A 57,671-nucleotide genomic window follows, 5' to 3' on the forward strand; every position below is an offset into this window, starting at 1 on the left:
ATCCTGGTACGCGAAATGCGGACAGGCTTACCCGCGAGAGCATAAAGCGTGTCGGCACACTGACGGACTTCGCCGGCCAGTCTCGCATCGAGGGCTGCGAACATTTCGGCGCTATTCAGACGGGGCGTACGATGGGGGCTTGGGTTTGCAGTCGACTCCGAAAGCCACTGTCTGTCGTGACGATACAGCCACGCATACCCCCTGCATGCATGTGCTTTGTACAATCGATAATCAGCCTCGAAAGCCGCGCGTCTTGCGCATAGCTCAATGTGAAATCGCGCCTCCCTCCAAGCATCTTGCCCGCCGGGTACATTTCGGATGTGACGATAGACATACGCTGATGAAACGCCTAGAACGGCAGCGATCTTTTTGGCATCAGCTCCTTCAAGAGCATGTTCCCACACAGCGGCTGACGAACAGTCCAGGCCTTCACCAGGCATCACCGGAGAAAGGCGCGCGTGAAGCCGAATGTGAGCTTTCGGATCACATGCCACCGCCTGTTTCACAGGGCATTGACCATGCAGCAAGCTCACCATTTCAACGCCCAGAGCACCGGCCAATAAGATGTATTTGAGCGGATGGTGAGAGGTTATAGGCGTACGAAGCAGCTTCGTGACCCATGAGGCGGGTGTACCTGCACGAACATCTCCGAGTATAGAAAATTCCCATTCTCGCGGGAGTGCGGCAAAAAAATCGGCCATGTGCTGCGCCAGCATGTGCAGGTGCAAGCGATGGTTATCAGAAGCAAGGTTGAGCTGCGTTGCCCTGTGTAAAAGCGTGAAGCGCACCGCCTCCGCCGACAAAGCAGTGACTTCAGACTCGAGGACCTGAAGTGAGCGCAACGCTATTTCGTGAAGCGGTGGCATGCACCGCAACGGGGTGTCGAGAAGTACTGTGTGTGCTTGCACATTCTCATCACTGGGCAGATTGAGTTGTCGAGAGCTGCGGCTGGACCAGCGAGGATCAACGATCCTGAGTGACGTACCGTGATGAGGACATACCAGCACGCCTGGAAGCATGTGGACCCTGTGCCAGTAAGCGACTCCCCGTTGAGCCTGATCTTGGGCGATACATTCTGGGCATAACCGCACTCGGGAGGCGAATCCAATACGGCTCGCATTGACGCCCAGCTTTAACATCAAGCCTTTACCATCAGCGGTCATCAGCGTCCGAGCGTGTTCAACCTGGCTCACCCTCAAAAACGGCGCGTAATAGGGTAGTAATGTGTGGCGCATCAGGACCTCGGCTACCGATAGCTCGGTACCGCTGGGTAGCGCGTCGACAAAATCCCCTAAGTGACTCGGGAATGCCACATTTTGCGAAAAAGCTGCCGCCGATTTCAGTCCGGCAAATGCTGCTTGGCAATTACGAACACCGCAAAGACGGGCATAACGAGAAATCACGCTGTGCAGCGTCTCGTCGGGAAACGCGGCGGGGAAGAAATGGAGTTTAAGCTGCACTTCACCCCCCTCCTACTCACGCTTTGTGATACATCGGTGATAACTCAAACAGGTCCTCGTTGAGCCAGCCCGCAGCGCGCAGAGCGTCGAGGGGAGCGTCATGTTCGCTAAGCGCTTTAGCCTCTGAGTTTTCCACAGCAGTAGCAATCGGCGATGGGTGATCTTTCGCAAGAATAGTTGGAGATGGGTCTGCCGGTTTCTCACGGGATACAACGCTTCGAAGCAAGGTGAGGCGATCCTCTCGTGCCAATCCATCGAAGACCATCATTTCGCTCAGTTGATCCTCAATCGGCAGCAAATCGTCAAACTGTCGCATCCGCTTCGGATCACGGCTACGCAGGGCTGAAAGGGCTGGCTTTAGAATCTGCATTTTTGAGTTGCTTACCTTCACCATGACCTCGGCAGTCAAACACTCCGAGCCACTCTGGACCGCATAACGCTGACTCAATACCAGCAGCTTGACCAGGAAATCTGTCACGCCTTGAGTGTGTTCATACAGCGTGTCAAAAATCTCGTCGGTCAGCTCGGCAGTCTGCTTGCACCACTGATAGCTCCAGAGATTTTCGACCAACAACCGCCACTCCTCATCATCCTTTTCGAATCGTTTGAATTCGAGCGTACCGGCACCACAAACTCGGCGGGCAGTCCGCATGGCTTCTGAGAACAGGCTAATTGTCGAGTTCGTGCCACTGAAAACCACCGGGATACCGATGTTGTTTACCAAGTGCAGGAAAAAATTCAGCATGCTCTCTTTACCACCGGTTTTCGCCAGGTGGAGGTTTTGCAGCTCGTCGATCAACAAGGCGCCGATGAAAAACGTGCTGGCCACCTGCTCCATCTGTTGCAGCGCATCATTGATGTTTCGATGCCTGTAGCGCTTGTGGTAGTCCTTATCTCCTAGAGCGTCACCAACCGCATAAAAAAACTGCTGGCAAAATCCAGCCAGCGATCCATCCCGAGGGCAGTCAAGCTTCAGCCATGTGATTTGGGTATGAACAAACTGCTTTCCCTCATAGCGCTCATGACGGATTGTCTGTGGATAAAGGCTCAAGATGGCGTGGAGCGCCGTCGACTTGCCAATGCCGCTCAGGCCGACGACGGTAAACGTTTCTGCAGTGGACTTGAACGCATCGTGGTAACGCTGAGCTCCCGATAAAGAATGCAAATGCCGGACGGTAGCGGGCGACATCGGGTTACGCCCAACATACCCTCGACGAATGAGCAGTGAGAACAGGGCCTCCAGTTCCAGATGTAGCAAAAACGGCTGTACCACGGTTCTTAGCCGGTCGATACAGTGAATTCGAGTGGCTCCTTCGAGCGTCAGCTCTTTCGGATCCACCGGCTGAGGAAAATTCGAGATCAGCTCAACAGCCGCGGCCTCCGACAATATCGGAGGCAAAGCTTCGATAAGCGGGTTACCCGCATACTCACTAATGTCCTGTCTGACGTAATTGGCAAACGTCTGTGCACCTTTCATTTTGCCTGTCCTGGCCGAATTCTTTTGAGCAAATCGATAACCTGCGCAGTCCGCTCGCCGGCATATGAATCATGCGCTTTCGGTGTCAATTCAGATTGAAGTGAAGCTGGCTCCGCCCTAACGCCTTCAGGAACAACCGCATTTTCACGCTCACGGAGACGTTCTTCTGCGCGGTTCTCGCGGATGTTTCCAGTGGCCTCTGCCTTGGTGGGCGGAGCAGGTTCCAGTTTTCGTTCTGCGAGTGCATGACTGATGATCTGGTGGACCTGATCGCTAAGCTGCACACGGCTTTCCAGCTCGGCTCGCCGGCGAGTAGGCGGTTTTTGGCGATAGGCTTCGAGCAGATCAAAAATCTCGTCCGAGCGGTAATTCGCGTAACCGGCATCCGATCGTCGAAGATCACAACGGATAAACTGCTTGGCCTCTCCCTGAATCCAAATGTGTGCCGCCGAGTTCGGATCGAACCAACACTCTATTGACCAAACGCCCCCTTTGCGAGCCTTGGCAAACCAATCTTTCTCTATGGCCATATCACACACGTAGTGCATGCCGCGAAACATAACCCCACCCTTTTGAACGGTCGCGCGCTCGCGAGGCAAGAGATGGAGGTAAACCAGCTCGTCAGGACGTTTGTTGGATTCGATCAGGTCGTTGTCGCAGGCCCAATTCCATATCCCGTTGGGTGTAGGTTCAACGCCGTCATTCATCATCGCCTGCGTCAGTCGTTCAGGCTGTCGATGGTGCCCGTTATAGTGGAGTACGCACTTGATGAGGATTTGGGTGAACTCTTTGAGATTCAGCGTGGCATCGAGCCGGTAATCTCGCTCGCCTCGCTCTTTGTCTCGCGCTGCTACCCCGCCAGGTAGCCATCTGATACCCGTCAAATCATTCAAAATGCCAAACCGACTTTCCACCATAGGCTTCCAATCCGGCCGATAAGGCGGAGCAGTGCCCATCTCAATTCCCAATCCTGACGATAGCCCCTCTGCTGCGAGTGACAGCATCTCTCCTCGGTCGGCGTAAATCTGGTGGGGCAGGTGGTGACAATTCCAATCATCTGCATTGATTTCGACGCCGTTCTGAGCGCAGAACTCGACTTTGGAGGTAAACGCGTTGAACAGCGCTTGCCTGGCCCCATTCCAACTAGGGCCCTCCAATCCTACATAGAGACCAGCAATCATTCCGGAGAAGCTATCCACAACGATATAAACTACGGGCCGGCCAATGAGCATCCGCCTGGAGTAGCTGTTGACCAAATAAATATCGGCAATAGTCGCGTCGATCTCGAACTGATGACAGGGTCCACGCAGCCAATCGCGAACGGTACCTGAAAGCGGACGGCAGTCCTTTAACCATCTCCTCAATCCTTTACGGCCACGCTCGGTTGCAATCTCGTCGAAAAAAATCTGTCCCCAATATTGGAACTGCCTCAAGCTGGGGAGTTCTGAACCAGGCAACAAACGAAGCTCTTCTTCACTGTTTTTAGAGATGTCTCGGACTGAGTAAAATCGTCTCAACATTTCGTCATATGCGCTCGAAATGGAAGATTTCTTATCTCTTACATAAAGAGCATATCCAACACGGATGCATCGTTTATCAACCGCACTGAGCATCTTGGAAGGCGAAGTAAGAACGCCTTGAAATTTAGGCTTTCGCCCTGGTGGCCTGCTCGGATCATATTTTCTATCGGCAACACCTACCGCCGTATAATTATTAAGCAATGAGTTGCGAACTTGACCATAAAACCAATATCGGTAAAGAAGCCGATAGATCGTTTTCCGCTGGATTCCGAGCTCTGACGCCCGTCTGCTAACAAGCCGGCCTAACTCACCTCGTACAAATATTTGTCCCGGGTATTTAGGATCTAATAGAGGGGCGATGACGGCCCACTTTTCGTCCCGGCCTTGCTTGGCTCTCTCATCCAACTGTTCCTCAAGCACAAGCATGAACTCGGGCGTGGCAATGGCTGCTGGTTTGGTGTGACCAGACGCTAACGATCGACGCAGCTCCTCCAGTCCAACAGCGTATGGCTGCCGGGGTGGGTCAGCTAGATCCATCAAAACTGCTAAGTCATGTGTTTCATCCTGGTAAAGGAGCCTGGCTATCGTAGCGATGACCGACAGATCGGTTACAGGCTCGAAAACGTCATTAACGAGAACAGTCATGACATTTTCTCCTTCAACGATACTTGGACAGGGCTCGGTGAAACTTCGAAGCCAGGAACTAGACCAGTAAGGTGGAGAGGAGTGTTAACCAAATCGATTTTCAGTATCTTGTTCCAAACCAGGTGAAAGAAAATTGCTTGAGCGTCTATATAGGAAATGGACAGAAGTGACGCTATTTTTCTTAGACAGGTGGCTAAGGTCCACGAATATTCCCGGCTGTTTACAAGGCACTCGATAAAATTCGAATGCAACGGCGCTTTCATTAAATCACGAGAGAGCTTCGAGTACCTCCTGATTAGTCCAAGATTTTTAATCAAATCTCGTGAAAAAAACTCGTCTGTTACGATTTTCCAATCAACACCTTGGCTTTCCCAAAAACGCTTTTCAATTTCAAGTTTTTCAAGCGTTCTTTTACTTCCATTGCCAATTAAATCGGAACGATACTTCACCGTCCTAGCTACCGATTTGAAGTTTCCGCTCGGGTCCTTAACAGTTAACAGGAAGTCTGTTGTCATCACATAAGGCAGTGTTGTTCTAGGGTATCTTGGATAGCGTACATCGATCGCCGACGCTATCGCTTGCGCACGCTCTGTGGGTAGTAAAGGGTATTGCTCCCGGATATCCACGACGTCTTCAGAAAATTCACACACAAGGAAGTAGGAACGCTCGAGATCTGACAGGAGGTGATGAATCCTCTCGATCTTCACACCTTGAATCTTGTGCGAACGACCTATCGACGGGACATCTTGTACCCGCAGCCAAGGCACGTAGCTTGCCCCGGCGCCTTCGCCAAATCCATTTGCAATGTGCCGTTCAATGTCCTGCTGTGATGCAAATTTACGACCTCGCAACCCACGCCTCCTCAGTCGATGCGGACCGCTTCACCTCGCGTCGAGAAAAAGTCGTAGAAGGACACGACTGCCAAAGCGGCCGTATTCAAAACATTTTCCAGACTACACCCGCTGAAAGTTGAAGCGAAGAATCCAGACCAAAGGGAAAGCCTGGAAAGGAAAACCCCCGTAGATACGGGGGTTTGAGCCTTGTGTCAATCTATGTTCATGAGTGTCAAACTTTATTGTTTTGTGTCAATCTTTATTGTTCAAAACCACCACAACGACTCGTTGTGGATAACTTATTCCACCGTCACCGACTTCGCCAGGTTACGCGGCTGATCCACGTCCGTGCCTTTAAGCACTGCGACGTAGTAAGACAGCAGCTGCAGCGGGACGGTGTAGAGAATCGGCGCCAGGGCATCGATGATGTGCGGCATCGAGATGACGTGGGTGCCTTCGCCGTTGTTGAGGCCGGCTTGTTCGTCAGCGAAGACGATCAACTCACCGCCACGGGCGCGGACTTCCTGCAGGTTCGACTTCAGTTTTTCCAGCAGTTCGTTGTTCGGCGCCACGGTCACGACGGGCATGTCGCTGTCGACCAGCGCTAGCGGGCCGTGTTTGAGCTCGCCTGCTGGATAGGCTTCGGCGTGGATGTAGGAGATTTCCTTGAGTTTCAGGGCACCTTCCATCGCGACCGGGAATTGCGCGCCACGTCCGAGGAACAGCGTGTGGTTCTTCTCGGCGAACAACTCGGCCACTTTCTCGACGGTGCTGTCCATCGCCAACGCTTCGCCCAGGCGGGTTGGCAGGCGACGCAGTTCTTCAACCAGCTCAGCTTCAACGCCAGCAGCCAACGTGCCTTTGACCTGACCCAGCGACAGGGTCAACAGCATCAGGGCAACCAGCTGAGTGGTGAATGCCTTGGTGGAGGCCACTCCGATTTCAGGGCCTGCTTGCGTCAGCAGGGTCAGGTCGGATTCACGCACCAGCGAGCTGATGCTGACGTTGCAGATCGCCAGGCTTGCGAGGAAGCCCAGTTCTTTGGCGTTGCGCAGTGCGGCCAAGGTGTCGGCGGTTTCGCCAGACTGGGAAATCGAGACGAACAGCGTGTCCGGCTGGACCACGACTTTGCGGTAGCGGAATTCGCTGGCGACTTCGACCTGACAGGGAATACCCGCCAGGCCTTCCAGCCAGTAACGGGCGACCATCCCGGCGTGATAACTGGTGCCGCAGGCAACGATCTGGACGTTGCGCACTTTGGCGAACAGCTCGGCCGCTTGCGGGCCGAATGCCTGGACCAGCACCTGCTCCGGACCCAGACGGTTTTCCAGCGTGCGTTGCACGACTTTTGGCTGCTCGTGGATTTCCTTGAGCATGAAGTGACGGAACTCGCCTTTGTCAGCGGCCTCGGCGCCTTCGCGGTACTGCACGATTTCTCGCTCCACCGAAACGCCGGCAGCGGTCCAGATCTGCACGCTGTCACGGCGGATCTCGGCGATGTCGCCCTCTTCCAGGTACATGAAGCGATCGGTGACCTGACGCAGCGCCAGCTGATCGGAGGCCAGGAAGTTCTCACCCAGACCCAGGCCGACCACCAGCGGGCTTCCGCTGCGTGCCGCGACCAGACGATCAGGTTGCTTGGCACTGATGACTGCCAGGCCATAAGCACCGTGCAGTTCTTTAACGGTTGCTTTGAGCGCTGCGGTCAGATCAGGCGTGTCCTGCATTTTATGGTGCAGCAGGTGCACGATGACTTCGGTGTCGGTATCGGAGGTGAACAGGTAGCCGAGGCTTTTCAGACGATCGCGCAGCGGCTCATGGTTTTCGATGATGCCGTTGTGGACAACGGCCAGTTCGCCGCTGGAAAAGTGTGGGTGCGCGTTGTGCTCCAGAGGCGCACCGTGGGTGGCCCAACGGGTGTGGGCAATACCCAGACGGCCCACCAACGGTTCGCCCGCCAGCGATTGCTCAAGCTCATTGACCTTGCCGACGCGGCGACGACGCTCCAGCACGCCAGCATTGCTGAACAGCGCTACGCCCGCGCTGTCGTAGCCGCGGTATTCCAGACGCTTGAGGCCTTCCAGCAGGATGGCGGTGACATTACGTTCAGCGACAGCGCCGACAATTCCACACATGGTTTTTTCTCCTAGGAAACAGCGGCGCAGATCAACGTAACGCCGCGCGCCTGAATATGATCGCGTGCCTCCTGAGGCAGTCGATCGTCGGTAATAAGGGTGTGGACACTGCTCCAGGGCAGTTCCAGATTGGGAATCTTGCGACCGACCTTGTCGGCTTCGACCATGACAATCACTTCGCGAGCGACCTCGGCCATGACACGACTGAGGCCCAGCAGCTCGTTGAAGGTCGTGGTACCGCGCATCAGATCAATGCCGTCCGCACCGATGAAGAGCTGATCGAAGTCATAGGAACGCAGCACTTGTTCGGCGACCTGGCCCTGGAACGACTCGGAATGCGGGTCCCAAGTGCCCCCGGTCATCAACAACACCGGTTCATGCTCCAGCTCGCCGAGGGCGTTGGCGACATGCAAAGAGTTCGTCATGACGACCAGGCCGGGCTGCTGACCAAGCTCTGGGATCATGGCAGCGGTGGTACTGCCGCTGTCGATGATGATTCGGGCATGCTCACGGATGCGCTTCACCGCCGCGCGGGCAATGGCTTGCTTGTGTCGGGATACCGGCTGACCCGGTTCGCCGATCAATTCCTGCGGCATCGGAACCGCCCCGCCGTAACGGCGCAACAACAAGCCGTTGCTTTCAAGTGCAGCCAGATCCTTACGAACCGTAACTTCAGAGGTCTCGAAACGTTTCGCCAACTCGTCGACACTCACCTCGCCCTGTTCATTGAGCAGCGCAAGGATATTGTGACGACGTTGAGGGGTATTGCGCTTGGACATGTTGACCCGTAAGTTTCGTTTCGAAAGATAACGATGCGAATAGAAACCTATCGAAAGATATTCGTCAAGAGAGGGCGATGATTTTTCTGGGGATGCCGAAGGCTGTGAATACATCAAGCCCTGGCAGAGACGGACTGAATCAGACCTGAACGCGCGCGATGGCAGTCAGGCCTGATGCAAACTGTGGATAACTTCAGTGTTTCTTGATTTTGACCGGGCGCTTCCAGCCATCGATGTTGCGCTGGCGCGCTCGGGCAACTGCCAGCTGCTCGACCGCAACGTTCTGCGTAATGGTTGAACCTGCAGCAGTCGTTGCCCCCGACGAGATATCCACAGGCGCGACCAGCGAGTTGTTCGAGCCGATGAATACGTCTTCGCCCAATACCGTTTTGTGCTTGTTGGCGCCGTCATAATTGCAGGTGATAGTGCCGGCGCCGATATTCGTGCGCGCGCCGATGACCGCATCTCCCAGATACGCCAGATGACCGGCCTTGGCCCCCTCGCCCATCTCGGCGTTCTTCAGTTCAACGAAGTTACCCACATGGGCCCGAGCGCCCAAGACGCTTCCTGGACGAAGTCGGGCGAAAGGACCTGCATCGGCCGCTTCACCGACAATGGCGCCTTCAAGATGGCTGTTCGCCTTAATGATTGCGCCTTTGCGCAGCGTGCTGTCTTTGATCACACAGTTCGGGCCGATGGACACATCGTCCTCGATGACTACACGACCTTCGAGGATCACGTTGATATCGATGGTGACATCGCGTCCGACCGTGACATCACCGCGCACATCGAAACGCACCGGATCGCGCAACGTCACGCCAAGCGCCATCAGGCGGCGCGCTTCACGCAGCTGGTAGTGACGCTCCAGCTCGGCGAGCTGTTTGCGGTCGTTGGCGCCCTGCACTTCCATCGGGTCATGTGGCTGGGCTGTGGCGACGATCAGGCCGTCGTTCACCGCCATTGCGATCACGTCGGTCAGGTAATACTCGCCTTGGGCATTGTTGTTCGACAGACGGCCTAGCCAATCGGCCAGACGCTTGCCAGGCAAAGCCAGAATCCCGGTGTTGCCTTCCTTGATCGCTTTCTGAGCGTCAGTGGCGTCCTTGTGCTCAACGATGGCGCTGACGCGGTTCTGTTCATCGCGCACTATCCGGCCGTAACCGGTCGGGTCGTCGAGGGTGACGGTCAACAGGCCCAGCTGCTGGTCGTTCACCAGCGTAAGCAGACGCTGCAATGTCTCCACTTCGATCAGCGGGACATCGCCGTACAAAATCAAAACGGTGTCAGCGCTTAGCGCCGGCACGGCCTGGGCGACTGCGTGTCCGGTCCCCAATTGTTTGTCCTGCAGGACAAAGCTCAAGTCGTCGGCGGCAAGCTGTTCACGCACCTTATCGGCGCCATGCCCGATCACCACCTGGATGCTGTCAGGCGAAAGCTGACGAGCACTGTGGATAACATGGCCCAACATGGAGTTGCCGGCCACCGGGTGCAGCACTTTAGGGAGAGCCGAACGCATGCGAGTGCCCTGACCCGCAGCAAGAATGACGATATCGAGAGACATGAAGGATTCCAGGCGAGCAGCCGCAGCGGAGACCGGGCTGATGATTCAGGAAAAAGAACCGAAAAAAGAAAAAGGGTAGCCGAGGCTACCCTTTTACTCAATCGCGCATGAACGTCGTGAGCCTTAGCCGCCGAATTTCTTGCGAATTTGCTGAACGGTGCGCAGCTGAGCCGCGGCCTCCGCCAGACGTGCAGCAGCAGATCCGTAGTCGAAATCTGCGCCTTTTTCGTTCAGGGCTTTCTCGGCAGCCTTGACGGCTTCCTGAGCAGAGGCTTCGTCCAGGTCAGCAGCGCGTTGCACGGTATCGGCAAGCACTTTGACCATGTTCGGTTGAACCTCAAGGAAACCACCGGAGATGTAAAACACCTCGGCTTCTCCACCCTGCTTGATCAGACGGATCGGGCCCGGCTTCAGATCAGTGATCAGCGGCGCGTGACCTGGAGCAATACCGATATCACCCAGGTTACCGTGTGCAATCACCATCTCGACCAGACCGGAGAAAATCTCTCCTTCCGCGCTGACGATATCGCAATGGACTGTCATAGCCATTTGCTTGCCTCAACCTGATTAGCGCCCGTTGCCGGGCGCCTGGATTACAGTTTCTTGGCTTTCTCGATCGCTTCTTCGATGCCGCCGACCATGTAGAACGCTTGTTCTGGCAGGTGGTCGTACTCACCGGCGAGGATGCCTTTGAAGCCAGCAATGGTGTCTTTCAGGGAAACGTATTTACCCGATGCACCGGTGAAGACTTCAGCCACGAAGAACGGCTGCGACAGGAAGCGCTGGATCTTACGAGCGCGGGATACCAACTGCTTGTCGGTTTCCGACAGCTCGTCCATACCCAGGATCGCGATGATGTCTTTCAGCTCTTTGTAACGCTGCAGAACGTACTGAACGCCGCGGGCGGTGTCGTAGTGGTCCTGGCCGATAACGTTCGGGTCCAGCTGGCGCGAAGTCGAGTCCAGTGGGTCAACCGCTGGGTAGATACCCAGGGAAGCGATGTCACGGGACAGAACGACGGTGGCGTCCAAGTGGGCGAAGGTGGTCGCTGGCGACGGATCGGTCAAGTCGTCCGCTGGTACGTATACCGCCTGGATCGAGGTGATCGAACCTTCTTTGGTCGAAGTGATGCGCTCTTGCAGCACGCCCATCTCTTCAGCCAGGGTCGGCTGGTAACCTACTGCGGAAGGCATACGGCCCAGCAGTGCGGATACTTCAGTACCGGCCAGTGTGTAACGGTAGATGTTGTCGACGAACAGCAGAACGTCGTTACCTTCGTCACGGAACTTCTCGGCCATGGTCAGACCGGTCAGAGCAACGCGCAGACGGTTTCCCGGCGGTTCGTTCATCTGGCCGTATACCAGTGCCACTTTGTCCAGAACGTTGGAATCCTTCATCTCGTGGTAGAAGTCGTTACCCTCACGAGTACGCTCACCCACACCGGCGAACACGGAATAACCGCTGTGCTCGATGGCGATGTTACGGATCAGTTCCATCATGTTTACGGTCTTGCCGACACCGGCACCACCGAACAGACCGACTTTACCGCCCTTGGCAAACGGGCAAACCAGGTCGATAACCTTGATGCCGGTTTCCAGCAGGTCGTTGCCGCCTGCCTGGTCAGCGAACGAAGGCGCAGGACGGTGAATGCCCCAGCGCTCTTCGGTTTCGATCGGGCCAGCTTCGTCGATCGGGTTACCCAGGACGTCCATGATCCGGCCCAGAGTCGCTTTACCGACCGGTACGGAGATGGCTGCGCCGCTGTCGATAACGTCCAGACCGCGCTTCAAGCCTTCGGTAGAACCCATCGCAATGGTACGAACTACGCCATCGCCCAGCTGCTGCTGAACTTCCAGGGTAGTTTCCGCGCCTTGTACTTTCAGCGCGTTGTAGATACTCGGTACGCTGTCGCGTGGAAATTCCACGTCGATCACGGCGCCGATGATTTGAACGATACGTCCGCTACTCATTAGCTGGATCCTCTGAATATTTGAACCGTTAAACCGCGGCAGCGCCGCCGACGATTTCCGAGATCTCTTGGGTGATCGCTGCCTGACGCGCCTTGTTGTAGATCAGCTGCAAATCGCTGATCAGGTCACCGGCGTTGTCAGTGGCGTTCTTCATCGCGATCATCCGCGCGGCTTGTTCAGCTGCGTTGTTCTCGACCACCGCCTGGTAGACCTGCGACTCCACGTAACGGACCATCAAGCCGTCCAGCAGCTCTTTGGCGTCGGGTTCGTACAGGTAATCCCAGTGGTGCTTGAGTTCTTGATCCTGGGTGGCGACCAACGGAATCAACTGCTCGACCGTTGGCTGCTGAGTCATGGTGTTGATGAACTTGTTGGATACCACGGACAGGCGATCAATACGGCCCTCCAGGTAGGCATCCAGCATCACCTTGACGCTGCCGATCAAATCGTTGATCGATGGCTCTTCGCCCAAGTGGCTGATCGCAGCGACGACGTTACCGCCGAAGTTGCGGAAAAACGCCGCACCTTTGCTGCCGACCACGCACAGATCGATCTCTACGCCGTTTTCACGGTTCTTCGCCATGTCCTTGACCAAAGCCTTGAACAGGTTGGTATTCAAGCCACCACACAGACCGCGGTCACTGCTCACCACGATATAACCGACGCGCTTTACTTCGCGTTCGATCATGAAGGGGTGACGGTATTCCGGGTTAGCGTTGGCAAGATGACCAATCACCTGGCGGATGCGCTCCGCGTAAGGACGGCTAGCAGCCATGCGCATTTGAGCCTTGCGCATTTTGCTGACCGCCACTTTTTCCATGGCGCTGGTGATCTTTTGCGTGCTTTTGATGCTCGCAATCTTGCTGCGAATCTCTTTTGCGCCTGCCATGTAACACCTATCAGGTTAGCAAGCGGGAGCCTCGCGACTCCCGCTGCGGCTTACCAGGTTTGGGTGGCCTTGAACTTCTCGATACCGGCTTTGAGGCCAGAATCGATTTCGTCATTGAAGTCACCCTTCACGTTGATCTTCGCCATCAAATCGGCGTGATCGCGGTTGAAGTAAGCAATCAGCGCTTGTTCAAAGCTGCCGACCTTGGCGATTTCGACGTCAGTCAGGAACCCACGCTCAGCGGCATACAGCGACAGCGACATGTCAGCGATCGACATTGGCGCGTATTGCTTCTGCTTCATCAGCTCGGTAACGCGCTGACCATGCTCAAGTTGCTTACGGGTCGCTTCGTCCAGGTCAGAGGCGAACTGGGCGAATGCCGCCAGTTCACGGTACTGAGCCAGAGCGGTACGGATACCACCGGACAGCTTCTTGATGATCTTGGTCTGAGCGGCACCGCCCACACGAGATACCGAAACACCAGCGTTCACAGCCGGACGGATGCCGGAGTTGAACATGGCCGATTCCAGGAAGATCTGACCGTCGGTGATGGAAATCACGTTGGTCGGAACGAACGCGGAAACGTCGCCAGCCTGGGTTTCGATGATCGGCAGTGCGGTCAGGGAACCGGTTTTGCCGGTCACTGCGCCGTTGGTGAACTTCTCTACGTACTCTTCCGAAACGCGGGATGCGCGCTCCAGCAGACGGGAGTGGAGATAGAACACGTCGCCTGGGTAAGCTTCACGTCCTGGTGGACGGCGCAGCAGCAGGGAAATCTGGCGGTAAGCCACTGCTTGCTTCGACAGATCGTCATAAACGATCAGTGCGTCTTCACCGCGGTCGCGGAAGTATTCGCCCATGGTGCAACCGGCATAAGGAGCCAGGAATTGCAGCGCAGGAGATTCGGAAGCACTGGCGGCCACGATGATGGTGTTGGCCAGAGCGCCGTTTTCTTCCAGCTTGCGAACAACGTTGGCGATGGTCGATTGCTTCTGACCAATAGCAACGTAGACGCAGAAGATGCCGCTGTCTTTCTGGTTGATGATCGCGTCGATCGCCAGAGCGGTTTTACCGATCTGACGGTCACCGATGATCAGCTCACGCTGGCCACGGCCGACAGGGATCATGGCATCGACAGCCTTGTAGCCAGTCTGTACAGGCTGGTCTACCGACTTACGCCAGATAACGCCTGGAGCAACTTTCTCGACCGCGTCGGTCTCGGTGTTGTTCAGAGGACCTTTACCGTCCACAGGGTTACCCAGTGCATCGACAACGCGACCCAGCAGTTCCTTACCAACCGGAACCTCCAGGATGCGGCCTGTGCACTTGGCGCTCATGCCTTCGGCAAGAGAGGTGTATGCGCCCAGTACGACAGCACCCACGGAGTCTTGCTCCAGGTTGAGTGCCATACCGTAGACGCCGCCCGGGAACTCGATCATTTCGCCGTACATAGCGTCGGCCAGACCGTGAATCCGCACGATACCGTCAGACACGCTGACGACAGTGCCTTCGTTGCGGGCTTGGGAGGCTACATCGAGCTTGTCGATGCGGCCCTTGATGATTTCACTTATTTCGGAAGGATTGAGTTGCTGCATTGCTCTGCTGCCCCTTCAAACTCAAGATTTCAATGCTTCGGCTAGTTGCGCGAGTTTGCCGCGAACTGAGCCATCGATAACCAGGTCGCCGGCGCGGATGATGACACCACCTATCAGGGCAGCATCCTCCGCAGCGTGCAGGCGCACTTCCCGGCCGAGCCGTGCACTGAGAACCTTGGCGAGTTTGTCTTGCTGTTCTTGGTTCAATGCAAAAGCACTGGTCACATCCACATCTACCGATTTTTCCTGCTCGGCCTTGTACAGCTCGAACAGTTCGGAGATCTCCGGCAGAAGCTGGAGACGGTCGTTTTCAGCAACGACGTGAATGAAATTCTGTGCCTTGGCATCGAACTTGTCGCCGCACACTTCAATAAAAGTGGCGGCCTTGTCTGCGCTCGTCAGTCGCGGGGCCTTGAGCATGCGCTGCATGGTGTCGTCTTGCGACACCGCAGCAGCCAGGCCGAGCATGGCTGACCAATTGGCCAGTTGCTGGTGCGCCTGTGCATGCTCGAAGGCTGCCTTAGCGTAAGGTCGGGCCAACGTGGTCAGTTCTGCCATGATCGCCCTCGCTTAAATTTCAGCAGCCAGTTTGTTAACCAGCTCCGCGTGCGCGTTTTGATCGATTGTGGCACCCAGGATCTTCTCCGCGCCGTTGACTGCCAGGCTGCCCAGTTGGGCGCGCAGCGCGTCTTTGACGCCGTTCAGTTCCTGCTCGATCTCGGCCTGAGCCTGAGCCTTGATGCGGTCAGCATCGACACGAGCCTGTTCACGGGCTTCGTCGACAATCTGAGTACCGCGCTTCTTGGCTTGCTCAATGATTTCAGCTGCCTGAGCTTTCGCTTCGCGCAGTTGCTGACCCGCTTTATCTTGGGCCAGCTCCAGGTCGCGAGCTGCTCGAGTAGCAGCGTCCAGTCCATCCGCGATCTTCTTCTGACGTTCGTGCAAAGCCGCGATGACCGGAGGCCACACGAACTTCATGCAGAACAGCACAAAAATGAAGAACGCAACGGACTGGCCAATCAGGGTTGCATTAATGTTCACGCCAACACCTCGCTCGTTCGTTGTCCATCACACCAATCAACTCGAAAATTCGAGCGATTAGCCAGCGAGTTGACCAACGAAGGGGTTCGCAAAAGTGAAGAACAGAGCGATACCAACACCGATCATGGTTACGGCGTCGAGCAGACCAGCCACGATGAACATTTTAACTTGCAGCATTGGAACCATTTCTGGTTGACGCGCTGCGCCTTCCAGGAACTTACCGCCCAGCAGGCCGAAACCGATTGCAGTACCCAGAGCACCCAGGCCGATCAGCAGTGCAACAGCGATAGCAGTTAGACCAACTACAGTTTCCATCTTTCCTCCCGACTTTTACGTCGTATTGGTTAGGTTTTTTTAGATTAAAGCGGTAAAACAAAATCGTTTTTTACATCAAGCCCTTGCGGGCGCCCCCTCACCGCAATGAGGGGATCATCAGACTCGCCAGGCGGGTCTTAATGGTTATCTTCGTGAGCCATCGACAGGTAGACGATGGTCAGCATCATGAAGATGAACGCTTGCAGGGTGATGATCAGGATGTGGAAGACAGCCCACGCCCATTGCAGTACCACGCCCAGTCCGCTGAGCCACAGCAGCCCGCTGCCGAACATGACCGCGATCAGGATGAACACGAGTTCACCGGCGTACATGTTGCCGAAGAGACGCAGCGCCAGAGAAACCGGTTTGGCGATCAGTGTCACGAATTCAAGCAGGAAGTTCACAGGAATCAACAGTGCCTGGACAACAACGTTCTTGCTGCCGAACGGGTGCAGGGTCAATTCGCCAATGAAACCGCCAATGCCCTTGACCTTGATGCTGTAGAAAATGATCAGTGCGAAGACCGAAAGCGCCATGCCGATGGTTGCGTTAGGGTCGGTGGTCGACACCGCGCGGAACGGAATGTGGTGATCGCCGGAAATCATCACCGCCAACTGTGGAATCCAGTCAACCGGCACGAGGTCGACCGCGTTCATCAGGAAAACCCAGACGAAAATGGTCAGTGCCAGAGGTGCGATGACCGCGCTGCGACCATGGAAGCTGTCTTTTACGCTGCCGTCGACGAATTCGATCAGGACTTCGACGAAGTTCTGCAGACCGCCAGGCTGACCGGAGGTCGCTTTTTTAGCGGCCATGCGGAAGAGCAGGACGAAGATCAGACCCAGAGCCACCGACCAGCCAAGCGTGTCGAGGTGGAAAGCCCAAAAGCCCATTTCTTTTGCTTCTGCTGCGGAATGCGCGAAGCCCCAAGTGCCGTCAGGCAAATGACCGAAGGTCAAGTTCTGCAAGTGGTGCTGGATATAGCCCGAAGCTGTTTGCTCTGCCATGGTTGCCTCAAACGCCCTAAGGTCTCAAAAGTCTTGTTCTCATTAGCAGGGGTGCGAACCAGCTGACCAACTGGGTCAGCATGAACACTCCGAAAACCGCCAGCGGGGCCAGCGGCTTTACACCTGCGAAGGTCAGTGCAAACAGCACTGCCGTAAAAATCAGTTTGCCTGCCTCGCCGGCGTAGAACGACCGAACGATGGCTTGCGCAGCCCTGGCACCGGAAAACCGGAACGCCTTATGGGCAAAGTACAAATTGGGCAGCCAAGCTATCAGGCCTCCGCAAAGCCCTGAGTATCCAGCTACGACTCCATGCCACTGCCAAAGCGTCACCGCTGCCAGTAACAGCACAATCAATTGAGCCAGCAGTACCGGGAAAACAGCCAGACGATGGAATGGCAAGCGGTTTGGCGTGCGTGTCTCCATCACATGGGCTCCTCGTATGCCAGCCGCCAAAATCAATAACTTGGCATAATTTGTGCCGACAAAATGCGCGCAGAGTATAGGGGCGGTTCAGCCCCTATTCAACTGCCGGGTAGTGATTTCCGACTACACGCTACGCACGATTTGTTTCAGCGGATGTGGGCGAGGACGCCCTGCAACTCATCCAGTGAGTTATAACGGATTACCAACTGGCCTTTTCCCTTTTGACCATGGCGAATCTGCACCGCAGAGCCTAGGCGCTCGGCCAGACGCTGCTCGAGTCGGGTGATGTCCGGATCGGCTTTGACGGGTTCGGCAGGCTCCTGCTTCCCACTCAACCACTGCCGTACAAGTGCCTCAGTCTGGCGCACGGTCAGCCCGCGTGCGACAACATGTCGCGCCCCGTCGACCTGCCTTTCTTCCGGCAAACCCAGCAACGCTCGGGCATGACCCATCTCAAGGTCTCCGTGGGACAGCATAGTCTTGATCACCTCAGGCAGCGCGATAAGACGCAAAAGGTTGGCCACGCTGACGCGTGACTTACCCACAGCCTCCGCGACCTGCTGCTGGGTCAACTGGAATTCCTGCTGCAAGCGCTGCAGTGCGATGGCCTCTTCAATCGGATTGAGGTCTTCGCGCTGGATGTTCTCGATGAGCGCCATTGCGATAGCCGCTTCATCCGGCACGTCACGCACCATTGCCGGGATCGTTTCGATGCCTGCCTGTTGGCTGGCACGCCAGCGACGTTCACCGGCGATGATCTCGAAGCGGTTGTCGGCGATCGGGCGCACCACGATCGGCTGCATGACGCCCTGAGCCTTGATCGAATTGGCCAGTTCTTCCAGCGCCTGCGGATCCATATCCCGGCGTGGCTGATACTTGCCGCGCTGGATCAGATCCAGCGGAATGTGCTGTAACTCGCGCTGATCGGCCTGAACGGCCTGTTCTTCCAGCGCGCTGACGGTGGGGCTGCTCAGCAGTGCGTCCAGCCCACGTCCGAGTCCTCGTTTCTTGACGGCCATGGGATTTCCTTAAGTGGGCTGGGCGGCGGCGCGGGATCCGCGACGTTGACGACGAACCATTTCGCCCGCCAGAGCCAGATAAGCCAGGGCACCGCGAGAGGTCTTGTCATAGGCCAGCGCCGGCATCCCGAAACTCGGGGCCTCGGCCAGTCGAATGTTGCGTGGGATCACAGTGTCGTACAGCTGGTCGCCGAAATGTTCCTTGAGCTGGGCAGAGACATCGTTGATCAGGCTCAGACGCGGGTCATACATCGTTCGCAACAAGCCTTCGATCTTGAGCTGTGGATTAAGCAGCTCGGCGATGCGCTTGATGTTATCCACAAGGTCACTCAGGCCTTCTAGCGCGAAGTATTCGCACTGCATGGGGATAATCACACCGTCCGCCGCTACGAGGGCATTGAGCGTCAGCATCGACAGGGATGGAGGGCAGTCGATCAGGATGTAATCGTAGTTCTCGCGAATCGGCGCCAGCGCTGTGCGCAGGCGTGCCTCTTTCATCTGCATTTCCAGCAAGACGACTTCAGCGGCGGTCAGGTCGCGGTTGGCAGGCAGCAGTTGATAACCGCCGTGCTCGGAAAAATGCATGGCCTGGTTCAGGTCACATTCGCCGATCAGAAGATCGTAGACGGAATGCTCCAGCCCATGTTTATCCACACCGCTACCCATGGTGGCGTTGCCCTGTGGATCGAGATCGATCAACAACACCCGACGCTTGGTAGCAACCAGCGACGCTGCGAGGTTGATGCAGGTGGTGGTTTTACCCACACCACCTTTTTGGTTCGCTATCGCGAATACCTTAGCCATTCTTGCGTGTGTTCCCTGTCATGCCGTGCGGCGCAGTATCAGCAGATGCCGTTGGCCTTGGCAACCCGGTACGGCCAAGGCTTGCGCGCTTTCCAGACGAAAATCTGCGGGCAATGCTACCAGTTCGTCAGCCGGATGCAGACCTTTCATTGCCAGCCATCGCGTCTGGGTGTCACCCATGTGACGCGTCCACTGTGTGAAGTCTTCAAGGCTGCTGAAAGCGCGGGAGATGATTCCTGTGAACGGTTGTTCAGGCTGGAATGCTTCTGCACGGCTGTGGATAACTTGGAGATTGTCGAGTTTCAGTTCGAGTTTGACCTGGGTCAAAAAGCGAGTCTTTTTGCCATTACTGTCCAGACACGTGACCTGCATGTCCGGGAACAGGATCGCCAGCGGAATACCGGGCATGCCGCCGCCACTGCCCACGTCAAGCTGGCGCTCACCCTGAATGTAAGGCACGACACTCAGGCTATCGAGCAGATGGCGAGACACCATTTCGTCCGGATCGCGGACAGCAGTCAGGTTGTAGGCCTTGTTCCACTTGATCAGTAACGACAGATAGCCCAGCAGTTTTTCATGCTGGACTTCACTCAGGTCGACGCCCAGTTCGCGGGCGCCTTGGGTCAGTTCTTCTGCGTGCTGCGGGGTGACCATAGAACTCAAGCGCTTTGCTCCAACTGACGGCCCGCGCCGCGTTTTTTCAAATGAATCATCAACAGCGAGATCGCTGCCGGGGTCACACCCGGAATACGCGAAGCCTGGCCCAATGTCTCAGGACGCGTTGTCCCCAGCTTGCTCTGAATCTCTTTCGACAGACCGGAAATGGTGGTGTAGTCGATATCGTCAGGCAGTTTTGTATTTTCGCTGGCACGCAGACGAGCAATCTCGTCCTGCTGACGATCGATGTAACCGGCGTACTTGGTTTTGATTTCGACCTGCTCGGCAACCTGTGGATCGATTGACCCCTGACCCGTCAACGCAACGAGGTTGACGTAGTCAATTTCAGGGCGGCTCAGCAGGTTGAGCAAATTGTACTCGTGGGTCAGTGGCGTTCCGAAATGCGCGGACACGGCGTCGCCCTGCTCAGTGCCTGGACGAATCCAGGTCGATTTCAGACGCTGCTCTTCTTGCTCGATGCTTTCGCGCTTGGTACAGAACGCAGCCCACCGCGCATCGTCGACCAATCCCAACTCGCGCCCCTTCTCGGTCAGGCGCAGGTCTGCGTTGTCTTCGCGCAGGATCAACCGGTACTCCGCACGAGAAGTGAACATGCGGTAAGGCTCTTGAGTACCCAGGGTAATCAAATCATCCACAAGCACACCGATGTACGCTTCATCACGACGCGGGCACCAGCTTTCCTTGCCTTGAGCACGCAGCGCTGCGTTGGCACCGGCGAGCAAACCTTGTGCGCCAGCTTCTTCGTATCCGGTGGTGCCGTTGATCTGGCCAGCGAAGAACAGGCCGCCGATGACCTTCGTTTCCAGGCTGTATTTCAGATCCCGCGGATCGAAATAGTCGTACTCGATGGCGTAACCAGGGCGAACGATATGGGCGTTTTCCATGCCGCGAATCGACTGCACGATCTGCAACTGGACGTCGAATGGCAGTGAAGTCGAAATCCCGTTCGGATAGAGCTCATGGGTGGTCAGGCCCTCCGGTTCGATGAAGACCTGGTGGCTTTCCTTGTCGGCAAAGCGATGGATCTTGTCTTCGATCGACGGGCAGTAACGCGGGCCCACACCTTCGATTTCGCCGGCAGCGGAATACATCGGCGAACGATCGAGGTTCGCAGCGATTATTTCGTGAGTGCGCGCATTGGTGTGAGTAATCCAGCAACTGACCTGGCGCGGATGCTGTTCCTTGGAACCCAGGAACGACATCACCGGGATGGGCGTGTCCCCGGGTTGCTCGGTCATCACCGAGAAATCCACAGATCGACCATCAATGCGCGGAGGCGTACCGGTTTTCAAACGCCCGACGCGCAGAGGTAATTCACGAAGCCGGCGTGCGAGCGCGATCGACGGTGGATCACCTGCCCTGCCACCGGAGTAATTCTGCAAACCGATGTGGATAAGTCCACCGAGAAAAGTGCCGGTGGTCAAAACCACAGAGTCCGCCATGAACCGCAAACCCATCTGCGTGACCACGCCCCGTACCTGGTCCTGCTCGACAATCAGGTCATCGCAGGCCTGCTGAAATATCCACAGGTTCGGCTGGTTTTCAATGATCTCGCGGACCGCTGCCTTATAGAGAATACGGTCAGCTTGAGCACGGGTCGCCCGTACTGCTGGGCCTTTGCGGCTGTTGAGCACGCGAAATTGAATACCGCCCAGATCGGTAGCCGTGGCCATTGCACCACCCAGCGCATCGATCTCTTTAACCAGATGACTTTTACCAATGCCGCCAATGGCAGGGTTGCAGCTCATTTGCCCGAGGGTTTCCACGTTGTGCGTAAGCAGCAGGGTTTTCGCACCCATGCGTGCAGACGCCAGTGCTGCCTCGGTACCGGCATGACCGCCGCCGATGACGATCACTTCAAAACGGGAAGGGAAATCCACCACGCACCTCGTGCCTGTTTTTGGGGGGGAATAGGAAATTGGCGGCAAGTATAGGGACTTCGCCCCCCTGAAAGGAACCTTTTGCGCAAAATTTAACCAGCTGTGGATGAATGGCGGTTAAAGAAATTAAAAAGAAAGAAATTTATAAAATCTTTGTTTTTATGTTTATGTTTAGAGAGGCACCTTTCTGTGGATAGATCTCTACAGGCCTTAATATTCAATGTGTACAGAGATTCAAAAGTCTGTGTTCATGTGCCAATAAGGCCCTTGGATAACGTGTCTAAGCCTGTGGATTAAAGTGATGGTTGTCCACAGGCGAGGTTATCCTCCGATTTTAGGCCCACTTATCAACTGAGCTGAAGCGCGGTTATGCACAGGGCTCATTCGGTGGTGAGTCCTGTCTGGACGACCGAAAATCGCGTGCACGAGTACGCTCTGGCGGTCAAAGGATCGGATTTAATGTTCAGGAGGGGGATGAAGCGAGGGCAGGCAGGTCGGGGAATGACCTGCCTGTCGAAAAAACGGACCGGTTATTTGCCGATGCAGAAGCTGGAGAAGATTCTTCCCAGTAGATCGTCAGAGCTGAATGCCCCAGTGATCTCTCCGATAGATTGCTGAGCAATGCGCAGGTCCTCAGCCAGCAGCTCCCCCGCACCCGCCAGGGTCAACTGTGAGCGGCCGTGCTCTAGCGAAGCACTGGCCTTATGTAGCGCTTCCAGGTGCCGACGTCGAGCGCTGAAGCTGCTTTCCGCGGTTTGCTGATAACCCATGCAGGCCTTCAGATGATCTCGCAGAAGTTCAAGCCCTTCACCGCCGGCTTTGGCGCTGAGGTTGATGGTGACATGGCCATCTTCACTGACCTCGAGCCCTACAGGATCCCCACTCAGGTCAGTCTTGTTTCTGATGAGCGTGACCTGCGCGGGGTCCGGACGCTGCTCGAGGAATTCCGGCCAGAGGGCAAACGGATCCTGCGCCTCCGGCGCGGTGGCATCCACCACCAGCAGTATTCGGTCAGCTTCCGAAATAGCCTTGAGCGCCCGTTCGACGCCAATTCGTTCAACATGATCCTCTGTATCGCGAAGGCCAGCCGTGTCCACTACGTGCAGCGGCATACCGTCGATGTGGATATGTTCGCGGAGCACGTCTCGGGTCGTGCCGGCAATCTCGGTAACGATCGCGGCTTCTCTTCCTGCCAATGCATTGAGCAGGCTGGACTTACCTGCGTTCGGTCGGCCGGCGATTACCACAGTCATGCCGTCACGCAGCAGCGCGCCTTGATTGGCTTCACTCAGGACAGTGGATAACTGAAGACGCACGTCATCAAGCATGCTGAGGACGTGGCCATCAGCCAGGAAGTCTATTTCCTCTTCCGGAAAGTCGATGGCAGCTTCTACGTATATCCGCAAACTGATCAGTTTCTCGGTGAGGTTATCCACACGCTGAGAGAAAGCACCTTGCAAGGACCGCAACGCATTGCGCGCCGCTTGTGCAGAACTGGCTTCGATCAGGTCGGCAATGGCTTCAGCCTGCGCGAGATCCAGCTTGTCGTTAAGAAACGCCCGTTCGCTGAATTCGCCGGGGCGTGCCAACCGGCTTCCCAGCTGTACACAGCGCTGCAGCAACATGTCCAGCACGACCGGGCCGCCATGGCCTTGCAGCTCCAGAACATCTTCGCCCGTAAAGGAGTTCGGTCCGGGAAAATACAGGGCAATGCCCTCGTCGATCACTTCTCCATGCTCGTCCTGGAACGGGCCATAGTGAGCATGGCGAGGCTGCAATTCTTTTCCAGTGATCGCCTTTGCGGCGTTGGCGGCCAAAGGGCCGGAGATACGTACAATGCCAACGCCGCCTCGTCCCTGGGCGGTGGCAATCGCGGCGATGGTTTCACGAGGGACGTTCATGGCCCGGCTCCTGAATAACTAACGGATAGCAAAACGCCCCACGAGGGGGCGTTCTGAATGACTTATTCACAGGGTAGTTCAAGCGGCAGCTTTTTTGGCCTTGGCTTCGATGCTACGCGTGATGTACCACTGTTGAGTGATGGACAGGGTGTTGTTCACAACCCAGTACAGCACCAGACCTGCCGGGAACCACAGGAAGAAGAAGGTGAAGATGATTGGCATCAGCTTCATGACCTTGGCTTGCATCGGATCCGGAGGTGTAGGGTTCAGACGCTGCTGAATGAACATGGTCGCGCCCATGATGATCGGCAGGATGAAGAACGGATCCTTGATCGACAGGTCGGTTATCCACAACAGCCAAGGCGCCTGGCGCATCTCGACGCTTTCCAGCAGTACCCAGTACAGCGACAGGAACACTGGCATCTGTACAAGAATCGGCAAGCAACCACCTAGCGGGTTGATCTTCTCTTTCTTGTACAGCTCCATCATCGACTGTGAAAGCTTCTGACGGTCGTCGCCATGCTGCTCTTTCAGGGCAGCCAGACGTGGCGCAACGGCACGCATCCGCGCCATCGACTTGTAGCTGGCAGCGGACAGTGGGAAGAAAAGCCCTTTGATCAGCATGGTCAGGAAGATGATCGACCAACCCCAGTTACCCACAATGCTGTGGATATGTTGCAACAGCCAGAAAATCGGCTGGGCAATGAACCACAGAATGCCGTAGTCGACGGTCAGTTCCAGACCTGGGGACAACTCTTTGAGTACGGCCTGGCTCTTCGGACCGGCGTACAACGTGGTGGTCGTTTCAGCCTTGGCACCCGGCGCAACGGTCAGTGCTGGACCGGTGAAACCGATGATGTAGTTACCCGCGCTGTCTTTGCGAGTGGTTACGGTGTTGCTGTCAGCCTTGTTCGGGATCCAGGCAGTGACGAAATAGTGCTGCAACCAGGCGACCCAACCACCTTGAACCGTGTCTTTCAGCGAGCCTTTATCGATGTCCTTCATCGAAACCTTTTTGTAAGGCTCCGACGGTGTCCACATGGCCGCACCCAGATAAGTGGCGGTGCCAGTGGCGGTAGTCGACGACGGATCTGCGCTTGCATCGCGTTTCAGCTGAGCGAACAGATTACCGTTCCACGCTTGAGCGCTCTGGTTATCGATCAGATACGAAACGGTCAGATCATACAGGCCGCGTTTGAAGGTAAAACGCTTGATGTAGTTGACGCCGGCATCGCTGAATTTCAGATCGACAACGAGATCGTTCTGCCCATCCGCCAATTGAAAACTTTTCTGTGTCGCGACGTAGACAGGGCGACCGGAAGCGCGGGCATCCGGACCGTTTGCGCCCGTCAGGCCGCTCTGTGCAAGAAAGGTACGCTCGCCGCCATTGTCGAACAGCTGAAACGGAATTTCAGGATGGTCTTGACGGCGTGGATACAGTGGCAAGCGAAGTTGCACCACATCACCGCCGACTGGATCGATTTCCAGGTTCAACACATCGGTTTTAACCTGAATCAAGTCTTTGCTGGCAACCACCGGAGTTTCGGTTGGCGCAGCGACTTCACCTGTTGCACTCGGAACGTCTGCGTTGGCAGCAGCCGTACCTTGCGGAGTGTCAGGGAGAGCGGATGTATTGGTGTTGGCGGCAACATTCTGAGTCGGCAAGGCAGCCTGACCATAGTCCTGGTTCCATTTCAGGACACCGACATAGGTCACGATTGCCAGGGCGACGATCAGGATCGTGCGTTTAATATCCATGATTACTCGGCCATCGAAGAGGAACGGGAGGTGGGAGCAGGTGGAACCGGGTCGAAACCACCGGGATTCCACGGATGACAGCGACCTAGGCGACGCAAGGTCAGCCAGCCGCCGCGCACCAGGCCATAATTTTCAATGGCTTCGTACGCGTAGCAGGAGCAACTGGGGTAGAAACGACAGTGACTGGCCATCAGAGGACTAATGGCATAGCGGTAAAACTGGATCGGAACGAGCGCCAGTTTACGCATCAGGACTGTCTACCCCCGCAGTTTCGGTTTTGACTTCTGAGGTTGGCCGGCTACGCGCCAGACGTTTCCAGAGCTTGCCGAAATGCTGAATCAATTCGGGGTTTTCAATGTCACCCAAGCCTTTGCGCGCGACAACCACAATATCCCAACCAACGAGGTTGTCTTGGTGGTGGCGAAAAGATTCGCGCATCAGGCGTTTCAAGCGATTGCGCTCGACGGAGAGCTTCACGCTCTTCTTACCGATCACCAATCCCAAGCGGGCGTGATCCAGGTCGTTGTTGCGCACAAGGAGCAGGAGATTTTTCCCCGGAACCTTGCCGGTGGGGGAGTCAAAGACTGCCTTGAAATGCCGGGGTGTCAGCAAACGCTTTTCCCGACTGAAGTCTCGACTCACCACCTGTGCCGATTAATCAAACTGCCAGACGCTTACGGCCTTTGGCGCGACGACGCGACAGAACTGCACGGCCGTTTTTGGTGGCCATACGAGCACGGAAACCGTGGGTGCGGGCGCGCTTGATAGTGCTGGGTTGGAAAGTACGTTTCATGGCGTGTTACCTGGTTCGTCCACAACGGGCCGGAATGGCCCCCGTTTTAAGAGACCGGGGATTCTAGAGAAAGCAAGCTCTCAGGTCAATTTCCAACCAACGTTTCTTCCATTTACTTCTTGCCTGCATTTCGTAGGGCACACGCCCGTTCGTGAATGACAGGTGGGGACCTTAGACATAAAAATAAAGAAGGAAAGTATTTAAAGCTTTTCTGTAAAGCTTATAAAGACTAGAGACGACCCTCTCTGTGGATAAGTAGGTTTAGCCCATTTAAATCAAGGTGTACAGAGAATCAAAACTCTGTCTAAAAGCCGTGTTGCGCCTGTGCTGCGCCCTCGGAAAACCTGTGCGTGGAATGGGATGTTATCCACAGGGCAGTTACCCACAGATTTCCGCCCCCAGTTATGCAATGGGCTGAGTCACGGTTATCCACAGGGCTTATGCACATGCCACCGGTCGGGATTTTTCCTCATAAGAGGTTGATTTTGAGATGCCCGTCAGCTACCTACATGTGGATAAGTCTGCCGGGGGTGGTTACAATGGGCGCTTGTTTTTGCCTCACCGGCTTTCGAAACTTAGGGGATATCCGTGTCAGTGGAACTTTGGCAGCAGTGCGTGGAGCTTTTGCGCGATGAGCTGCCTGCCCAGCAATTCAACACCTGGATCCGTCCGCTACAGGTCGAAGCCGAAGGCGACGAGTTGCGTGTCTATGCGCCAAACCGGTTCGTGCTTGATTGGGTGAATGAAAAGTACCTGGGTCGCGTGCTCGAATTGTTGGCGGAACAAGGCCAGGGCATTGCGCCTTCGCTTTCCTTATTAATAGGCAGCAAACGAAGCTCTGCTCCCCGAGCCGCCCCCAATGCTCCGTTGGCAGCGGCCGCCGCCGCATCGCAGGCTGCTCAAAATGCAGCCAGCCAGGTCACCACTTCCTCTGCTCCGGCTGCCACACCTGCGTCAGCACCTGCTGCGCCTGTGGTGCAAGTAGCGTTGGATGTAGATGACGAGCCTTCGCGTGCAAGCTTTGACCCGATGGCAGGCGCCAGCTCTCAGCAGGCACCTGCTCGCGCTGAGCAGCGCAATGTCCAGGTCGAAGGAGCGCTCAAGCACACCAGCTACCTGAACCGTACCTTCACGTTCGAGAATTTTGTTGAAGGTAAGTCAAACCAACTGGCGCGCGCCGCAGCGTGGCAGGTCGCGGATAACCCCAAGCACGGCTACAACCCGCTGTTCCTTTATGGTGGTGTCGGCTTGGGTAAAACCCACTTGATGCACGCTGTGGGTAACCACTTGCTCAAGAAAAATCCGAATGCGAAGGTTGTTTACCTTCATTCGGAGCGTTTCGTTGCGGATATGGTTAAAGCGCTGCAACTCAATGCAATCAATGAATTCAAGCGTTTCTATCGCTCCGTCGATGCCCTGCTGATCGATGACATTCAATTTTTCGCTCGCAAGGAGCGTTCTCAGGAAGAGTTTTTCCACACCTTCAACGCGCTCCTTGAAGGCGGTCAGCAGGTCATCCTGACCAGCGACCGTTATCCAAAGGAGATCGAAGGTCTGGAGGAGCGTCTAAAATCGCGTTTTGGCTGGGGCTTGACCGTAGCGGTCGAACCACCCGAGCTTGAAACCCGAGTAGCGATCCTCATGAAGAAAGCAGATCAGGCCAAGGTCGAACTTCCCCACGATGCTGCCTTCTTTATTGCCCAACGCATTCGATCCAACGTGCGTGAGCTTGAGGGTGCGCTCAAGCGTGTCATCGCTCACTCCCACTTCATGGGGCGCGACATCACCATCGAGTTGATTCGCGAGTCGCTTAAGGACCTGCTGGCGTTGCAGGACAAGCTGGTGAGTGTGGATAACATTCAGCGCACTGTCGCTGAGTACTACAAGATCAAGATCTCCGACCTTTTGTCGAAACGTCGTTCGAGATCGGTTGCACGCCCGCGGCAAGTCGCGATGGCGTTGTCCAAGGAATTGACCAACCACAGTTTGCCGGAGATCGGCGATGTGTTTGGCGGACGCGACCATACCACCGTGCTGCACGCCTGCCGCAAGATCAATGAGCTTAAAGAATCCGATGCGGACATCCGCGAGGACTACAAGAACCTGCTGCGTACTTTGACTACGTGATGCTGACGCAGCTTTTCAAGGCAAGGGACTAGACCATGCATTTCACCATTCAACGCGAAGCCCTGTTGAAACCCCTGCAACTGGTCGCGGGCGTTGTCGAACGCCGCCAGACCTTGCCGGTTCTGTCGAACGTGTTGCTGGTCGTCGAAGGGCAGCAGCTGTCCTTGACCGGTACCGACCTGGAAGTCGAGCTGGTTGGACGGGTTCAGTTGGAAGAGCCTGCAGAACCGGGCGAGATCACTGTGCCGGCTCGTAAGCTGATGGACATCTGCAAAAGCTTGCCGAATGACACCCTGATCGATATCAAAGTCGACGAGCAGAAGCTCGTCGTCAAAGCCGGGCGCAGTCGTTTTACGCTGTCGACGTTGCCGGCCAATGATTTCCCGACCGTAGAAGAAGGGCCAGGTTCGCTGACGTTCAACCTGGTGCAAAGCAAACTGCGTCGGTTGATCGAACGCACCAGCTTCGCCATGGCTCAACAGGACGTACGTTACTACTTGAACGGCATGCTGTTGGAAGTGCAATCAGGCATTCTGCGCGCAGTCGCCACCGATGGTCACCGTCTGGCAATGTGCTCGATGTCTGCAGAAATCGAGCATGCTGATCGGCATCAGGTGATTGTGCCGCGCAAAGGTATTCTGGAACTTGCACGCCTCCTGACCGAGCAGGATGGCCTGGTCAGCATCGTGCTGGGTCAGCATCACATACGCGCCACGACCGGCGAGTTTACGTTCACTTCCAAACTGGTGGACGGCAAATTCCCGGACTACGAACGCGTACTGCCTAAAGGCGGCGACAAACTGGTGGTGGGTGATCGTCAAGCGTTGCGCGAAGCATTCAGCCGTACTGCCATTCTGTCGAACGAGAAGTACCGTGGTATTCGTCTGCAGTTGGCCAGCGGTCAGCTGAAGATTCAGGCAAACAACCCTGAGCAGGAAGAAGCGGAAGAAGAGATCAGCGTTGATTACAACGGCAGCTCGTTGGAGATCGGCTTTAACGTGAGCTATTTGCTCGACGTGTTGGGCGTCATGACGACTGAGCAAGTTCGTCTGATCCTTTCCGACTCAAACAGCAGTGCGCTGGTACAAGAGTCTGGCAATGACGATTCGGCTTACGTCGTCATGCCGATGCGCCTGTAATCAGCAGTCGATAGATGTCTCTCAGCCGCGTCTCGGTCACCGGGGTGCGCAATCTGCACCCGGTGACCTTCTCCCCCTCCCCCCGCATCAATATCCTTTATGGCGCCAACGGCAGTGGTAAAACCAGTGTGCTTGAGGCGATCCATCTGCTCGGACTTGCTCGTTCGTTCCGTAGTACCCGCTTGCAACCTGTTATCCAATACGAACAGCCCGCTTGCACGGTCTTCGGACAGGTTGAACTCGCTGAAGGTGGGCACAGCAATTTAGGCATTTCGCGGGATCGCCAAGGCGAATTCCAGATTCGTATCGACGGTCAGAACGCTAAAAGCGCTGCTCAGTTGGCGGAGACGTTGCCGCTGCAATTGATTAACCCAGACAGCTTTCGGCTGCTTGAGGGTGCTCCGAAGATCCGCCGCCAGTTTCTGGATTGGGGAGTGTTCCACGTGGAACCTCGCTTTATGGCCACTTGGCAGCGCCTGCAGAAGGCCCTGAGGCAGCGGAACTCGTGGCTTCGGCATGGTACACTTGACGGCGCTTCGCAGGCGGCTTGGGACCGGGAACTGTGCCTTGCCAGTGACGAAATCGATGAGTTTCGAAGGGCTTATATTAAGGCCCTTAAACCCGTGTTCGAACAGACGTTGAGCGAACTGGTTCAGCTTGATGGCCTGACCCTGAGTTATTACCGCGGTTGGGATAAAGAGAAAGACCTGAGCACCGTGCTCGCCTCGTCTCTCTATCGCGATCAACAAATGGGTCATACGCAAGCAGGACCACAACGCGCAGATTTGCGTCTTCGGCTCGGCGGTCATAACGCAGCGGATATCCTGTCACGCGGACAGCAGAAACTCGTGGTCTGCGCGTTACGTATTGCTCAAGGTCATCTCGTTAGTCAGGCGCGCCGCGGCCAATGTATTTATCTCGTCGACGATCTGCCATCGGAGCTCGACGAGCATCACCGCAGCGCATTGTGTCGCTTGCTGGAAGAATTACGCTGCCAGGTATTTATCACCTGTGTAGATCATGAATTGTTGAGGGAAGGCTGGCAGACGGAAACGCCAGTGGCTTTGTTCCACGTGGAACATGGCAGTATCACCCAGACCCACGACCATCGGGAGTGAATGCATGAGCGAAAATCAAACGTACGACTCGTCCAGCATTAAAGTGCTGAAAGGACTTGATGCCGTACGCAAGCGTCCCGGTATGTACATCGGCGATACGGACGATGGCAGCGGTCTTCACCACATGGTGTTTGAAGTGGTGGACAACTCCATCGACGAAGCGTTGGCTGGCCATTGCGACGACATCAGCATCATCATCCATCCGGACGAATCCATCACCGTGCGCGACAACGGCCGCGGCATCCCGGTTGATGTGCACAAAGAAGAAGGCGTTTCCGCGGCTGAGGTCATCATGACCGTGCTGCACGCCGGCGGTAAGTTTGATGACAACTCCTACAAAGTATCCGGCGGTCTGCACGGTGTAGGTGTTTCTGTTGTAAACGCACTGTCTGAAGAATTGAACCTGACCGTTCGCCGCAGCGGCAAAATCTGGGAACAGACATACGTTCATGGTGTGCCGCAGGAGCCGATGAAAATCGTGGGCGAGAGCGACTCCACTGGCACGGAAATTCATTTCAAACCGTCCGCCGAGACATTCAAGAATATTCATTTCAGCTGGGACATCCTGGCCAAGCGCATTCGCGAACTGTCCTTCCTTAACTCCGGTGTGGGTATCGTCCTGAAGGATGAACGCAGCGGTAAGGAAGAGTTGTTCAAGTACGAGGGCGGATTGCGTGCGTTCGTCGAATACCTGAACACCAACAAGACGCCGGTGAATCAGGTCTTCCACTTCAACGTTCAACGTGACGACGGTGTCGGCGTCGAAATCGCGCTGCAGTGGAACGATAGCTTCAACGAAAACCTGTTGTGCTTTACCAACAACATCCCTCAGCGTGACGGTGGTACCCACCTCGTGGGTTTCCGCTCCGCGCTGACGCGTAACCTGAACAACTACATCGAGCAGGAAGGTCTGGCGAAGAAGCACAAAGTTGCCACGACCGGTGATGACGCGCGTGAAGGCCTGACGGCGATTATCTCGGTGAAGGTTCCTGATCCGAAGTTCAGTTCGCAGACCAAGGACAAGCTGGTTTCTTCCGAGGTGAAGACCGCAGTCGAGCAAGAGATGGGTAAATACTTCTCTGACTTCCTGCTGGAAAACCCGAACGAAGCCAAAGCCGTCGTGGGCAAGATGATCGACGCCGCCCGTGCCCGTGAAGCAGCGCGTAAAGCCCGCGAGATGACCCGACGCAAAGGCGCTCTGGATATCGCAGGCTTGCCAGGCAAACTGGCTGACTGCCAGGAGAAGGACCCTGCCCTCTCCGAACTGTATCTGGTGGAAGGTGACTCTGCTGGCGGTTCCGCCAAGCAGGGACGTAACCGTAAGACTCAGGCCATCCTGCCGCTCAAGGGCAAGATCCTGAACGTTGAAAAAGCCCGCTTCGACAAGATGATTTCCTCGCAGGAAGTCGGCACCTTGATTACCGCTCTGGGCTGCGGCATCGGTCGCGACGAGTACAACATCGATAAGCTGCGCTACCACAACATCATCATCATGACCGATGCTGACGTCGACGGTTCGCACATTCGTACCCTGCTGCTGACGTTCTTCTTCCGTCAGTTGCCGGAGTTGGTCGAGCGTGGCTACATCTACATCGCTCAGCCACCGTTGTACAAGGTCAAGAAAGGCAAGCAAGAGCAGTACATCAAAGACGACGACGCCATGGAAGAGTACATGACGCAGTCGGCCCTGGAAGACGCAAGCCTGCACTTGAACGAGTCCGCGCCTGGTATCTCCGGTCCGGCACTGGAAAAACTGGTCAATGACTTCCGCATGGTCATGAAGACGCTCAAGCGTTTGTCGCGCCTGTACCCCCAGGAGCTGACCGAGCACTTCGTGTATTTGCCGCCTGTAGCGATGGAGCAATTGTCGGATCACGCCGCGATGCAGGACTGGCTGGCCAAATTCGACGAGCGTCTGCGTGTGGGCGAAAAATCCGGTCTGGTTTACAAGGCAAGCCTTCGTGAAGACCGTGAACGTAATGTCTGGCTGCCAGAGGTCGAACTGATCTCTCACGGCCTGTCCAACTACGTGACGTTCAACCGCGACTTCTTCGGCAGTAACGACTACAAGACCGTCACCGCTCTGGGTGCGCAGATCAGCACGTTGCTTGAAGAAGGTGCCTACGTACAACGTGGCGAGCGCAAGAAGCCCGTTACCGAGTTCAAAGAAGCCCTCGCCTGGCTGATGGCAGAAAGCACCAAGCGCCACACCATTCAGCGATACAAAGGTCTGGGTGAAATGAACCCGGATCAGTTGTGGGAAACCACGATGGACCCAAGCGTGCGTCGCATGCTGAAGGTCACCATCGAAGACGCGATCGCTGCCGATCAGATCTTCAACACGCTGATGGGCGACGCCGTAGAACCTCGCCGCGACTTCATCGAAGCCAACGCGCTGGCGGTCTCGAACCTGGATTTCTAAGGTTCAATCGCCACAACAAAAACCCCGGCCGATACCCATCGGCCGGGGTTTTTGTTTTTCAGGCCGACCCGCTTCTCACACCTGCCCAATACGTTTTCAAGTCTGTCATCGTGGACGTGAGCTGCGCAGCAAACGCATGTCGTCGCGCCATGGCTGGCTTTTCAATGAAGTGCCAAGAGAACATCGCAGCAACCAAGACTATCGGGAATGCCACCAGCATCATGCTGAGAGGACCGATGCCTTTGACCTGATGCGCGAGTATCTCTTGCACAGGGAAGGCATAGATGTAAACGCCGTAAGAGTAATCACCCAACTGGTTGTAGCGATCCACAAAGCGGTTTGTGGCAAAGCCCAAGTAGAAGATCAGGTACGTCCAGGCGGCCACGAAGCACTCGAAGAACCATGGCTTTTGATAGGACCACGCGGCCAATGCCGCCAGCGGGAGGAACCACACGAAGCGATGTTGAATGTGCTGACGATAACGGTACAGCGACATGCCGAGTACGAACGGAAGGCTCCAGGTGAAGAAGAACTGGGCCCGGTGCAGTTCGTTCAGCAGTGTGGTGTTGGCCAGCAACTCCTTGAAGGCGATGTAGATGATCGCGTAAACGAGAAGAAACCCGGCAAACCGCACGCCTCGCCCGTAGAATGCAAACGCGCCCAAACCGCCTACCAGCACATACAACGTCACTTCGTAAAACAGCGTCCACAGTGAGCCGTTGATGCCCGGCCACGGGTTATCCTCGAAGACGCCGGGGAGCTGAAATTTCATGCTGAACAGCATGAGGTTATTGCTCAGGTAACTGTAAATTGCACCTGAGCGGAAATATTCCAGCGCGCCCAGTGTCGTAAAGATCGGGCCGATCAGGAAGACGCTCAGTAACAGGACGAGGGACAGCCCCGGGTAAATGCGCAGAAACCGCGCTGAGAAGAAATCCAGATTAGTCGGCGCACGGTCACGGCTGAGGGAAATAAAGAAACCGGAAACGCAAAAGAAGGTGATCACGGCCAGTTCACCGAGCGACAGACCCAGCCAACTGGATAAAGGCTCGATGGCGGTGCTGCCCAAGGCGAGTGGATAACTGTGAGAGATCAGTACCGCAGTGGCAGCAAGCATTCTGATGAGGTTGAAGTTATTGTTCCGTCTGGACGCCAGATCACCCAATGTATTCATACCGCCTCCGCCCGCAAACAGGGCAACTGCATTTCGATCCATTTACCGCTGTGATGCTTCACGTCCAGAGCAACGCGCAATACCGAGAGGCAAGAAGTGTGTTCCCACGCTCGAACCATACACCGGCGGTGTACAGGGTCTAATTGCCATGAGTAATCGCCCTTTGAATTACCGGGTTGCCAATAATTTGACCGAACGCGGCCCCCGATAGATTTCCTTGCAATCAGCGCCTGTTAAACGGCCAATCTGACTTTCTGGAAAGTGAACATGCCTGCCGAAACAACCAGCAAAACCCTGCAGCAGACGACCGAGGGATTACGCCTTGTAGGGGACGCAGCCAACGGTTGGCGGGAATGGGGACCGTATGTGAGTGATCGCCAATGGGGAACAGTGCGGGAGGATTACAGTGCGGACGGCGATGCGTGGGCCTACTTCCCGCATGATCATGCTCGCAGTCGCGCTTATCGCTGGGGCGAGGATGGTCTGGCCGGGTTCTCTGACAAGTCGCAGCATTGGTGTCTCGGACTGGCGTTATGGAACGAGCGTGACACGATTCTCAAGGAGCGTCTGTTCGGTCTGAACAACGCCGAGGGCAACCACGGCGAGGACGTGAAGGAGCTTTATTTTCATGTCGACGGTTTGCCGAGTCATGCCTACATGCGCATGCTCTACAAATACCCTCACGCGGCCTTTCCTTACAGTGATCTCGTTGAAGAAAACGCACGACGCGGGTTGGACGATCCCGAGTACGAAGTGCTCGATACCGGTGTCTTTAACGACAATCATTATTTCGATGTGACCATCGAATACGCCAAGCACACGCCTGACGACATCTTCATGCGGGTGACCGTGGTCAACCGATCCGATTGCTCGGCGAGCCTGCAGGTGTTGCCACAGGTGTGGGCGCGAGATATCTGGAGCTGGGTCGGCGAGCCTGTCGACCGCCCTGCCCTCGTGCTGCAGAACGATCGAGTGGCGGCTCGTCACCCTTCACAGCCCGACAAGGAAGTAACCGCCTGGGGAAAACGACCCTGTGACTGGTTGTTTTGCGAGAACAGCACCAACACTCCTCGGCTGTTCGGCGAGCCTGCCAGTGGGCCGTTCAAGGACGGCATCAATGATTACATCGTCGGTGCCAACCGAGGTGCGATCCGACATGACTCAGGCACCAAGGTTGCCGCGCACTTCCACATGCGCCTTGAAGCCGGCGCCTCTGAGGTCGTTTACCTGCGCTTCGCGCCGGCCGGCTCGGCTCACGTCAATGCCAAGGCACTGTTTGAACAGCGCACGTCCGAAGCCAACGAGTTTTACGGTGCGCTTCAGAACAGGCTAAAGGATGAAGACGCGCGCAGTGTCCAGCGCCAGGCGCTGGCTGGATTGCTGTGGTCCAAGCAACTCTATAATTTCGACGTCAAAGCCTGGCTCGAAGGGGATCCGGGAAAAGGCCCTTTGCCCGCAGGGCGCTCGCACATTCGCAACAATCAATGGCGGCACCTGTGCAATTTCGACATCGTCTCGATGCCGGACAAATGGGAGTACCCGTGGTACGCCTCATGGGATCTGGCATTTCAGGCCGTGGCATTTGCGTTGATCGACATCGAATTCGCCAAAGACCAGTTACTGATGCTGGTCAAAGACCGCTTCATGCATCCCAACGGCCAACTTCCCGCCTATGAGTGGCGCTTCGACGACGCAAATCCCCCAGTCCATGCGTGGGCGACGTGGCGCGTCTATCAGATGGAAAAAACGCAAACCGGCAAGGGAGATGTGGTTTTCCTGGAGCGAATTTTCCACAAGCTGCTGCTGAATTTTTCATGGTGGGTCAATCGCAAGGATGCCGAGGGGCACAACATCTTTCAGGGCGGATTCCTGGGACTGGACAACATTGGTCTGTTTGATCGCTCGGCCGCCCTCGCCCCCGGTTACCAACTGGACCAGGCTGATGGCACCGCGTGGGTCGCAGGTTATGCGCTGGACCTGATGCGCATTGCGTTGGAGCTTGCTCAGCACAATGAGGTGTACGTCGACATCGCGGTGAAGTTTTTCGAGCACTTCCTTTATATAGCCGGGGCGATCAACGAGGTCGACAAGGAAGACGTAGAGGGACTCTGGGACGAAGACGACGGCTTTTTCTACGACGTGCTGCACCGACCTGACGGTTTGCGAGAATCCGTGCGGCTGCGCTCTTTCGTGGGGCTGATACCTCTGTTTGCCGTGCGTGTCCTGGAGCAGCGCGAGCATGAAGGTTTGAAGGGATTGCGTGAGCGTCTGCTGGGCTTTCTGCACCATCGCCCAGACCTTGCGGCGTTGATCTCTCGCTGGACCGAACCGGGCAAGGGCAACCGTTTGTTGCTGGCGCTGTTACGCGGACAACGGACCAAGGACCTGATCAAGCGCATGCTCGACGAAAGCGAGTTTCTCTCGGGCTTCGGTGTGCGGTCTTTGTCCCGTTACTATGGCGATCAGCCGTTCAAGATGCAGGTGGATGGCAGCACGCTGTGTGCGGATTATCAGCCGGCGGAATCGAACTCTCGTTTGTTTGGCGGCAATTCGAACTGGCGCGGGCCGGTCTGGATGCCGCTGAACTTCATGCTGATCGAGTCGCTGCGGGAGTTTCATCGCTATTACGGCGAGAATTTTTCTGTTGAGTACCCCAGCGGCTCAGGGTATCTCGCGTCACTGGAAGAAGTGGCAGACGGACTCAGCCATCGCATAAACAGTCTTTTCCTACGAAATGAGGAAGGCAATCGTCCTTCGATGGCGGGTTATCCACAGCTTGAAATAGATCCCGAGAGTCGGGATCTGGTGTTGTTTCATGAGTATTTCCACGGCGAGAACGGGCGCGGTCTAGGGGCGTCCCACCAGACAGGCTGGAGTGCGCTGGTGGCCCTTCTCCTTCAGCCGAAGGAATAGACTCGTCGACCGCTCGCGCGGTGAGCATCTGAATCGCGGTTTCAGGAAAAAGACGGATCAAGGAGCTGTAACCGGATGTCGTTTCGCAAATACCAGAAAGTGCTGGCGATCCCGAGGGTTTTGCAGGCCACGTTGTTTATGTTCGTCGCGGGTTTACCGCTCACGATCATGACGCTGACGTTAAGCCTTCACGTCCTCAATGAGATGGGTCGCAGTTATTTCGACGCGGGTTTGGTGGCGACAGCCACGGCATTGGGGTTTGCCGTGGGATCACCGTTGCTGGGACGCATGATGGACCGGCATGGTCTGCGTCCGGTGGTCGCGGCCTGCGGGGCGTTATCCACAGTCGCCTGGGTTCTGCTGCCGCTGGTGAATTACACGCTTTTCGTCGCGCTGGCCTTTGCTGCCGGCGTTTTCACCATACCGACAGGCTCGCTCTCGAGGCAGTTCGTCGCCAGTCTGGTTCCGGAAGATCAGCGTCGTGCGGCGTATTCGCTGACGACGATGCTGATGGAGCTCTCTTTTGTCATCACGCCTGCTGTCGGCATTCTGTTGATAACGGCCTATTCGGCGACTGCGGTGCTGGTGGGAATCGGCATCTGGCGAGCACTGTCCTACGCGGCGCTTTACCTGTTGAACTGGCCGATCCGCAATCCCAATGAAGTCGTCGCGGTGACGGAGCCCGCCCGGCCGAAGTTGGGTGAGTGGCTCAATGCTCGGCTGATAAGCGTGTTGCTGATCAGCTCGGGCGCGCTGTTTGTGCTGTTCGGGACGGAGCTCGCATTGATTGCTGTGTTGCGGGAGAACGGCGAGATCGCATACACCGGCTATGTGATCGCAGCAATGTCGATTGCCTCGATTGCCGGGGGTTTCGTTCACGGGATTGTCCACAGGTCCTGGTCGTTGAACCGGCTGGCGGTGACCATGAGTCTGTTACTGCTGCCTGTCGTCTTCTTCGATCAGGTCTGGTGGTGGCTGTTACTGGCGCTCTTGCCGACCAACCTGTTATGTACGCCGACGCTGGCGGCGAGCTCCGAAGCGGTCGCGCAGCTCGCCCCCGCCAGTGTGCGAGGTCAGGTCATGGGGCTGCAGGATTCAGCGAACCGGATGGGCCAGACCCTCTCGATGCCGTTGGTGGGCTTCGCGATTGATAGCCTGTCGCCCGCGATGGGGTTCGTGGCAGCGGCGTGTGGAGGGCTGGTTTTAATCGCAATCGCGGCGCTGTGCGATCTGTGGATATCGAAACGTACTCAAACGGCCTGAAAACGAAATCGGTCTTGACCGTGAAGGCTCAAGACCGATGTATACAGCGGTAAAAATGAACGCTCAGAAAAACTTATGCACGTTTTCGGCTCGATAATCGCCGTCAGAAATAAGTAACTAAATTAATGACTTAGAGCAATTTATCGATAATTTCACACAATTGGTACACAGGTTATCCACAATTCACACGGATGATTTTTCAGGTGCGGGTGCAGGCATGGCCGGCGAGCCCAGCGCCTTCTGAGTGGCCTCGTTCCAGGCGTAGACGCGGTCGTTGAGCGCTGCGATGGCGCGCGGGCCTGTACCCTCGGCGTACATAGGTTCGCCAATCACCACTTCGATCGTCCCCGGCTTCTTGCCCCAGCCTTCTTTTGGCCAGTATTTGCCGGCGTTGTGGGCGATCGGCAGGACCGGCAACTCAGCATTCACCGCCAGTGCCGACCCGCTGCGGGAGAACTTGCCGATCTGGCCGTAGGGCACGCGCGTCCCTTCCGGAAAGATCATCACCCAGACGCCGTCTTTCAATAACTCATCGCCCTTCTTCGCCACGACCTTGAGCGCCGCTTTGGGATTGTTGCGGTCGATGGCGATCGGCCGCAGCATCGCCATTGCCCAACCGAAGAACGGCACATACAGCAGCTCACGCTTGAGAACCTGACTCAGCGGCTGGAAGTGCGCGGACAGGAAGAACGTTTCCCATGTGCTCTGGTGATTCGAAACGATCACGCAAGGCGTCTTGGGGACGTTTTCCTGGCCTGTGACATTGACCCGGATGTTGAGCAACACCCTGGTCAGCCAGACCGCACAGCGACACCAATAGACATTGATGAAGCGATAACGAATGCGGAACGGCAGGAAAGGCGCGATGAAAAAACTCAGCGAGCACCACAGCAGAGCGCTGGTGCCCAGCAGCAGGTAAAAGAAGAAGATCCTGATGGCCTGCACTATCGACATAGCTGCTTTTACCATTACGGGCAGTGCCCGGATTGAGCGTGCCGTTGAACGACCGGTCAGCCGTTCAACGAAGCGCTGTTGTGGATAAGTTCGGCGGCAACCGCCGCCAGATCGTCAAAAATCAACGTTCCCGCGGGCAATGGATTGCTCCGCGTCTTGTGACCTTTGCCCGTCATGACCAGAACAGGTTGAGAGTCGACGGCCACCGCCGCCTCCAGGTCACCCTTGCTGTCGCCGACAAACCAGATTCCGCGTAAATCGACGGCGTAATGGCTGGCAATGGTGCGCAACATGCCCGGCTTCGGTTTGCGGCAATCGCATCCCTGATCCGGTCCGTGAGGACAATAAACAATCAGACCGACCTCGCCGCCCTGCGCCGCCACGAGTTCACGCAGACGTGCGTGCATGGCGTCCAGGGTGGCCAGATCGTAGTAGCCGCGAGCGATGCCGGACTGATTGGTGGCGACTGCCACCGTCCAGCCGGCCTTGCTCAGTTGCGCGATCGCCTCGATCGAGCCGGGGATCGGAATCCACTCTTGCACCGACTTGATGTAAGCGTCGGAGTCTTCGTTGATCACTCCGTCCCGATCGAGAATCAGCAGCTTCAAATCATGTTCTCCTGCCTCAGCCCGGCTTAACCCAGTAGGGAAATGTCGGCGACGCCGAGGAACAGGTTGCGCAGACGTGCCAGCAACGCATAACGGTTGGCCCGCACGTTTGCATCTTCTGCGTTCACCATCACGGCTTCGAAGAATGCATCAACGGGTTCGCGAAGGGCGGCCAGACGGGTCAGGGCTTCGTTGTACTGACGGTTGGCAGACATCGGCACGACGGCCTGATCGGCCTGTTGAATCGCCGAGTACAGCGAGAACTCGTTAGCGTTGTCGAAGTACTTCGGCTCGACGGTGTGGGCAATGTTGCCCTCCGCCTTGCTCAGCAGATTCGACACACGCTTGTTCACGGCCGCCAGTGCCGCCGCTTCAGGCAGCTTGCGGAATGCCTGAACGGCTTGCACGCGCTGATCGAAGTCCAGCGCCGAGCCGGGTTGCAGAGCACGCACCGACAGGTACACCGACACATCGACGCCTTCGTCTTCGTAACGCGCACGCAGGCGGTCGAAGATGAACTCAAGGACTTGCTCGGCCAGACCGGCCGACTTCACCTTGGCACCGAACTGGGTGACGGCGAACTGCACCGTCTTGATCAGGTCGAGGTCCAGCTTCTTCTCGATCAGGATGCGCAGGATACCCAGCGCTGCACGACGCAATGCGTACGGGTCTTTGCTGCCGGTCGGCAACATGCCGATGCCGAAGATGCCAACCAGCGTGTCGAGCTTGTCGGCGATCGCCACGGCGGAGCCGGTGAGGGTGCTTGGCAATTCAGCGCCAGCGCCACGCGGCATGTACTGCTCGTTGAGCGCCAGTGCCACGTCTTCCGGTTCGCCATCGGCCAGCGCGTAGTAGTAACCCGCTACGCCCTGCATTTCAGGGAACTCGCCGACCATTTCGGTCGCCAGGTCGCACTTGGACAGCAGGCCCGCACGGCCGGCGCGCTGAGCGTCGCCGCCAATGCGCGGGGCAATGAACGCGGCCAGCTTGGAAACGCGCTCGGCTTTGTCGAACACAGTACCCAACTGAGCCTGGAACACGACGTTCTGCAGACGCTGGTTGAAGGTTTCCAGCTTCTGCTTCTTGTCTTGCTTGAAGAAGAACTCGGCGTCGGTCAGACGCGGGCGAACGACTTTCTCGTTACCCAGGACGATCTGCGACGGGTCCTTGCTCTCGATGTTCGCGACAGTGATGAAGCGCGGCAGCAGCTTGCCGTCGGCATCCAGCAGGCAGAAATACTTCTGGTTGTCCTGCATGGTGGTGATCAGGGCTTCCTGAGGGACTTCCAGGAAACGCTCTTCGAACGAACACACCAGCGGAACCGGCCACTCGACCAGCGCGGTCACTTCGTCGAGCAGTGCAGGCGGGACAATCGCCGTGCCTTCGTGCTGGGTTGCCAGCTCTTCAACGCGCTTGCTGATCAGCTGACGGCGCTCGTTGAAGTCGGCCAGCACGTGGGCTGCGCGCAGGTCGCTGGCGTAGTTGGCAGGCGAGGTGATGCGCACGCTTTCAGGATGGTGGAAGCGATGGCCGCGGGACTCACGACCGGCGGTTTGAGCCAGGATCGTGCAGTCGATCACTTGATCGCCAAACAGCATCACCAACCATTGGGTCGGACGCACGAACTCTTCCTTGCGAGCACCCCAGCGCATGCGCTTAGGGATTGGCAGGTCATTCAACGAGTCTTCGATGATGGTCGGCAGCAGGCTCGAGGTCGGTTTACCCGCGATGCTCTGGCTGTAACGCAGCTTGGGACCGCTTTGGTCGATTTCACTCAGATCGACGCCGCACTTCTTGGCGAAGCCCAGTGCCGCCTGAGTCGGATTGCCTTCAGCGTCGAACGCGGCCTGACGTGGCGGGCCGTCCAGATTGACGCTGCGGTCCGGTTGCTGAGTCGCCAGTTCGGTGATCAGTACGGCCAGACGACGCGGCGCGGCATACACCTGCTTGGCGCTGTAAGTCAGGCCAGCGGCCTGCAGGCCTTTTTCGATACCGGCCAGGAATGCATCGGCCAGGGTGTTCAGGGCTTTGGGTGGCAGTTCTTCGGTGCCCAATTCAACCAGGAAATCTTGAGCACTCATTGTGCAGCCTCCAGCTTAGCCAACACTTCATCGCGAATATCCGGTGCAGCCATCGGGAAGCCAAGTTTGGCCCGGGCCATCAGGTACGCCTGGGCAACGGAACGCGCCAGCGTGCGTACACGCAGAATGTATTGCTGACGCGCGGTCACGGAAATCGCGCGACGGGCATCCAGCAGGTTGAAGGTGTGCGACGCCTTGAGCACCATTTCATAGCTCGGCAGCGGCAGTTCAGCAGCGATCAGGCGCACGGCTTCGCTTTCGTAGAAATCGAACAGCTCGAACAGTTTGTCGACATTGGCGTGTTCGAAGTTGTAGGTCGATTGCTCCACTTCGTTCTGGTGGAACACGTCGCCATAGGTCACTTTGCCGAACGGGCCGTCGGTCCAGACCAGGTCGTAGACCGATTCAACGCCTTGCAGGTACATCGCCAGACGCTCGAGACCGTAAGTTATCTCGCCAGTGACCGGGTAGCACTCGATGCCGCCCACTTGCTGGAAATAGGTGAATTGAGAAACTTCCATGCCGTTCAGCCAGATTTCCCAGCCCAGGCCCCAGGCACCCAGGGTTGGCGATTCCCAGTTGTCTTCTACGAAGCGCACGTCGTGCACCAGCGGATCGAGGCCGACATGCTTCAGCGAGCCCAGATACAGCTCCTGGAAGTTGTCAGGGTTTGGCTTCAGAACGACCTGAAACTGATAGTAGTGCTGCAGGCGGTTCGGGTTCTCGCCATAGCGGCCATCGGTAGGACGACGGCTCGGCTGTACGTAGGCGGCGTTCCAGGTTTCCGGGCCGACGGCGCGCAGAAACGTGGCGGTGTGGAAAGTGCCGGCGCCCACTTCCATATCGTAGGGCTGAAGTACCACACAACCTTGCTCAGCCCAGTATTGCTGGAGGGCGAGGATCAAGTCTTGGAAGGTACGCACGGCTGGCGTAGGCTGGCTCACGAAATTCACCTGTACTGGGGGGCTGCGATTTAAAGAGCGGGAGTATACCCGATTCAGCAGCGCCTCCACCCTTGGGAGCCCTATGCCACGCTGCTTTTGGTGCAACGAAGATCCGCTTTATATGGACTATCACGATCAGGAGTGGGGCGTGCCGTTGCGCGACGCGCAGATGCTGTTCGAGTTTCTATTGCTCGAAGGGTTCCAGGCAGGTCTGTCGTGGATCACGATTTTGAAGAAGCGCGCGCGGTATCGCGAAGTGATGTTCAACTTCGACGTGCAGCGCATTGCAAACATGACCGACGCCGAGATCGAGGCATTGATGCTTGAACCGGGCATCATCCGCAATCGCCTGAAGCTCAACGCCGCGCGAAAAAATGCACAGGCCTGGCTGCGTCTGGAAGACCCGGTTGCGTTCGTCTGGTCGTTCGTCGGTGGCCAGCCAAAGGTCAATCACTTCAAGGATCGCAGCGAAGTCCCAGCCATCACGCCAGAGGCCGAAGCCATGAGCAAGGCCCTGAAAAAAGCCGGTTTCACCTTCGTCGGCCCGACCATTTGCTATGCGTATATGCAGGCCACGGGGATGGTCATGGACCACACGGTGGATTGTGATCGGTATGCCGAGCTCTCACGGTAATTGAATATCCATTGTAGGAGCCGGCTTGCTGGCGAAAGCGGTGTATTAGCCGCTATTAGAGGTGGCTGACCCGACGCTTTCGCCAGCAAGCCGGCTCCTACAGGGGACCGCACTGGTCGCCGTAGTGGTTACAATGCCCACCTCATCGATTCAGGAGTGATCTGTGGATAAGTTCAAAGGCGCCATGATGGTCGGGGCGTTGCGGTTATTTGCCCTGTTGCCGTGGCGTGCCGTGCAGTGGGTGGGCACCGGCATCGGCTGGTTGATGTGGAAGCTGCCTAACCGTTCTCGTGAAGTTGCGCGCATCAACCTCTCCAAATGTTTTCCCGAGCTGAGCCCCACCGAGCTTGAAGCGTTGGTCGGTCGCAGCCTGATGGACATCGGCAAGACCTTGACCGAAAGCGCCTGTGCGTGGATCTGGCCTGCTCAGAAATCGATCAACCTGGTGCGTGAAGTCGAAGGCTTGCAGGTGTTGAAGGACGCTTTGGCGTCCGGCAAAGGCGTGGTCGGCATCACCAGCCATCTGGGCAACTGGGAAGTGCTTAACCACTTCTATTGCAGCCAGTGCAAACCGATCATTTTCTATCGTCCACCCAAGCTCAAAGCCGTGGATGAACTGCTGCGCAAACAGCGCGTGCAGTTGGGTAACCGTGTGGCCGCGTCGACCAAGGAAGGGATTCTCAGCGTCATCAAGGAAGTGCGCAAAGGCGGTTCAGTGGGGATCCCGGCGGATCCGGAGCCGGCTGAATCAGCCGGTATCTTCGTGCCGTTCTGCGGCACCGTGGCGCTGACCAGCAAGTTCGTGCCGAACATGCTGGCGGGCGGCAAAGCGGTGGGCGTGTTCCTGCATGCCATGCGCCTGGACGATGGCTCAGGCTACAAAGTGGTTCTGGAAGCGGCGCCGGAAGACATGTACAGCACCGACACCGAAACCTCGGCGGCGGCGATGAGCAAGGTCGTTGAGAAGTACGTGCGCGCTTACCCGAGCCAGTACATGTGGACCATGAAGCGATTCAAGAAGCGGCCCGAGGGGGAGACGCGCTGGTATTGAGTCTGGCCTGAGCGAGCGCGGTCACTCCTGTAGAAGCCGGCTTGCTGGCGAATGGAGCCGTCCTGATACATCACTGTTGAATGACGGATTGGGTTCGCCAGCAAGCCGGCTCCTACAATGAATTGCATTTCTATGCGGTATCTGGGGCGCTACGCTTTGCGATCCAGCTTTTTAAGAAACACCGTCATCTCTTTTTCGGCCTGTTTGTCGCCATGGCCGACTGCCGCTGAAATCCCCTGCTCCCAGGCCTGACGGGCTTGTGCGGTATCCCCCGCCGCCAGCCAGGCCTTGCCGAGCAACTTCCACGCCGCGGAATATTTCGGGTCGAATGCGACGCAGTGCTGCAAGTGCTCGATGGCCTTCTGAGGATCTCCGGCATCGAGATACCCTTTGCCCAGACCGAAACGCAGCAGTGCGTTATCCATGCCCTTGGCGAGCATCTTTTCCAGCGAATCGAGCACGTCGGATCTCCTTGCTTAAAAAAAGCTCAGCCCTACCTGAAATAGCCGTTCCACATCGCGGATGTACTTTTTATCCACAAGGAACATGACCACATGGTCGCCGGATTCGATCACCGTGCTGTCGTGGGCAATGAGCACTTGTTCGGCGCGAGTGATAGCCCCGATGGTGGTGCCGGGCGGCAGGTTGATGTGCTTGATGGCCTTGCCGATCACTTTGCTCGACTTGGCATCGCCGTGGGCCACGACCTCAATGGCTTCGGCGGCGCCGCGCCGTAGCGAATGCACGCTGACAATGTCGCCGCGCCGCACGTGAGCCAGCAAGGTGCCGATCGTCGCCAATTGAGGGCTGACCGCGATGTCGATTTCCCCGCCTTGCACCAGGTCCACATACGCCGGGTTGTTGATGATGGTCATGACCTTTTTTGCGCCCAGCCGCTTGGCCAGCAACGACGACATGATGTTGGCTTCATCGTCGTTGGTCAGGGCAAGGAACAGGTCGGCGTTGTCGATGTTTTCTTCCATCAACAGGTCGCGGTCCGAGGAGCTGCCTTGCAGGATCACGGTGTTGTCGAGCGTGTCCGACAAATAGCGGCAGCGCGCCGGGTTCATCTCGATGATCTTCACTTGGTAACGATTTTCGATGGCCTCGGCCAGACGCTCGCCGATCTGCCCGCCACCGGCGATGACGATGCGCTTGTAGCTCTCGTCCAGACGGCGCATTTCGCCCATCACCGCACGAATGTCCGCCTTGGCGGCAATGAAGAAGACTTCGTCATCCGCCTCGATGACGGTATCGCCTTGGGGAATGATCGGACGGTCTCGGCGGAAAATAGCAGCGACGCGGGTGTCGACATTCGGCATGTGCGCGCGCAACTGACGCAGTTGCTGGCCCACCAACGGGCCGCCGTAATACGCCTTCACGGCAACGAGTTGCACCTTGCCGCCGGCGAAGTCGATGACCTGGAGCGCGCTCGGGTATTCGATCAAACGCTTGATGTAATTGGTGACGACTTGCTCCGGGCTGATCAGCACGTCCACCGGAATGGCGTCGTTGTCGAACAGCCCGGCACGGGTCAGGTAGGCCGATTCCCGAACCCGGGCGATCTTGGTCGGGGTATGAAACAGCGTGTAGGCGACCTGGCAGGCGACCATGTTGGTTTCGTCGCTGCTGGTCACGGCCACCAGCATGTCGGCATCGTCAGCACCGGCTTGGCGCAGTACGGTCGGGAAAGAGCCACGGCCTTGAACGGTCCGGATATCCAGCCGGTCACCCAGTGCGCGCAGGCGATCCGCGTCGGTGTCGACCACGGTGATGTCGTTGGCTTCGCTGGCCAGATGTTCTGCCAGCGTGCCACCGACCTGTCCTGCACCGAGAATGATGATCTTCAATCAGTCTCTCCTTGAATTGATGATGGTGTCGTTGCCTGCGCAGGGGGACGCATATGTTTGAAAGGGAACGCGGACTGTAGGAGCCGGCTTGCTGGCGAATGCAATCGATCATTCACCACAGTGGCGTCTGACCTGACGCTTTCGCCAGCAAGCCGGCTCCTACAAGGGAGTCGCGTCAGGTGCCTGCCGCGATCTTGATCAGTTTGGCGTAATAAAAGCCGTCATGCCCGCCTTCCTGCGCCAGCAACTGGCGGCCGTGGGGTTGTTTAAGGCCCGGCGGTGGATTGCCTTGCTGACCGGCGATGTCCAGCTCCCGTGCGCCGGGCGTGCGGGCGAGGAAGGCGTCGACCACTTCGGTGTTCTCGGTGGGCAGTGTCGAACATGTGGCGTATAGCAGAATGCCGCCCACCTGCAGGGTCGGCCACAACGCATCGAGCAGCTCGCCTTGCAGCGTCGCAAGGGCTGGAATGTCATCGGCCTGACGGGTCAGCTTGATGTCCGGGTGACGACGAATGACACCGGTCGCCGAACAAGGCGCGTCGAGCAGAATGCGCTGGAACGGCTTGCCGTCCCACCATTGATCGGTGGCACGGGCGTCGGCGGCAATGAGCTCTGCGCTCAGGCCCAGACGATCCAGGTTCTCCTTCACGCGCACCATGCGCTTGGCTTCCAGGTCCACGGCGACAACGCCCGCGAGCCCCGGCTGCACCTCAAGCAGATGGCAGGTTTTGCCGCCCGGAGCGCAACAGGCATCGAGCACACGTTGACCCGGCGCCAGCTCCAGTAGATCGGCTGCCAGTTGTGCGGCTTCGTCCTGCACGCTGATCCAGCCCTCGGCGAAACCCGGCAGCGAGCGAACGTCACTTGGTTCGGTCAGCACGATGCCATCCTGACTGTAGGTGCTGGCAGTGGCGGCGATGCCTGCGTCCTGCAGCAACTGGACGTACTGGTCACGCGTCTTATGACGGCGATTGACCCGCAGGATCATCGGCGGATGTGCGTTGTTCGCGGCACAAATCGCCTCCCAATGCTCCGGCCATGCGGCTTTCAGGGCTTTTTGCAGCCAGCGTGGATGAGCGGTTCTGACGACAGGGTCGTGCTCGAGCTCGGTCAGCAACGCTTCGCCTTCACGCTGTGCACGACGCAGGACAGCGTTGAGCAGTGCCTTGGCCCACGGTTTTTTCAGTTTGTCTGCGCAACCGACGGTTTCACCGATGGCCGCATGCGCGGGGATGCGCGAATAAAAGAGTTGATACAAACCGACCAGCAGCAATGCCTGAACATCGTTGTCGGCGGCTTTGAAGGGTTTCTGCAGCAGCTTCGCGGCAAGGGCTGACAGCCGAGGTTCCCAGCGGGCGGTGCCGAACGCCAGGTCTTGGGTCAGGCCGCGATCACGGTCCTCGACCTTGTCCAGTTGAGTGGGCAGCGAGCTGTTGAGCGACGCTTTACCGCTGAGTACGGCAGCCAATGCCTTGGCAGCGGCGAGACGCGGATTCATTGGCTGTCCACCTGAGCACCCAATACGGTGCCGACGGCAAATTTTTCACGACGGCTGTTGAACAGATCAGCGAAGCCCAGCGGTTTGCCGCCCGGCAATTGCAAGCGAGTCAGGCGCAGGGCGTTCTGCCCGCAGGCCACGACCAGACCGTCCTTGCTGGCGCTGAGTACCGTACCGGGCTCGCCTTCGCCTTCGGCGACCTGAGCGGCAAGCACTTTCAGTGCCTCGCCGTTGAGGGTGCTGTGGCAGATCGGCCAAGGGTTGAAGGCGCGAACCAGACGTTCCAGTTCATCCGCCGGGCGCGTCCAGTCGATGCGTGCTTCGTCTTTGTTCAGCTTGTGAGCGTAGGTGGCAAGACTGTCGTCCTGCACTTCGCCCACCAGTGAACCCTCCGCCAGGCCTGCAATGGCCTGTAGAACAGCAACGGGTCCGAGCTCAGCCAGGCGATCGTGCAAGGTGCCGCCGGTGTCTTCGCCGGTGATCGCGGTAACGGCCTTGAGCAGCATCGGTCCTGTATCCAGACCGGCTTCCATGCGCATGACCGTGACGCCACTTTCAGCATCGCCAGCCTGCACGGCGCGCTGGATCGGCGCTGCACCGCGCCAGCGCGGCAGCAAGGATGCATGACTGTTGATGCAGCCCAGACGGGGAATATCCAGCACCACCTGTGGCAGGATCAGGCCGTAGGCGACCACCACCATCAGATCGGGCTTGAGGGCGGCGAGCTCGGCCTGTGCTTCAGGCGCACGCAGGGTGGGCGGTTGCAGCACCGGAATATCGTGCTGCAGGGCGAGTTGCTTGACCGGGCTGGGCATCAGCTTCTGGCCACGGCCTGCCGGGCGATCGGGCTGGGTGTAAACCGCGATCACTTCATAGGGGCTGTCGAGCAGGGCTTTGAGGTGTTCGGCGGCGAATTCAGGGGTGCCGGCGAAGACGATGCGCAGTGGCTCAGTCATGGGCTTCTCGTTGAAGAATATGGCCGCAGGAGAGCGTTTGCCCGAGGTTGCAGGGTGTCAGCCGACGAGTGCGTCGCAGACAGATTGCAATCGCGGGCAAGCGCGCGCCTACAGATAGGGAGGAATCAAGCGTTTTGCTTGTGCTGTTTTTCCAGCTTCTTCTTGATCCGGTCACGCTTGAGATTAGACAGGTAGTCCACGAACAGCTTGCCGTTGAGGTGATCGCATTCATGCTGAATGCACACGGCGAGCAGGCCTTCGGCGATGAGTTCGTAAGGCTGACCATCACGGTCCAGCGCCTTGATCCTGATCTTCTGGGGACGGTCGACGTTTTCGTAGAAGCCAGGCACCGACAGGCAGCCTTCCTGGTACTGATCCATTTCGTCGGTCAGCGCCTCGATCTCGGGGTTGATGAAAACCCGTGGTTCGCTGCGATCTTCGGAGAGGTCCATTACAACGACGCGCTTGTGTACGTTAACCTGCGTCGCCGCCAGACCGATGCCAGGTGCCTCGTACATGGTTTCAAACATGTCGTCGACCAACTGGCGAATGCCGTCGTCCACAGCAGCCACCGGCTTGGCGATGGTGCGCAGGCGCGAATCGGGGAATTCGAGAATGTTTAAAATGGCCATATACGTAAGAGCTGCACTTGTAGGGTAAAGTCAAAATCGGCTGCTAGGCTGTGGACGTCACAAGCGGGCAACCCTTGTAAAACCGAAGTCTCGCAAGACTCAATGTTTCACGCGAAGCCAACATGATAAAGGGATTCACCGCATGAGGAAATCACTACTCGCCCTGCTGCTGTTGGCCGCGACAGGCCTTGTCCAGGCGCAAGTACAACTCAGGGATGGCCATCCACAGAGTTACACCGTTGTCGCCGGTGACACACTCTGGGACATTTCCGGCAAGTTTCTGAGCCAACCGTGGAAGTGGCCGCAGCTCTGGCGCGCGAACCCGCAGGTCCACGACCCTGATTTGATCTACCCCGGCGACACGCTGAACCTTATTTATGTAGACGGCCAGCCGAGGATTGTTCTTAACCGTGGCGAGTCTCGCGGCACGATCAAACTGTCCCCTCGGGTGCGCAGCACGCCTATCGCCGATGCGATTCCGACCATTCCGCTGGGCGCAATCAACGCATTCCTGCTCAACAACCGGATCATGGACACCGCCGAGCAGTTCGAAGATGCACCGTACATTGTGGCCGGTAATGGCGAACGCGTCTTGAGCGGCGCCGGGGACCGGATTTATGCGCGAGGCAGCTTTGACCCGGCCCACGTGTCCTACGGCATCTTCCGCAAGGGCAAGACCTACTACGACCCAGAAACCGATGAACCCTTGGGTATCAACGGTGACGACATCGGAAGCGGTGAAGTGGTAGCCCGCGAAGGTGACGTGGCGACGGTGCAGATGCAGCGTTCGACTCAAGAGGTTCGCCTGGGCGACCGCCTGTTCGTCAGTGAAGAGCGCGCGATCAACTCCAACTTTCTGCCGAGTGAGCCGAAGCAGGAAATCAGAGGCACGATCATCGATGTGCCGCGCGGCGTGACTCAGATTGGCGAGTTCGACGTGGTCACGCTGGACCGTGGTCGTCTCGACGGTCTGGCGGAAGGCAACGTGCTGGCGATCTATAAGGCGGGCGAGACTGTTCGCGACCGCATCACGGGCGAGCAGGTAAAAATCCCGGACGAGCGTTCAGGTCTGCTGATGGTATTCCGTACTTACAATCGTTTGAGCTACGCGATGGTGCTTCATGCGTCCAGATCTCTGGCGGTGAACGACCGGGTGCGCAATCCGTAATGCTATGTATCAGCTCTAAAACACTTTTTCCCACCGGCGTGCTTCACTTATCTAATTGTTGTTAACAGACTTATCCACAGGTTGGCCCGCTCATTGAAGTGGGCCACGGATCAAGGAAGATCTCATGCCGTTGTTCGAAAATGCCGGGCAGTCCCCTGCCGAGCTGGAGGCGCGTCTGCGCCTTCATCGATTGCCCGAAATCGGTCCCAAGCGTTTTCATACCCTTATCGATGCGTTCGGCAGTGCCTCTGCTGCGTTGAGCGCGCCGGCGTCCGCCTGGCGATCCTTGAGGCTTCCGGCGGCCAGTTCTGACGCACGGCGCAGCCCGGAGGTGCGTGACGGCGCGAGCGCTGCATTGGCCTGGCTAGAGCGTCCGGGCCAGCATTTGTTGATGTGGGACGATCCCGACTACCCTGCCTTACTGGCTGAAATTGCCGATCCCCCTCCGCTTCTTTTCATCGCCGGTGATCGCACCTTGCTTGATCGTCCGCAGCTCGGGATGGTCGGCAGTCGACGCGCCTCCAGACCGGGACTCGATACGGCGAAGGCGTTCGCCCGTAGCCTGGCGGGGGCTGGATTTGTTGTCACCAGCGGCCTTGCACTCGGCATCGATGGCGCTGCGCATCAGGGTGCGCTGGATGTAAAAGGTGCCACGATCGGCGTCCTTGGCACGGGCATCGAAAAACTTTATCCACAGCGGCATCGTCAACTTGCAGCGACCATGGTGGCGCAGGGTGGCGCGGTGATTTCCGAGCTTCCGCTGGACGCCGAACCCCACGCCAGCAATTTTCCGCGACGCAACCGGATTATCAGCGGCCTGTCGTTGGGCGTGCTGGTGGTGGAGGCCAGTGTTGCCAGTGGCTCGCTGATCACGGCGCGGCTGGCCGCTGAGCAGGGCCGGGAGGTCTACGCGATTCCCGGATCGATTCATCACCCGGGCGCTCGGGGCTGTCATCAACTGATCCGTGAAGGCGCGGTATTGGTGGAGACCATCGATCACATACTGGAGGCGCTGCAAGGCTGGAAAAATCTGCCGCCGAGCAATGAACCGGGGGAAAGCAAGCCTGGAATCATCCATCCCCTTCTGGCATTGCTGCATGCCGCTCCGCAGACCAGCGAGGGCTTGTCAGCCAGCAGTGGCTGGCCGTTGCCCAAGGTACTGGCGGCCCTGACCGAACTTGAACTCGACAACAGCGTGGCCTGTGAGGCCGGGCGATGGTTTGCCCGGGCGCCCTGAGGTTAAACTGCCCACCAGCGTTAATTCGGAGAGTGAACGATGGTCAGCAGTTGGCGTGTGCAACAAGCCGCACGAGAGGTCCGGGCCGGAGCGGTGATTGCCTATCCAACCGAAGCGGTATGGGGTCTGGGGTGCGACCCTTGGGATGCGGAAGCGGTTTACCGCTTGCTGGCAATCAAGGCGCGGCCTGTGGAAAAAGGCTTGATCCTGATTGCCGACAATATTCGCCAGTTCGATTTCCTCTTCGAGGATTTCCCTGAGCTGTGGATTGATCGCATGGCCAGCACCTGGCCTGGCCCGAACACCTGGCTGGTGCCGCATCAGGGCCTGTTGCCCGACTGGATCACAGGTGGCCGCGACACCGTGGCGCTGCGTGTCAGCGATCATCCGCTGGTGCGTGAGCTGTGCGCGTTGACCGGGCCGCTGGTGTCGACGTCGGCCAACCCGACGGGCCGACCTGCCGCGCGTTCGCGATTGCGGATCGAGCAGTATTTCCACGATCAGCTGGACCTGGTCCTGGGTGGTTCGCTGGGCGGGCGTCGTAATCCGAGTGTGATTCGTGACCTGGTGACGGCCGAGGTGGTGCGGGCGGGGTGATGTCGTTTGCACGACCCTGTAGGCGCTGCGCGAGGTTACAAGAGTGGCGAATGCGGTGTGTCAGGCAAAACGCGTTCGCCACTGTCGTGACCTCCGCCAGCTCCTACAGGTATTGTGTCGTTGGACTAAGGCACCAAAATGATCGACCCGGTCGTGCGTCGTGCCGACAGCTCGGTGTGCGCCTTGGCCGCGTCCTTCAAGTCGAATTTTTTCAGGTCATCCACCTTGACCTTGCCGCTGGACACCATCGCGAACACCTCGTCGGCCATCGCCTGCAAGGCTTCCGGGGTGTTGGCGTAGGAACCGAGGGTCGGGCGGGTCACGTACAGCGAGCCTTTCTGCGCCAGGATCCCCAGGTTCACGCCCGATACAGCCCCTGAAGCGTTGCCGAAACTCACCAGCAGTCCGCGCAGCTCCAGGCAGTCCAGAGAGGTTTCCCACGTATCTTTGCCGACGCCGTCGTAGACCACCGAGACTTTCTTGCCATCGGTCAGTTCAAGCACGCGCTTGGCCACGTCTTCCTTGCTGTAGTCGATGACTTCCCACGCGCCGTTGGCTTTGGCGTGGGCGGCTTTCTCCGGCGAGCTGACCGTGCCGATCAGCTTCACACCCATGGCGCTGGCCCACTGGCAGGCGATGGAGCCCACGCCCCCGGCGGCGGCGTGAAACAGGATGATTTCTTCAGGACGAATTTCGTACGTCTGCCGGAACAGGTACTGCACCGTCAGGCCCTTGAGCATGATGGCCGCGGCTTGCTCAAAGCTGATGTCGTCCGGCAGTTTGACCACGTTGGCCGCCGGTGTCAGGTGCAGGTCGGCGTAGCTGCCAAGAGGCCCGGTGCCGTAGCCCACGCGGTCACCGACTTTGACGTGGGTGACTTCTGTGCCGACCGCCTCGATCACGCCCGCCCCTTCGTTACCCAAGCCCGATGGCATCGAGGCAACGGGATACAGACCCGTGCGGAAATAGGTTTCGATGAAATTGACGCCAATCGCTTTGTTGCGCACAAGCACTTCGTTCGGACCGGGAGCGGCCGGCTCGAAGTCGACGTACTCAAGAACTTCAGGGCCGCCGTGGGCGCGGAACTGGATACGCTTTGCCATTTGCTTTCTCCGTCATGGATCGAAACTTTTGTACGAAAGGGCTCTATCGGACTCCTTCGTTTGGTCTTCGTCAACTGCGGCACCGGCCAAGCCGGTGATATGCTACGCGCCACTTTCGCGGCAGCGTTTTGATGGGCGACGCTCTTCTCAGCGGCAGATTGCGCCCAAAACGATGCTCACAAACACCGGTTTCACGTTCTTTCAAGGTACTGCCATGTCCTTTCGCACCGATGCCGTCAAAGCCTATCTGCTGGATCTGCAAGACCGGATCTGCGCCGCGCTGGAACAGGAAGACGGCAGCGCACGTTTTGTCGAAGACGCTTGGGAGCGTCCCGCCGGTGGCGGCGGACGGACCCGAGTGATCGAGAACGGCGACGTCATCGAAAAAGGCGGCGTCAACTTCTCCCATGTCTTCGGCGCAGGGCTCCCGCCTTCAGCCAGTGCTCATCGTCCGGAACTGGCTGGACGTGGCTTTGAGGCATTGGGCGTGTCGCTGGTCATGCACCCGCATAACCCACATGTTCCGACCTCACACGCCAACGTGCGTTTCTTCATTGCCGAAAAAGAAGGTGAAGAACCGGTCTGGTGGTTCGGCGGCGGCTTCGACCTGACGCCTTACTACGGTGTTGAAGAAGACTGCGTGCACTGGCACCGAGTCGCCGAGCAGGCCTGCGCGCCGTTTGGCGCCGATGTCTACCCGCGCTACAAGGCCTGGTGCGACCGGTATTTCCACATCAAGCATCGCAATGAGCCGCGCGGCGTGGGCGGTCTGTTCTTCGATGACCTGAACGAGTGGGATTTCGACACCAGCTTCGCTTTCCTGCGGGCCATTGGCGATGCCTTTGTGGACGCCTACCTCCCCATCGTGCAGCGCCGCAAGGCCACGCCTTACACAGCACAGCAGCGCGAATTTCAGGAATTTCGCCGTGGACGTTACGTGGAATTCAACCTCGTCTACGACCGAGGCACGCTGTTCGGGTTGCAGTCGGGTGGCCGCACCGAATCCATCCTCATGTCCCTGCCGCCGCAGGTACGTTGGGGCTACGACTGGAAAGCTGCACCGGGCAGCGAGGAAGCGCGCTTGACCGACTACTTCTTGCAGGATCGCGACTGGCTCGCTGAGGAAAACACGTAATGACTGACCACTATGTCGTCTTCGGCAACCCGATCGCACACAGCAAGTCGCCGCTGATTCACCGCCTGTTTGCCGAGCAGACCGGTCAGGCGCTGGATTACCAGACCGCCCTGGCGCCAGTCGATGACTTCACGGCGTTCGCCAGGCAATTCTTCGTGTCCGGGCTTGGCGCAAACGTCACTGTGCCGTTCAAGGAAGAGGCCTATCGTTTGGCGGATCAACTGACCGAACGCGGTCGTCGCGCCGGGGCGGTAAACACCTTGGCGATGCAAGCCGACGGCAGCCTGTTGGGCGATAACACCGACGGCGCGGGCCTTGTGCGTGACGTGAAGGTCAATCATGGCGTGACACTCAAGGACAAGCGCGTGCTGTTGCTGGGGGCTGGCGGGGCTGTACGCGGTGCGCTGGAGCCGCTGCTGGCCGAAGAGCCGTACGTGTTGGTCATCGCCAACCGCACGGTGGAGAAGGCCGAACGGCTGGCACAGGAGTTTGCGGATATCGGTCCGGTGCTGCCCGCCGGTTACGACTGGCTTGAAGAGCCGGTGGACATCATCATCAACGCAACGTCCGCCAGCCTTTCGGGAGAGGTGCCGCCGTTTGCGCCAAGCCTGATTCAACCGGGCGAAACCTTTTGCTACGACATGATGTACGCCAAGGAGCCCACCGCGTTTTGCCGTTGGGCGACCGAGCATCATGCCGGGCGAGCCGTGGACGGCCTGGGGATGCTGGTCGAGCAGGCGGCGGAAGCCTTTTTCCTGTGGCGCGGCGTGCGCCCGGACTCAGCGCCGGTGCTGGCCGAGTTGCGGCGGTTGATGGCTGAGGGTTGATCAACAAGTGGATGCTGCTGGCGGTCGCCGATCTACCTAATGCCGCAGATCTACTGTGGAAGCGAATTCATTCGCGATTCGCCGTTACATCCGACACATTTCTGTCGCCTGTGGCGCCGTCTCGCGAATGAATTCGCTCCCACATGTCAGTCATCAGCCTTGAGATCAAATTGATCCCAAGGTCTGGAGGACGCTTACAACTTGGCCTTGACCGCTGGCAGCGCATCCTTGTCGTCGATGGTTTTTACACCGCTCAACCACTTCTCAAGCACCGCCGGGTTTTCCTTGAGCCAAGCTTTGACCGCTTCGGTATTGCTGACCTTGTTGTCCACCACGTTCTTCATGATGGTGTTTTCCATGTCCTGAGTGAACGTCAGGTTGGAGAACAGCTTGGCCACGTTCGGGCAGGCGTCGGCGTAGCCCTTGCGGGTCACGGTGTACACGCTGCCGGTATCACCGAAGTACTTTTCGCCACCTTTCAGATAGTGCATGCCTTTGATCTGCACGTTCATCGGGTGCGGTGTCCAGCCCAGGAACACCACGAACTCCTTCTTCTTCACGTTGCGCTGCACTTCGGCCAGCATCGCCTGTTCACTGGACTCAACCAGTTTCCAGTCGCCCAGGTCGAACTCGTTCTTCTTGATGATCTCCTGAATCGACGCGTTGGCCGGAGCCCCCGAACCGATGCCGTAAATCTTCTTGTGGAACTTGTCGGCGAACTTGTTCAGGTCGGCAAAGTTATGCACACCCGCGTCGTAGACGTAGTCAGGAACGGCGAGGGTGAACTCGGTGCCTTCCAGGTTCTTGGCGTATTGCGTCACATCGCCGGTGGCGATGAACTTGTCATAGAAGCCCTGCTGCGCAGGCATCCAGTTGCCCAGGAAAACGTCCATTTGACCGTCTTTGAGACCACCATAGGCAATCGGCACTGCCAGCGTATCGACCTTGGTCTTGTAACCCATGCCGTCGAGCAGAAAGCCCGCTGTGGCATTGGTTGCAGCGATGTCGCTCCAACCTGGATCGGCCATCTTGACCGTACTGCAGCTTGCGTCAGCGGCGTATGCAACGACGCTGCTCAAGCTCATCACCGCAACCGCCAGCGTTGTGAACAACTTCTTCATGGTGTGCCCCTTTTTTGGTTTTCTAAGTGTTGGCAGGGTTCAAGGTTGTGGATAACGGGCCTTGCGCTCCAGATCGTCTAGATCGATATGGTTGCGCATGTATTGCTGACTGGCGTCTACCAGCGGCTGGTGATCCCAACTCTTCAGCTTGCCGAGGGCCAGCGACTCGGCGACGAAACGCCGACGACGCTGGCTGGCGAGCACCTGATGGTGTATCGCCGGAATGTCCCACTTGGCCTTTGCTTCGGCCAGGAACGCGTTGAACAGGTCGCGGTGAGCCTCGGACTGGCTCAGCTCTTCCTGCTCTTTCGGGTCGTTCTCCACGTCATACAGCAGACATGGATCTTGTTCCGAATAGATGAACTTATAAGCGCCGCGACGAATCATCATCAGCGGGCTGTTGGTGCCCTCGGCCATGTATTCACCGAACACTTCATCGTGACCGCCCGTGCCTTGCAAGTGCGGCAGCAGCGAACGGCCGTCGAGCGGAAGGCCCGCCTCCAGCTCGCCTTGCGCCATGGCGACGAAGGTCGGCAACAGGTCGGCGGTGGACACGGCGGCCTTTACCCGGCCGGCCTTGAACTGACCCGGAGCGTACACGAGCAGTGGCACACGGGCGGACATTTCAAACCAGT

General features: G+C 57.4%; 51 protein-coding genes (1 of these 51 running past the window's edge). 13 read left to right on the forward strand and 38 right to left on the reverse strand.

Features of this window, described 5'->3' with window-relative positions; all coding sequences use genetic code 11:
* The 25 genes from BLS87_RS26715 to rpmH all read right to left on the reverse strand — a co-directional run.
* Nucleotides 1–1,460: TnsD family Tn7-like transposition protein (locus BLS87_RS26715; RefSeq protein ID WP_074757624.1), on the reverse strand; the 1,460-nt coding region annotated here is incomplete at its 3' end.
* A gap of 16 nt (nucleotides 1,461–1,476) precedes the next feature.
* On the reverse strand, nucleotides 1,477–2,937 hold the full coding sequence (locus BLS87_RS26720; protein WP_074757390.1) for an ATP-binding protein: 1,461 nt from the start codon (nucleotides 2,935–2,937) through the stop codon (nucleotides 1,477–1,479).
* Nucleotides 2,934–5,102 carry a Mu transposase C-terminal domain-containing protein gene (locus BLS87_RS26725; protein ID WP_074757392.1) on the reverse strand — a complete coding sequence of 723 codons (2,169 nt, stop codon included), beginning with the start codon at nucleotides 5,100–5,102 and terminating at the stop codon, nucleotides 2,934–2,936. Before BLS87_RS26725 ends, BLS87_RS26720 begins: the two co-directional genes overlap by 4 nt.
* Nucleotides 5,099–5,953: a TnsA endonuclease N-terminal domain-containing protein gene (locus tag BLS87_RS26730; RefSeq protein WP_074757394.1), complete on the reverse strand. Its 855-nt coding sequence runs from the start codon at nucleotides 5,951–5,953 to the stop codon at nucleotides 5,099–5,101. The genes BLS87_RS26725 and BLS87_RS26730 overlap by 4 nt, the downstream gene beginning before the upstream one ends.
* Before the next feature lie 281 nt (nucleotides 5,954–6,234).
* Nucleotides 6,235–8,070 (reverse strand): glutamine--fructose-6-phosphate transaminase (isomerizing), encoded by a 1,836-nt coding sequence (gene glmS / locus BLS87_RS26735; protein WP_074757396.1) that lies wholly within the window; start codon nucleotides 8,068–8,070, stop codon nucleotides 6,235–6,237.
* Between the two features lie 11 nt (nucleotides 8,071–8,081).
* Entirely contained in the window at nucleotides 8,082–8,849 is a 768-nt protein-coding gene (locus tag BLS87_RS26740) for a DeoR/GlpR family DNA-binding transcription regulator (RefSeq protein WP_074757398.1), read from the reverse strand.
* Between the two features lie 193 nt (nucleotides 8,850–9,042).
* The gene (gene glmU / locus BLS87_RS26745; protein WP_074757400.1) at nucleotides 9,043–10,410 is read right to left on the reverse strand and encodes a bifunctional UDP-N-acetylglucosamine diphosphorylase/glucosamine-1-phosphate N-acetyltransferase GlmU; all 1,368 of its coding nucleotides are present in this window, start codon (nucleotides 10,408–10,410) and stop codon (nucleotides 9,043–9,045) included.
* A 123-nt stretch (nucleotides 10,411–10,533) separates the two neighbouring features.
* Nucleotides 10,534–10,959 (reverse strand): F0F1 ATP synthase subunit epsilon, encoded by a 426-nt coding sequence (locus tag BLS87_RS26750; protein ID WP_043192055.1) that lies wholly within the window; start codon nucleotides 10,957–10,959, stop codon nucleotides 10,534–10,536.
* A gap of 44 nt (nucleotides 10,960–11,003) precedes the next feature.
* Entirely contained in the window at nucleotides 11,004–12,380 is a 1,377-nt protein-coding gene (gene atpD, locus BLS87_RS26755; protein WP_074757402.1) for a F0F1 ATP synthase subunit beta, read from the reverse strand.
* Between the two features lie 28 nt (nucleotides 12,381–12,408).
* A complete protein-coding gene (gene atpG, locus BLS87_RS26760) occupies nucleotides 12,409–13,269 on the reverse strand; it encodes a F0F1 ATP synthase subunit gamma (protein ID WP_074757404.1) in 861 nt (286 codons plus the stop codon).
* Between the two features lie 50 nt (nucleotides 13,270–13,319).
* Nucleotides 13,320–14,864 carry a F0F1 ATP synthase subunit alpha gene (atpA, locus tag BLS87_RS26765; protein WP_074757406.1) on the reverse strand — a complete coding sequence of 515 codons (1,545 nt, stop codon included), beginning with the start codon at nucleotides 14,862–14,864 and terminating at the stop codon, nucleotides 13,320–13,322.
* Nucleotides 14,865–14,885: 21 nt separating this feature from the next.
* Nucleotides 14,886–15,422: a F0F1 ATP synthase subunit delta gene (locus tag BLS87_RS26770; RefSeq protein ID WP_037016920.1), complete on the reverse strand. Its 537-nt coding sequence runs from the start codon at nucleotides 15,420–15,422 to the stop codon at nucleotides 14,886–14,888.
* A gap of 12 nt (nucleotides 15,423–15,434) precedes the next feature.
* On the reverse strand, nucleotides 15,435–15,905 hold the full coding sequence (locus BLS87_RS26775) for a F0F1 ATP synthase subunit B (RefSeq protein WP_062386210.1): 471 nt from the start codon (nucleotides 15,903–15,905) through the stop codon (nucleotides 15,435–15,437).
* A gap of 57 nt (nucleotides 15,906–15,962) precedes the next feature.
* Entirely contained in the window at nucleotides 15,963–16,220 is a 258-nt protein-coding gene (atpE, locus tag BLS87_RS26780; protein ID WP_002555987.1) for a F0F1 ATP synthase subunit C, read from the reverse strand.
* 137 nt (nucleotides 16,221–16,357) lie between these two features.
* Nucleotides 16,358–17,227 (reverse strand): F0F1 ATP synthase subunit A, encoded by an 870-nt coding sequence (atpB, locus tag BLS87_RS26785; protein WP_074757408.1) that lies wholly within the window; start codon nucleotides 17,225–17,227, stop codon nucleotides 16,358–16,360.
* A 16-nt stretch (nucleotides 17,228–17,243) separates the two neighbouring features.
* Nucleotides 17,244–17,651: a F0F1 ATP synthase subunit I gene (locus BLS87_RS26790; RefSeq protein ID WP_074757410.1), complete on the reverse strand. Its 408-nt coding sequence runs from the start codon at nucleotides 17,649–17,651 to the stop codon at nucleotides 17,244–17,246.
* 146 nt (nucleotides 17,652–17,797) lie between these two features.
* The gene (locus BLS87_RS26795) at nucleotides 17,798–18,670 is read right to left on the reverse strand and encodes a ParB/RepB/Spo0J family partition protein (RefSeq protein WP_074757412.1); all 873 of its coding nucleotides are present in this window, start codon (nucleotides 18,668–18,670) and stop codon (nucleotides 17,798–17,800) included.
* A gap of 9 nt (nucleotides 18,671–18,679) precedes the next feature.
* Nucleotides 18,680–19,474 (reverse strand): ParA family protein, encoded by a 795-nt coding sequence (locus BLS87_RS26800; RefSeq protein WP_062386221.1) that lies wholly within the window; start codon nucleotides 19,472–19,474, stop codon nucleotides 18,680–18,682.
* Nucleotides 19,475–19,492: 18 nt separating this feature from the next.
* Complete coding sequence (gene rsmG / locus BLS87_RS26805) at nucleotides 19,493–20,128, reverse strand: 16S rRNA (guanine(527)-N(7))-methyltransferase RsmG (RefSeq protein WP_208605207.1); 636 nt, start codon at nucleotides 20,126–20,128, stop codon at nucleotides 19,493–19,495.
* A gap of 5 nt (nucleotides 20,129–20,133) precedes the next feature.
* On the reverse strand, nucleotides 20,134–22,032 hold the full coding sequence (mnmG, locus tag BLS87_RS26810) for a tRNA uridine-5-carboxymethylaminomethyl(34) synthesis enzyme MnmG (RefSeq protein ID WP_074757416.1): 1,899 nt from the start codon (nucleotides 22,030–22,032) through the stop codon (nucleotides 20,134–20,136).
* 530 nt (nucleotides 22,033–22,562) lie between these two features.
* Nucleotides 22,563–23,933, reverse strand: a complete 1,371-nt coding sequence (gene mnmE, locus BLS87_RS26815) for a tRNA uridine-5-carboxymethylaminomethyl(34) synthesis GTPase MnmE (protein ID WP_074757418.1) — start codon at nucleotides 23,931–23,933, stop codon at nucleotides 22,563–22,565.
* 78 nt (nucleotides 23,934–24,011) lie between these two features.
* Complete coding sequence (yidC, locus tag BLS87_RS26820; protein WP_074757420.1) at nucleotides 24,012–25,691, reverse strand: membrane protein insertase YidC; 1,680 nt, start codon at nucleotides 25,689–25,691, stop codon at nucleotides 24,012–24,014.
* 2 nt (nucleotides 25,692–25,693) lie between these two features.
* Nucleotides 25,694–25,939 carry a membrane protein insertion efficiency factor YidD gene (gene yidD, locus BLS87_RS26825; RefSeq protein ID WP_074757422.1) on the reverse strand — a complete coding sequence of 82 codons (246 nt, stop codon included), beginning with the start codon at nucleotides 25,937–25,939 and terminating at the stop codon, nucleotides 25,694–25,696.
* Entirely contained in the window at nucleotides 25,932–26,333 is a 402-nt protein-coding gene (gene rnpA / locus BLS87_RS26830; protein WP_074757424.1) for a ribonuclease P protein component, read from the reverse strand. Before rnpA ends, yidD begins: the two co-directional genes overlap by 8 nt.
* 16 nt (nucleotides 26,334–26,349) lie before the next feature.
* Complete coding sequence (rpmH, locus tag BLS87_RS26835) at nucleotides 26,350–26,484, reverse strand: 50S ribosomal protein L34 (RefSeq protein WP_002551315.1); 135 nt, start codon at nucleotides 26,482–26,484, stop codon at nucleotides 26,350–26,352.
* Nucleotides 26,485–27,072: 588 nt separating this feature from the next.
* Here rpmH and dnaA point away from each other — a divergent pair.
* Genes dnaA through gyrB form a run of 4 tightly spaced genes read left to right on the forward strand, consistent with a single transcriptional unit; the run spans nucleotide 27,073 to nucleotide 33,290 of the window.
* On the forward strand, nucleotides 27,073–28,611 hold the full coding sequence (gene dnaA, locus BLS87_RS26840) for a chromosomal replication initiator protein DnaA (RefSeq protein ID WP_074757426.1): 1,539 nt from the start codon (nucleotides 27,073–27,075) through the stop codon (nucleotides 28,609–28,611).
* A gap of 35 nt (nucleotides 28,612–28,646) precedes the next feature.
* A complete protein-coding gene (dnaN, locus tag BLS87_RS26845) occupies nucleotides 28,647–29,750 on the forward strand; it encodes a DNA polymerase III subunit beta (protein ID WP_074757428.1) in 1,104 nt (367 codons plus the stop codon).
* Nucleotides 29,751–29,764: 14 nt separating this feature from the next.
* Nucleotides 29,765–30,868, forward strand: coding sequence for a DNA replication/repair protein RecF (gene recF, locus BLS87_RS26850; protein ID WP_074757430.1), 1,104 nt, complete (start codon nucleotides 29,765–29,767; stop codon nucleotides 30,866–30,868).
* A 4-nt stretch (nucleotides 30,869–30,872) separates the two neighbouring features.
* Nucleotides 30,873–33,290, forward strand: coding sequence for a DNA topoisomerase (ATP-hydrolyzing) subunit B (gene gyrB, locus BLS87_RS26855; RefSeq protein ID WP_074757432.1), 2,418 nt, complete (start codon nucleotides 30,873–30,875; stop codon nucleotides 33,288–33,290).
* A 58-nt stretch (nucleotides 33,291–33,348) separates the two neighbouring features.
* On the opposite strand, the gene BLS87_RS26860 is transcribed toward gyrB, so the two are convergent.
* Nucleotides 33,349–34,464, reverse strand: coding sequence for an acyltransferase family protein (locus BLS87_RS26860; protein WP_074757434.1), 1,116 nt, complete (start codon nucleotides 34,462–34,464; stop codon nucleotides 33,349–33,351).
* A gap of 267 nt (nucleotides 34,465–34,731) precedes the next feature.
* On the opposite strand from BLS87_RS26860, the gene BLS87_RS26865 reads away from it, so the two are divergent.
* Nucleotides 34,732–37,377: an MGH1-like glycoside hydrolase domain-containing protein gene (locus BLS87_RS26865; protein ID WP_074757436.1), complete on the forward strand. Its 2,646-nt coding sequence runs from the start codon at nucleotides 34,732–34,734 to the stop codon at nucleotides 37,375–37,377.
* A gap of 75 nt (nucleotides 37,378–37,452) precedes the next feature.
* Nucleotides 37,453–38,640 (forward strand): MFS transporter, encoded by a 1,188-nt coding sequence (locus BLS87_RS26870; RefSeq protein ID WP_074757438.1) that lies wholly within the window; start codon nucleotides 37,453–37,455, stop codon nucleotides 38,638–38,640.
* Between the two features lie 183 nt (nucleotides 38,641–38,823).
* Here the strand turns inward: BLS87_RS26870 and BLS87_RS26875 are convergent, their stop codons facing one another.
* From BLS87_RS26875 to glyQ, 4 genes are read right to left on the reverse strand one after another with little or no spacing between them, the layout of a single operon-like run.
* The gene (locus tag BLS87_RS26875; protein WP_074757440.1) at nucleotides 38,824–39,594 is read right to left on the reverse strand and encodes a lysophospholipid acyltransferase family protein; all 771 of its coding nucleotides are present in this window, start codon (nucleotides 39,592–39,594) and stop codon (nucleotides 38,824–38,826) included.
* A gap of 56 nt (nucleotides 39,595–39,650) precedes the next feature.
* The gene (gmhB, locus tag BLS87_RS26880; RefSeq protein ID WP_074757442.1) at nucleotides 39,651–40,202 is read right to left on the reverse strand and encodes a D-glycero-beta-D-manno-heptose 1,7-bisphosphate 7-phosphatase; all 552 of its coding nucleotides are present in this window, start codon (nucleotides 40,200–40,202) and stop codon (nucleotides 39,651–39,653) included.
* A 26-nt stretch (nucleotides 40,203–40,228) separates the two neighbouring features.
* Entirely contained in the window at nucleotides 40,229–42,283 is a 2,055-nt protein-coding gene (gene glyS / locus BLS87_RS26885) for a glycine--tRNA ligase subunit beta (protein ID WP_074757444.1), read from the reverse strand.
* Complete coding sequence (glyQ, locus tag BLS87_RS26890) at nucleotides 42,280–43,227, reverse strand: glycine--tRNA ligase subunit alpha (protein ID WP_074757446.1); 948 nt, start codon at nucleotides 43,225–43,227, stop codon at nucleotides 42,280–42,282. The genes glyS and glyQ overlap by 4 nt, the downstream gene beginning before the upstream one ends.
* 82 nt (nucleotides 43,228–43,309) lie before the next feature.
* Here glyQ and BLS87_RS26895 point away from each other — a divergent pair, with 82 nt between their 5' ends.
* Together BLS87_RS26895 and BLS87_RS26900 are read left to right on the forward strand one after the other, a co-directional pair.
* The gene (locus tag BLS87_RS26895) at nucleotides 43,310–43,861 is read left to right on the forward strand and encodes a DNA-3-methyladenine glycosylase I (protein ID WP_074757448.1); all 552 of its coding nucleotides are present in this window, start codon (nucleotides 43,310–43,312) and stop codon (nucleotides 43,859–43,861) included.
* Nucleotides 43,862–44,024: 163 nt separating this feature from the next.
* On the forward strand, nucleotides 44,025–44,912 hold the full coding sequence (locus BLS87_RS26900; RefSeq protein WP_074757450.1) for a lysophospholipid acyltransferase: 888 nt from the start codon (nucleotides 44,025–44,027) through the stop codon (nucleotides 44,910–44,912).
* A gap of 149 nt (nucleotides 44,913–45,061) precedes the next feature.
* Here BLS87_RS26900 and BLS87_RS26905 read toward each other — a convergent pair whose 3' ends face one another.
* From BLS87_RS26905 to def, 5 genes are all read right to left on the reverse strand, one after another.
* Nucleotides 45,062–45,352, reverse strand: a complete 291-nt coding sequence (locus tag BLS87_RS26905; protein ID WP_167362114.1) for a tetratricopeptide repeat protein — start codon at nucleotides 45,350–45,352, stop codon at nucleotides 45,062–45,064.
* 36 nt (nucleotides 45,353–45,388) lie between these two features.
* Entirely contained in the window at nucleotides 45,389–46,762 is a 1,374-nt protein-coding gene (gene trkA / locus BLS87_RS26910; RefSeq protein WP_074757454.1) for a Trk system potassium transporter TrkA, read from the reverse strand.
* Between the two features lie 175 nt (nucleotides 46,763–46,937).
* Nucleotides 46,938–48,260 (reverse strand): 16S rRNA (cytosine(967)-C(5))-methyltransferase RsmB, encoded by a 1,323-nt coding sequence (gene rsmB / locus BLS87_RS26915; protein WP_074757456.1) that lies wholly within the window; start codon nucleotides 48,258–48,260, stop codon nucleotides 46,938–46,940.
* A complete protein-coding gene (gene fmt, locus BLS87_RS26920) occupies nucleotides 48,257–49,216 on the reverse strand; it encodes a methionyl-tRNA formyltransferase (RefSeq protein ID WP_074757458.1) in 960 nt (319 codons plus the stop codon). The genes rsmB and fmt overlap by 4 nt, the downstream gene beginning before the upstream one ends.
* Nucleotides 49,217–49,341: 125 nt before the next feature.
* Entirely contained in the window at nucleotides 49,342–49,848 is a 507-nt protein-coding gene (def, locus tag BLS87_RS26925; RefSeq protein ID WP_074757460.1) for a peptide deformylase, read from the reverse strand.
* Nucleotides 49,849–49,990: 142 nt separating this feature from the next.
* Here def and BLS87_RS26930 point away from each other — a divergent pair, with 142 nt between their 5' ends.
* The 3 genes from BLS87_RS26930 to tsaC all read left to right on the forward strand — a co-directional run bounded on the left by BLS87_RS26930 (nucleotide 49,991) and on the right by tsaC (nucleotide 52,850).
* Nucleotides 49,991–51,016: a LysM peptidoglycan-binding domain-containing protein gene (locus BLS87_RS26930; RefSeq protein WP_074757462.1), complete on the forward strand. Its 1,026-nt coding sequence runs from the start codon at nucleotides 49,991–49,993 to the stop codon at nucleotides 51,014–51,016.
* Nucleotides 51,017–51,140: 124 nt separating this feature from the next.
* Nucleotides 51,141–52,253 carry a DNA-processing protein DprA gene (dprA, locus tag BLS87_RS26935; RefSeq protein ID WP_074757464.1) on the forward strand — a complete coding sequence of 371 codons (1,113 nt, stop codon included), beginning with the start codon at nucleotides 51,141–51,143 and terminating at the stop codon, nucleotides 52,251–52,253.
* A 39-nt stretch (nucleotides 52,254–52,292) separates the two neighbouring features.
* Nucleotides 52,293–52,850 carry an L-threonylcarbamoyladenylate synthase type 1 TsaC gene (tsaC, locus tag BLS87_RS26940; RefSeq protein WP_074757466.1) on the forward strand — a complete coding sequence of 186 codons (558 nt, stop codon included), beginning with the start codon at nucleotides 52,293–52,295 and terminating at the stop codon, nucleotides 52,848–52,850.
* Nucleotides 52,851–52,975: 125 nt separating this feature from the next.
* On the opposite strand, the gene BLS87_RS26945 is transcribed toward tsaC, so the two are convergent.
* A complete protein-coding gene (locus tag BLS87_RS26945) occupies nucleotides 52,976–53,953 on the reverse strand; it encodes an NADPH:quinone reductase (protein ID WP_074757468.1) in 978 nt (325 codons plus the stop codon).
* A gap of 214 nt (nucleotides 53,954–54,167) precedes the next feature.
* On the opposite strand from BLS87_RS26945, the gene hemF reads away from it, so the two are divergent.
* Together hemF and aroE are read left to right on the forward strand one after the other, a co-directional pair.
* Nucleotides 54,168–55,088, forward strand: a complete 921-nt coding sequence (gene hemF / locus BLS87_RS26950; RefSeq protein WP_074757626.1) for an oxygen-dependent coproporphyrinogen oxidase — start codon at nucleotides 54,168–54,170, stop codon at nucleotides 55,086–55,088.
* A complete protein-coding gene (gene aroE, locus BLS87_RS26955) occupies nucleotides 55,088–55,915 on the forward strand; it encodes a shikimate dehydrogenase (RefSeq protein WP_074757470.1) in 828 nt (275 codons plus the stop codon). Before hemF ends, aroE begins: the two co-directional genes overlap by 1 nt.
* Nucleotides 55,916–56,109: 194 nt before the next feature.
* On the opposite strand, the gene choX is transcribed toward aroE, so the two are convergent.
* On the reverse strand, nucleotides 56,110–57,036 hold the full coding sequence (gene choX / locus BLS87_RS26960; RefSeq protein WP_074757472.1) for a choline ABC transporter substrate-binding protein: 927 nt from the start codon (nucleotides 57,034–57,036) through the stop codon (nucleotides 56,110–56,112).
* A 39-nt stretch (nucleotides 57,037–57,075) separates the two neighbouring features.
* Nucleotides 57,076–57,671, reverse strand: partial view of a choline-sulfatase gene (gene betC, locus BLS87_RS26965; RefSeq protein WP_074757628.1) — the 3' portion only. The gene runs 910 nt beyond the window's last position; only the last 596 of its 1,506 coding nucleotides appear in the window; its start codon lies beyond the right edge, outside the window — the gene reads right to left on this strand; it ends in the stop codon at nucleotides 57,076–57,078.

Source organism: Pseudomonas abietaniphila (assembly GCF_900100795.1).
GTDB lineage: Bacteria > Pseudomonadota > Gammaproteobacteria > Pseudomonadales > Pseudomonadaceae > Aquipseudomonas > Aquipseudomonas abietaniphila.

Excerpts from the sequence above, each read along its gene's own strand:
- BLS87_RS26720 (WP_074757390.1), bottom strand. The coding sequence starts at position 2,937 with ATGAAAGGTGCACAGACGTTTGCCAATTACGTCAGACAGGACATTAGT.
- BLS87_RS26725 (WP_074757392.1), bottom strand. The coding sequence starts at position 5,102 with ATGACTGTTCTCGTTAATGACGTTTTCGAGCCTGTAACCGATCTGTCG.
- glmS (WP_074757396.1), bottom strand. The coding sequence starts at position 8,070 with ATGTGTGGAATTGTCGGCGCTGTCGCTGAACGTAATGTCACCGCCATC.
- BLS87_RS26740 (WP_074757398.1), bottom strand. The coding sequence starts at position 8,849 with ATGTCCAAGCGCAATACCCCTCAACGTCGTCACAATATCCTTGCGCTG.
- glmU (WP_074757400.1), bottom strand. The coding sequence starts at position 10,410 with ATGTCTCTCGATATCGTCATTCTTGCTGCGGGTCAGGGCACTCGCATG.
- BLS87_RS26750 (WP_043192055.1), bottom strand. The coding sequence starts at position 10,959 with ATGGCTATGACAGTCCATTGCGATATCGTCAGCGCGGAAGGAGAGATT.
- atpD (WP_074757402.1), bottom strand. The coding sequence starts at position 12,380 with ATGAGTAGCGGACGTATCGTTCAAATCATCGGCGCCGTGATCGACGTG.
- atpG (WP_074757404.1), bottom strand. The coding sequence starts at position 13,269 with ATGGCAGGCGCAAAAGAGATTCGCAGCAAGATTGCGAGCATCAAAAGC.
- atpA (WP_074757406.1), bottom strand. The coding sequence starts at position 14,864 with ATGCAGCAACTCAATCCTTCCGAAATAAGTGAAATCATCAAGGGCCGC.
- BLS87_RS26770 (WP_037016920.1), bottom strand. The coding sequence starts at position 15,422 with ATGGCAGAACTGACCACGTTGGCCCGACCTTACGCTAAGGCAGCCTTC.
- atpE (WP_002555987.1), bottom strand. The coding sequence starts at position 16,220 with ATGGAAACTGTAGTTGGTCTAACTGCTATCGCTGTTGCACTGCTGATC.
- atpB (WP_074757408.1), bottom strand. The coding sequence starts at position 17,227 with ATGGCAGAGCAAACAGCTTCGGGCTATATCCAGCACCACTTGCAGAAC.
- BLS87_RS26790 (WP_074757410.1), bottom strand. The coding sequence starts at position 17,651 with ATGGAGACACGCACGCCAAACCGCTTGCCATTCCATCGTCTGGCTGTT.
- BLS87_RS26795 (WP_074757412.1), bottom strand. The coding sequence starts at position 18,670 with ATGGCCGTCAAGAAACGAGGACTCGGACGTGGGCTGGACGCACTGCTG.
- BLS87_RS26800 (WP_062386221.1), bottom strand. The coding sequence starts at position 19,474 with ATGGCTAAGGTATTCGCGATAGCGAACCAAAAAGGTGGTGTGGGTAAA.
- rsmG (WP_208605207.1), bottom strand. The coding sequence starts at position 20,128 with ATGGTCACCCCGCAGCACGCAGAAGAACTGACCCAAGGCGCCCGCGAA.
- mnmE (WP_074757418.1), bottom strand. The coding sequence starts at position 23,933 with ATGAACGTCCCTCGTGAAACCATCGCCGCGATTGCCACCGCCCAGGGA.
- yidC (WP_074757420.1), bottom strand. The coding sequence starts at position 25,691 with ATGGATATTAAACGCACGATCCTGATCGTCGCCCTGGCAATCGTGACC.
- yidD (WP_074757422.1), bottom strand. The coding sequence starts at position 25,939 with ATGCGTAAACTGGCGCTCGTTCCGATCCAGTTTTACCGCTATGCCATT.
- rpmH (WP_002551315.1), bottom strand. The coding sequence starts at position 26,484 with ATGAAACGTACTTTCCAACCCAGCACTATCAAGCGCGCCCGCACCCAC.
- dnaN (WP_074757428.1), top strand. The coding sequence starts at position 28,647 with ATGCATTTCACCATTCAACGCGAAGCCCTGTTGAAACCCCTGCAACTG.
- recF (WP_074757430.1), top strand. The coding sequence starts at position 29,765 with ATGTCTCTCAGCCGCGTCTCGGTCACCGGGGTGCGCAATCTGCACCCG.
- gyrB (WP_074757432.1), top strand. The coding sequence starts at position 30,873 with ATGAGCGAAAATCAAACGTACGACTCGTCCAGCATTAAAGTGCTGAAA.
- BLS87_RS26860 (WP_074757434.1), bottom strand. The coding sequence starts at position 34,464 with ATGAATACATTGGGTGATCTGGCGTCCAGACGGAACAATAACTTCAAC.
- BLS87_RS26865 (WP_074757436.1), top strand. The coding sequence starts at position 34,732 with ATGCCTGCCGAAACAACCAGCAAAACCCTGCAGCAGACGACCGAGGGA.
- BLS87_RS26870 (WP_074757438.1), top strand. The coding sequence starts at position 37,453 with ATGTCGTTTCGCAAATACCAGAAAGTGCTGGCGATCCCGAGGGTTTTG.
- BLS87_RS26875 (WP_074757440.1), bottom strand. The coding sequence starts at position 39,594 with ATGTCGATAGTGCAGGCCATCAGGATCTTCTTCTTTTACCTGCTGCTG.
- glyS (WP_074757444.1), bottom strand. The coding sequence starts at position 42,283 with ATGAGTGCTCAAGATTTCCTGGTTGAATTGGGCACCGAAGAACTGCCA.
- BLS87_RS26895 (WP_074757448.1), top strand. The coding sequence starts at position 43,310 with ATGCCACGCTGCTTTTGGTGCAACGAAGATCCGCTTTATATGGACTAT.
- BLS87_RS26905 (WP_167362114.1), bottom strand. The coding sequence starts at position 45,352 with ATGCTCGCCAAGGGCATGGATAACGCACTGCTGCGTTTCGGTCTGGGC.
- rsmB (WP_074757456.1), bottom strand. The coding sequence starts at position 48,260 with ATGAATCCGCGTCTCGCCGCTGCCAAGGCATTGGCTGCCGTACTCAGC.
- fmt (WP_074757458.1), bottom strand. The coding sequence starts at position 49,216 with ATGACTGAGCCACTGCGCATCGTCTTCGCCGGCACCCCTGAATTCGCC.
- def (WP_074757460.1), bottom strand. The coding sequence starts at position 49,848 with ATGGCCATTTTAAACATTCTCGAATTCCCCGATTCGCGCCTGCGCACC.
- BLS87_RS26930 (WP_074757462.1), top strand. The coding sequence starts at position 49,991 with ATGAGGAAATCACTACTCGCCCTGCTGCTGTTGGCCGCGACAGGCCTT.
- dprA (WP_074757464.1), top strand. The coding sequence starts at position 51,141 with ATGCCGTTGTTCGAAAATGCCGGGCAGTCCCCTGCCGAGCTGGAGGCG.
- tsaC (WP_074757466.1), top strand. The coding sequence starts at position 52,293 with ATGGTCAGCAGTTGGCGTGTGCAACAAGCCGCACGAGAGGTCCGGGCC.
- BLS87_RS26945 (WP_074757468.1), bottom strand. The coding sequence starts at position 53,953 with ATGGCAAAGCGTATCCAGTTCCGCGCCCACGGCGGCCCTGAAGTTCTT.
- hemF (WP_074757626.1), top strand. The coding sequence starts at position 54,168 with ATGTCCTTTCGCACCGATGCCGTCAAAGCCTATCTGCTGGATCTGCAA.
- aroE (WP_074757470.1), top strand. The coding sequence starts at position 55,088 with ATGACTGACCACTATGTCGTCTTCGGCAACCCGATCGCACACAGCAAG.
- choX (WP_074757472.1), bottom strand. The coding sequence starts at position 57,036 with ATGAAGAAGTTGTTCACAACGCTGGCGGTTGCGGTGATGAGCTTGAGC.